General features: G+C 46.9%; 53 protein-coding genes and 1 riboswitch (2 of these 54 only partly in view). Of the genes, 40 read left to right on the plus strand and 13 right to left on the minus strand.

Annotation, left to right across the window (positions count from 1 at the left end):
• The 7 genes in view from V9W66_RS12345 to V9W66_RS12375 are tightly spaced (at most 21 nt apart) and all read right to left on the minus strand, a layout consistent with a single transcriptional unit that may run on beyond the window.
• Nucleotides 1-805 carry the 5' portion of a type IV pilus twitching motility protein PilT gene (locus tag V9W66_RS12345; RefSeq protein WP_186290032.1) on the minus strand. Its footprint begins 257 nt before the window's first position, so 805 of the gene's 1,062 nt are visible here — the first part of the coding sequence; the start codon lies at nt 803-805; the stop codon falls past the left edge of the window.
• A gap of 4 nt (nt 806-809) precedes the next feature.
• The gene (locus tag V9W66_RS12350) at nt 810-1,295 is read right to left on the minus strand and encodes a hypothetical protein (RefSeq protein ID WP_144093706.1); all 486 of its coding nucleotides are present in this window, start codon (nt 1,293-1,295) and stop codon (nt 810-812) included.
• A complete protein-coding gene (locus tag V9W66_RS12355; protein ID WP_144093707.1) occupies nt 1,292-1,744 on the minus strand; it encodes a hypothetical protein in 453 nt (150 codons plus the stop codon). Before V9W66_RS12355 ends, V9W66_RS12350 begins: the two co-directional genes overlap by 4 nt.
• Entirely contained in the window at nt 1,741-2,235 is a 495-nt protein-coding gene (locus V9W66_RS12360) for a DUF4860 domain-containing protein (protein ID WP_144093708.1), read from the minus strand. Before V9W66_RS12360 ends, V9W66_RS12355 begins: the two co-directional genes overlap by 4 nt.
• Nucleotides 2,232-2,588 carry a hypothetical protein gene (locus V9W66_RS12365; RefSeq protein ID WP_144093709.1) on the minus strand — a complete coding sequence of 119 codons (357 nt, stop codon included), beginning with the start codon at nt 2,586-2,588 and terminating at the stop codon, nt 2,232-2,234. Before V9W66_RS12365 ends, V9W66_RS12360 begins: the two co-directional genes overlap by 4 nt.
• A gap of 12 nt (nt 2,589-2,600) precedes the next feature.
• A complete protein-coding gene (locus V9W66_RS12370; RefSeq protein WP_144093710.1) occupies nt 2,601-3,644 on the minus strand; it encodes a type II secretion system F family protein in 1,044 nt (347 codons plus the stop codon).
• 21 nt (nt 3,645-3,665) lie between these two features.
• The gene (locus tag V9W66_RS12375; protein WP_186290033.1) at nt 3,666-4,583 is read right to left on the minus strand and encodes a transglutaminase-like domain-containing protein; all 918 of its coding nucleotides are present in this window, start codon (nt 4,581-4,583) and stop codon (nt 3,666-3,668) included.
• A gap of 129 nt (nt 4,584-4,712) precedes the next feature.
• Nucleotides 4,713-4,800: riboswitch (cyclic di-GMP riboswitch) on the plus strand.
• Nucleotides 4,801-4,960: 160 nt separating this feature from the next.
• Between V9W66_RS12375 and V9W66_RS12380 the strand changes: the two genes are divergently transcribed.
• From V9W66_RS12380 to V9W66_RS12465, 18 genes are all read left to right on the plus strand, one after another.
• Complete coding sequence (locus V9W66_RS12380) at nt 4,961-5,956, plus strand: anthrax toxin lethal factor-related metalloendopeptidase (RefSeq protein ID WP_243121646.1); 996 nt, start codon at nt 4,961-4,963, stop codon at nt 5,954-5,956.
• 250 nt (nt 5,957-6,206) lie between these two features.
• A complete protein-coding gene (rho, locus tag V9W66_RS12385; RefSeq protein ID WP_144093711.1) occupies nt 6,207-7,727 on the plus strand; it encodes a transcription termination factor Rho in 1,521 nt (506 codons plus the stop codon).
• A 105-nt stretch (nt 7,728-7,832) separates the two neighbouring features.
• Entirely contained in the window at nt 7,833-8,036 is a 204-nt protein-coding gene (gene rpmE / locus V9W66_RS12390; protein WP_015526151.1) for a 50S ribosomal protein L31, read from the plus strand.
• Nucleotides 8,037-8,128: 92 nt separating this feature from the next.
• The gene (locus V9W66_RS12395; protein WP_144093712.1) at nt 8,129-9,127 is read left to right on the plus strand and encodes a DUF1385 domain-containing protein; all 999 of its coding nucleotides are present in this window, start codon (nt 8,129-8,131) and stop codon (nt 9,125-9,127) included.
• Complete coding sequence (prmC, locus tag V9W66_RS12400; RefSeq protein ID WP_144093713.1) at nt 9,114-10,001, plus strand: peptide chain release factor N(5)-glutamine methyltransferase; 888 nt, start codon at nt 9,114-9,116, stop codon at nt 9,999-10,001. The genes V9W66_RS12395 and prmC overlap by 14 nt, the downstream gene beginning before the upstream one ends.
• The gene (prfA, locus tag V9W66_RS12405; RefSeq protein ID WP_015526148.1) at nt 9,994-11,070 is read left to right on the plus strand and encodes a peptide chain release factor 1; all 1,077 of its coding nucleotides are present in this window, start codon (nt 9,994-9,996) and stop codon (nt 11,068-11,070) included. The genes prmC and prfA overlap by 8 nt, the downstream gene beginning before the upstream one ends.
• Nucleotides 11,071-11,126: 56 nt before the next feature.
• Nucleotides 11,127-12,044, plus strand: coding sequence for a nucleotidyltransferase family protein (locus V9W66_RS12410; protein ID WP_015526147.1), 918 nt, complete (start codon nt 11,127-11,129; stop codon nt 12,042-12,044).
• 14 nt (nt 12,045-12,058) lie between these two features.
• Nucleotides 12,059-13,405 carry a phosphoglucosamine mutase gene (gene glmM / locus V9W66_RS12415; RefSeq protein WP_110102954.1) on the plus strand — a complete coding sequence of 449 codons (1,347 nt, stop codon included), beginning with the start codon at nt 12,059-12,061 and terminating at the stop codon, nt 13,403-13,405.
• Nucleotides 13,406-13,413: 8 nt separating this feature from the next.
• Nucleotides 13,414-14,472, plus strand: coding sequence for a tetratricopeptide repeat protein (locus V9W66_RS12420; RefSeq protein WP_110102953.1), 1,059 nt, complete (start codon nt 13,414-13,416; stop codon nt 14,470-14,472).
• 1 nt (nt 14,473) lies between these two features.
• A complete protein-coding gene (gene hflX / locus V9W66_RS12425) occupies nt 14,474-15,709 on the plus strand; it encodes a GTPase HflX (RefSeq protein WP_118608153.1) in 1,236 nt (411 codons plus the stop codon).
• A gap of 214 nt (nt 15,710-15,923) precedes the next feature.
• Complete coding sequence (locus tag V9W66_RS12430) at nt 15,924-18,296, plus strand: ribonucleoside triphosphate reductase (protein ID WP_144093714.1); 2,373 nt, start codon at nt 15,924-15,926, stop codon at nt 18,294-18,296.
• A 334-nt stretch (nt 18,297-18,630) separates the two neighbouring features.
• Nucleotides 18,631-19,071, plus strand: a complete 441-nt coding sequence (locus tag V9W66_RS12435) for an ACT domain-containing protein (protein WP_015526141.1) — start codon at nt 18,631-18,633, stop codon at nt 19,069-19,071.
• A gap of 27 nt (nt 19,072-19,098) precedes the next feature.
• Nucleotides 19,099-19,770 carry a response regulator transcription factor gene (locus V9W66_RS12440; protein ID WP_144093715.1) on the plus strand — a complete coding sequence of 224 codons (672 nt, stop codon included), beginning with the start codon at nt 19,099-19,101 and terminating at the stop codon, nt 19,768-19,770.
• A gap of 7 nt (nt 19,771-19,777) precedes the next feature.
• The gene (locus tag V9W66_RS12445) at nt 19,778-20,836 is read left to right on the plus strand and encodes a sensor histidine kinase (RefSeq protein ID WP_144093716.1); all 1,059 of its coding nucleotides are present in this window, start codon (nt 19,778-19,780) and stop codon (nt 20,834-20,836) included.
• A gap of 186 nt (nt 20,837-21,022) precedes the next feature.
• A complete protein-coding gene (locus tag V9W66_RS12450) occupies nt 21,023-21,790 on the plus strand; it encodes an ABC transporter ATP-binding protein (RefSeq protein ID WP_144093717.1) in 768 nt (255 codons plus the stop codon).
• On the plus strand, nt 21,783-23,804 hold the full coding sequence (locus V9W66_RS12455) for an ABC transporter permease (protein WP_144093718.1): 2,022 nt from the start codon (nt 21,783-21,785) through the stop codon (nt 23,802-23,804). Before V9W66_RS12450 ends, V9W66_RS12455 begins: the two co-directional genes overlap by 8 nt.
• Before the next feature lie 264 nt (nt 23,805-24,068).
• The gene (locus V9W66_RS12460; protein WP_144093719.1) at nt 24,069-24,788 is read left to right on the plus strand and encodes an AzlC family ABC transporter permease; all 720 of its coding nucleotides are present in this window, start codon (nt 24,069-24,071) and stop codon (nt 24,786-24,788) included.
• The gene (locus V9W66_RS12465; protein WP_015526135.1) at nt 24,778-25,092 is read left to right on the plus strand and encodes an AzlD domain-containing protein; all 315 of its coding nucleotides are present in this window, start codon (nt 24,778-24,780) and stop codon (nt 25,090-25,092) included. Before V9W66_RS12460 ends, V9W66_RS12465 begins: the two co-directional genes overlap by 11 nt.
• Before the next feature lie 63 nt (nt 25,093-25,155).
• Here V9W66_RS12465 and dapF read toward each other — a convergent pair whose 3' ends face one another.
• Nucleotides 25,156-26,010: a diaminopimelate epimerase gene (gene dapF, locus V9W66_RS12470; RefSeq protein ID WP_144093720.1), complete on the minus strand. Its 855-nt coding sequence runs from the start codon at nt 26,008-26,010 to the stop codon at nt 25,156-25,158.
• Between the two features lie 344 nt (nt 26,011-26,354).
• Here dapF and V9W66_RS12475 point away from each other — a divergent pair, with 344 nt between their 5' ends.
• The 3 genes from V9W66_RS12475 to V9W66_RS12485 all read left to right on the plus strand — a co-directional run bounded on the left by V9W66_RS12475 (nt 26,355) and on the right by V9W66_RS12485 (nt 28,698).
• Nucleotides 26,355-27,131 (plus strand): transporter substrate-binding domain-containing protein, encoded by a 777-nt coding sequence (locus V9W66_RS12475; protein ID WP_144093721.1) that lies wholly within the window; start codon nt 26,355-26,357, stop codon nt 27,129-27,131.
• A 147-nt stretch (nt 27,132-27,278) separates the two neighbouring features.
• A complete protein-coding gene (locus V9W66_RS12480; RefSeq protein WP_243121647.1) occupies nt 27,279-27,968 on the plus strand; it encodes an amino acid ABC transporter permease in 690 nt (229 codons plus the stop codon).
• Entirely contained in the window at nt 27,955-28,698 is a 744-nt protein-coding gene (locus V9W66_RS12485; protein WP_144093723.1) for an amino acid ABC transporter ATP-binding protein, read from the plus strand. Before V9W66_RS12480 ends, V9W66_RS12485 begins: the two co-directional genes overlap by 14 nt.
• Nucleotides 28,699-28,804: 106 nt before the next feature.
• On the opposite strand, the gene V9W66_RS12490 is transcribed toward V9W66_RS12485, so the two are convergent.
• Together V9W66_RS12490 and V9W66_RS12495 are read right to left on the minus strand one after the other, a co-directional pair.
• Nucleotides 28,805-29,863 carry a Gfo/Idh/MocA family protein gene (locus V9W66_RS12490; protein ID WP_144093724.1) on the minus strand — a complete coding sequence of 353 codons (1,059 nt, stop codon included), beginning with the start codon at nt 29,861-29,863 and terminating at the stop codon, nt 28,805-28,807.
• Nucleotides 29,864-29,878: 15 nt separating this feature from the next.
• Nucleotides 29,879-31,084, minus strand: coding sequence for an ROK family transcriptional regulator (locus V9W66_RS12495; RefSeq protein ID WP_144093725.1), 1,206 nt, complete (start codon nt 31,082-31,084; stop codon nt 29,879-29,881).
• 493 nt (nt 31,085-31,577) lie between these two features.
• Between V9W66_RS12495 and V9W66_RS12500 the strand changes: the two genes are divergently transcribed.
• From V9W66_RS12500 to nagB, 6 genes are all read left to right on the plus strand, one after another.
• Nucleotides 31,578-32,615: a Gfo/Idh/MocA family protein gene (locus V9W66_RS12500; RefSeq protein WP_144093726.1), complete on the plus strand. Its 1,038-nt coding sequence runs from the start codon at nt 31,578-31,580 to the stop codon at nt 32,613-32,615.
• 63 nt (nt 32,616-32,678) lie between these two features.
• Nucleotides 32,679-33,923, plus strand: a complete 1,245-nt coding sequence (locus V9W66_RS12505) for an ABC transporter substrate-binding protein (protein ID WP_243121648.1) — start codon at nt 32,679-32,681, stop codon at nt 33,921-33,923.
• A 145-nt stretch (nt 33,924-34,068) separates the two neighbouring features.
• The gene (locus V9W66_RS12510; RefSeq protein WP_186292819.1) at nt 34,069-34,950 is read left to right on the plus strand and encodes a carbohydrate ABC transporter permease; all 882 of its coding nucleotides are present in this window, start codon (nt 34,069-34,071) and stop codon (nt 34,948-34,950) included.
• Nucleotides 34,950-35,789 carry a carbohydrate ABC transporter permease gene (locus V9W66_RS12515; RefSeq protein WP_144093729.1) on the plus strand — a complete coding sequence of 280 codons (840 nt, stop codon included), beginning with the start codon at nt 34,950-34,952 and terminating at the stop codon, nt 35,787-35,789. Before V9W66_RS12510 ends, V9W66_RS12515 begins: the two co-directional genes overlap by 1 nt.
• Nucleotides 35,790-35,844: 55 nt before the next feature.
• Complete coding sequence (locus V9W66_RS12520) at nt 35,845-36,684, plus strand: sugar phosphate isomerase/epimerase family protein (protein ID WP_144100597.1); 840 nt, start codon at nt 35,845-35,847, stop codon at nt 36,682-36,684.
• Between the two features lie 17 nt (nt 36,685-36,701).
• On the plus strand, nt 36,702-37,442 hold the full coding sequence (nagB, locus tag V9W66_RS12525; protein ID WP_144093731.1) for a glucosamine-6-phosphate deaminase: 741 nt from the start codon (nt 36,702-36,704) through the stop codon (nt 37,440-37,442).
• A 90-nt stretch (nt 37,443-37,532) separates the two neighbouring features.
• On the opposite strand, the gene V9W66_RS12530 is transcribed toward nagB, so the two are convergent.
• Nucleotides 37,533-37,967 carry a CBS domain-containing protein gene (locus V9W66_RS12530; RefSeq protein WP_021651604.1) on the minus strand — a complete coding sequence of 145 codons (435 nt, stop codon included), beginning with the start codon at nt 37,965-37,967 and terminating at the stop codon, nt 37,533-37,535.
• Between the two features lie 49 nt (nt 37,968-38,016).
• Nucleotides 38,017-39,027: an aspartate--ammonia ligase gene (gene asnA / locus V9W66_RS12535; protein ID WP_144093732.1), complete on the minus strand. Its 1,011-nt coding sequence runs from the start codon at nt 39,025-39,027 to the stop codon at nt 38,017-38,019.
• A gap of 218 nt (nt 39,028-39,245) precedes the next feature.
• On the opposite strand from asnA, the gene V9W66_RS12540 reads away from it, so the two are divergent.
• Both V9W66_RS12540 and nrdD read left to right on the plus strand, forming a co-directional pair.
• Nucleotides 39,246-39,869, plus strand: a complete 624-nt coding sequence (locus V9W66_RS12540; RefSeq protein ID WP_144093733.1) for a hypothetical protein — start codon at nt 39,246-39,248, stop codon at nt 39,867-39,869.
• Nucleotides 39,870-40,069: 200 nt separating this feature from the next.
• The gene (gene nrdD / locus V9W66_RS12545; protein ID WP_015526126.1) at nt 40,070-42,205 is read left to right on the plus strand and encodes an anaerobic ribonucleoside-triphosphate reductase; all 2,136 of its coding nucleotides are present in this window, start codon (nt 40,070-40,072) and stop codon (nt 42,203-42,205) included.
• 158 nt (nt 42,206-42,363) lie between these two features.
• On the opposite strand, the gene arcC is transcribed toward nrdD, so the two are convergent.
• Nucleotides 42,364-43,296 carry a carbamate kinase gene (gene arcC / locus V9W66_RS12550; RefSeq protein ID WP_144093734.1) on the minus strand — a complete coding sequence of 311 codons (933 nt, stop codon included), beginning with the start codon at nt 43,294-43,296 and terminating at the stop codon, nt 42,364-42,366.
• 564 nt (nt 43,297-43,860) lie between these two features.
• Between arcC and V9W66_RS12555 the strand changes: the two genes are divergently transcribed.
• From V9W66_RS12555 to rsgA, 11 genes are all read left to right on the plus strand, one after another.
• Nucleotides 43,861-45,843, plus strand: coding sequence for a DUF7507 domain-containing protein (locus V9W66_RS12555; RefSeq protein ID WP_144093735.1), 1,983 nt, complete (start codon nt 43,861-43,863; stop codon nt 45,841-45,843).
• 187 nt (nt 45,844-46,030) lie between these two features.
• Complete coding sequence (locus V9W66_RS12560; protein ID WP_144093736.1) at nt 46,031-47,497, plus strand: UDP-N-acetylmuramoyl-L-alanyl-D-glutamate--2,6-diaminopimelate ligase; 1,467 nt, start codon at nt 46,031-46,033, stop codon at nt 47,495-47,497.
• Nucleotides 47,498-47,501: 4 nt separating this feature from the next.
• A complete protein-coding gene (gene priA / locus V9W66_RS12565; protein WP_144093737.1) occupies nt 47,502-49,721 on the plus strand; it encodes a replication restart helicase PriA in 2,220 nt (739 codons plus the stop codon).
• A gap of 12 nt (nt 49,722-49,733) precedes the next feature.
• Nucleotides 49,734-50,207 carry a peptide deformylase gene (gene def, locus V9W66_RS12570; RefSeq protein ID WP_022426881.1) on the plus strand — a complete coding sequence of 158 codons (474 nt, stop codon included), beginning with the start codon at nt 49,734-49,736 and terminating at the stop codon, nt 50,205-50,207.
• Nucleotides 50,208-50,219: 12 nt separating this feature from the next.
• On the plus strand, nt 50,220-51,164 hold the full coding sequence (fmt, locus tag V9W66_RS12575; protein ID WP_118623414.1) for a methionyl-tRNA formyltransferase: 945 nt from the start codon (nt 50,220-50,222) through the stop codon (nt 51,162-51,164).
• Between the two features lie 6 nt (nt 51,165-51,170).
• Nucleotides 51,171-51,878 carry a zinc metallopeptidase gene (locus V9W66_RS12580; RefSeq protein WP_015526118.1) on the plus strand — a complete coding sequence of 236 codons (708 nt, stop codon included), beginning with the start codon at nt 51,171-51,173 and terminating at the stop codon, nt 51,876-51,878.
• Nucleotides 51,874-53,226, plus strand: coding sequence for a 16S rRNA (cytosine(967)-C(5))-methyltransferase RsmB (gene rsmB, locus V9W66_RS12585; RefSeq protein ID WP_144093762.1), 1,353 nt, complete (start codon nt 51,874-51,876; stop codon nt 53,224-53,226). The genes V9W66_RS12580 and rsmB overlap by 5 nt, the downstream gene beginning before the upstream one ends.
• 6 nt (nt 53,227-53,232) lie before the next feature.
• Nucleotides 53,233-54,273 carry a 23S rRNA (adenine(2503)-C(2))-methyltransferase RlmN gene (rlmN, locus tag V9W66_RS12590; RefSeq protein WP_118368809.1) on the plus strand — a complete coding sequence of 347 codons (1,041 nt, stop codon included), beginning with the start codon at nt 53,233-53,235 and terminating at the stop codon, nt 54,271-54,273.
• A 1-nt stretch (nt 54,274) separates the two neighbouring features.
• Nucleotides 54,275-55,021, plus strand: coding sequence for a Stp1/IreP family PP2C-type Ser/Thr phosphatase (locus V9W66_RS12595; protein WP_021651617.1), 747 nt, complete (start codon nt 54,275-54,277; stop codon nt 55,019-55,021).
• On the plus strand, nt 55,015-57,258 hold the full coding sequence (gene pknB / locus V9W66_RS12600; RefSeq protein WP_144093738.1) for a Stk1 family PASTA domain-containing Ser/Thr kinase: 2,244 nt from the start codon (nt 55,015-55,017) through the stop codon (nt 57,256-57,258). Before V9W66_RS12595 ends, pknB begins: the two co-directional genes overlap by 7 nt.
• Before the next feature lie 2 nt (nt 57,259-57,260).
• On the plus strand, nt 57,261-57,671 hold the 5' portion of the coding sequence (gene rsgA, locus V9W66_RS12605) for a ribosome small subunit-dependent GTPase A (RefSeq protein ID WP_144093739.1). It continues 468 nt past the right edge of the window; 411 of the gene's 879 nt are visible here — the first part of the coding sequence; it begins with the start codon at nt 57,261-57,263; its stop codon lies off the right edge, out of view.

Raw genomic sequence — 57,671 nt, forward strand, 5'->3', positions numbered from 1 at the left:
AGATCACAGCCTGAAGGACCATGGAAAGCTGGAGGGCAATCTGATGCTGCTGGGATGGCTCAAACACGTCCATGATGCGTTCGATGGTGTTGGCTGCTCCCAGAGTATGCAGGCTGGAAAGGACAAGATGACCGGTTTCCGCAGCGGTCATGGCAGTCTGGATGGTTTCATGATCACGCATCTCTCCAAGAAGGATCACATCCGGGCTCTGGCGTAGTGTGGCACGAAGAGAAGTCAGATAGCTTTCGGTGTCGGTACAGATCTCGCGCTGGCTGACGATACAGCGATCATGGCGGTGGAGATATTCCAGAGGATCCTCCAGAGTGATGATGTGGCCCTCCCGGGTATGGTTGATCCTGTCGATCAGACAGGCCATGGTGGTGGATTTACCGCTTCCGGCAGAACCGGTAACAAGGACCATGCCACGGGTATATTCGGAGATGTTCATCACATCCTCGGGAATGGAAAGCTCTGCAGGATCCGGCAGCCGGAAGGCGATCACACGGATCACGGCAGCCAGGGAACCACGCTGCTTGTAGGCATTGACACGAAATCTGGAAACACCGGGAATGGAAAAAGAAAAGTCATCATCACCGGTTTTCATAAGACGGGATATATCGCGGTTTTCCGCAAGGCCGTAAATGGCGCGGAGTAAATTTTCTGTCTGATCAGGCATCAGCCTGTCACCACGGTCCAAAAGATGACCGTCGATTTTTTCTGCCAGAGGGCGGCCTGCGATGATAAAGATATCAGAGACACGCCGGTTGGCAGCTTCTGCCAAAAATTCAGGAATAGAGATATCCATAGATTTATTCTCCTTTAAATACATTCTGGTGGTTGTCAGGTTTCCAGGATCCGGTAAGCTCTGTGTTCCATTGCAGGATCTGATAAGCGGAAGAGCTTTTTTTCTGCGGGTAAAAAAGCTCAAGCACTACAGAAAGCTGTTGTGTCTCGGAAATTCCAACGGAGAAGGAAAGGGTGTGGCTGTGGGAATCCCAGCTGAGATCGTTCCTTGTGTCCGCAAGCTTTTGTATCATGGAAAAATATCTGGTCTCATCGGAAGCTTTTTCCCTGTATTGCTCCAGATCATCACGGATTTCTGAAACGGTTTCCGTGGCGCTTGCGCAGCCGGTGTAATAATTTTCGGTCTGTTCCATAGAATGTCTGGCTGTGTTAAGACTGGATCTGGAGCTTCCAAGAGTAAGCAGAGCAAGTACACAGAGACACAGCACAGAGAAGATAAGAAACAGGGAAGGAATGCCGACAGTTACAAAAAACGTATGCTTCTGTTTCAATGTACAGCCTCCCTTCTGTAGTCATCAACAGGAAAACGCAGGGTGATCCGGTAAAGCTCACTGCAGTTGGAAAGCCGCCGGAAAGAAAGCTCGCCGGATTTTTCTGAAGAAGAAATATCTGTTTCCAGGATCATTTCACAGGCGGCTTTTCCGGAAGAGCAGCTCTGCCAGTTACGGTCATAATACCAGATCAGATTGGTGTTCTTTTTGATGCCCCCCGGAAGCAGAGAGAGGAACTGTTCATCGGTTCCGTCAGTGCCTTCCAGTATCTCGCCCACGGAGGTTGTGAGAGACTGGATCTGGTTCCACTGTTCTGCCTGGAGCCGGTTTTTCCGTGCTGCCGCGAAGATCTGGATGCAGGCAGCTGAGGAAAGTGACAGAAACAAAAGGGCAAGGATCATTTCCATCAGAAAAAGGCTGGTACCGGAATTATGTCTTGATTCTTTCATGATGCCTCCTTTTTGCCAGTGCGATGAAGCAGGAATTCCGAGCGGACTCCCGTGGTACTTTCCAGGGAAAAGTGGTAAAAACCATTTTTCATTTCCGAAAACCGGAAATCGGAAAGCTGTGAGATGACGGTTCCTGCATCGGAACTGGCCTGAGAGCCTTTTGCAGTGAAAAGCTCCATCAGACTGTCATTCTTCAGGTAAATATACGTGATATATTCTTTTCCTTTGATATCGTCCCGGAAACAAAGGGCAGGAATATCATCCAGGGAACCGGAAAAGATCTCATCGCCGCGGTCGTGCTGCCGGAATTTGGTAGTCAGATAAGTTGCTGCGGTCCCAAGCTCGGAATCGGAGTCAGTCTGTTTCACAGTCTGCTGGTAAATCCGGGCGGAAAATAGCAGCATCAGTATAAGGAACAGAACAAAAACACCGAAAAGAAGAAGCGAAAAAAGAGAAGAAACGGAATGTCCGGTGTTCTTCCGATGATTCATGAGGCATTCCCTCCTTTCGCACTGCCGGACAGAGCGATCACGCTGATAGACGGCAGGAGATTGGAACCGTTAGGAACATACTCTACTACGAATTTGGTTTTGTCATAAATGATATGATAATCCAAGAGAAGCTGGGACAGACTTTCGGGATATGTGCCTGTGAGGGCATAGGTGCGGATGGCACCGTTTTTCAGTGCCTGTTCCAGAGCATCCTGTTCTTTGTGTACGGCCTGGCCGGAGGTGCTGCTGACACCTGCCACAAACAAGGTGCAGGATAAAACCAGAAGCAGCGCCGGAAAGAGAAGAAAAAATGCTCTGAGAAATTTTGTTCTGCGGCTTTCAAAAAGTTCCATATGGTCACCACCTTACATTGCAAAATCTGAGAGGATCCCCAGAAGCGGCATCATGACGGATAAAAGGACCAGCCCCACAAGAAGAGACAGCAGGATCACGATGGTAGGCTCCACAATGGAGACTGCCTGTGAGATCAGATCTATGGATCTTTCGGTGTACTGCCGGGAAAGCCTGCGGAAGGTTTCGTCACTGGAACCGGAATAGAAGGATATCGTGATGAGACGGCCTTCCATGCCGCCGAACAGCCCGGATTCTGTAAGAGCCCTGGAAAAAGTTTCTCCGCTATCCAGGATAGAGGAAGCCTTCCGGAGTCTTTCGAGTATCACCGGCTGTGAGATCAGATCCTTTGTAAGCTCCAGGCTGGTTTCCGGGGAAAGTCCGCTCCGAAGCCCCAGGGAAAGACCCTGGGTCAGACGACTGTAATCCATGGCAACCGGGATCTCACGGAAAAACGGGAGATGGATGGCCATTTTTCGCAGCTGGCTGTGACCTTTTTCCGTAAGACTGAAAAACAGGATGCAGCCAATGAGGGCTGTGGCGAGGATCAGAAAAACAGAGGAATACCGGCTGATCACGTTGCCTGCATTCAGAAGTCCCCGGGAAACCCCGTTCATTTCCATCCCCATCTGGTTAAATACCTGTTGAAATACCGGCAGGACTTTTATCAGAAGGACCAGGATCACAACAGCCATCATGCCAAGCATGAGCAGCGGGTAAGTGACTGCAGACCGTATCTGTCCTGAGATTTCTTCCTCCTGTTCATAGTGGGAACTGAGACTTTCCATGATCTCATCCAGGCAGCCGGTTTCCTCACCGGTCCGGACATAGGCGGTCATGGATGTGGGAAAGATCCCTGATTCGTCAAGAGCACGGGAAAGAGAACCGTTTTCTTCCACGGAACGGATCAGGGGGGTGAGGATCTGCCGGTCTGCATCGGTCTTGCTTTCGTCACAGAGGATGTGAAGTCCTTCCGCTGTGGATATGCCGGAATGCAGAAGCATTCCCATCTGCCCGCAGAAACTGGATAATTCCCGGGCTGTCAGTTTGTTTTTCATAATAAGGTCTCCTTTAGTGGGTCAGCGCGTGAACTGTACCGTATAATTGCTTTCATCCCCGATATATTTCTGGATCGCTTCATCACCATCACTGTTGGCGTCAAAGGTGGGATCCATCAGCTTCCAGGTGTCTCCGTCAAAAGATACTGCCTTTGTCACCCAGCCTCTGCCACGGATATAAACATCGATCCATGCATGCTTTACATCACCGGAATAGCCGATCTGAAGCTTGCAGGGAATGTCCTGGCTGCGGAGCATTGCAGTAGTCAGTGCAGCGTAATCAAAACAGATCCCCGTGCCGGTGCTTAAAGTATCATCTACATCAGGAAGATAACCGGCTTCGACAGAATCAGCTTTGTCATAATCGTAGGAAATATGACTGGTAACATATGTATAGAAGGTTTTCAGGATGTCGATATCGGTCATGTCTTCTTTGACAAGAGAGGCTGCCAGTTTGCAGGCTTCACTTTTGGAAGAAAAGTCCACGTACTGGTTTGGATACAGAAACGGAAGAAATTCATTCTGAAGCTTTATTGTGAGCGTTTCCGTGTAAAGGGCGGCATACTGGTTTCCATCAACCTGCTGATAGCAGGTGATGAGATACTCACCGGAGCCTTCGGAAAAAGGAAGTACCGTCTGTTCATCAGGTTCCAGAAAATAGGAATAGACCACACCGGAGGGAGCAGTAAGCTGAATGTTCATGCGGGAATCATCGGAATCGGATTCTGCAGTCAGATATCCCTGATCCTGATTGGAAATATCCAGGATCAGAGGGGAACTGCCCAGTGTTTTTTTGCCGGGGGCCTCCGGGGTGAGGACTCTGGCCGGAGAATATACCGGAGGTTCTTCATCGGAGGAAGGAGAATTTCCACAGCCTGCCAGCAGGATTCCGAAAAGCAGCCATACAAAAAAGAGACGGACTGGTAAAAATTTTGACATAGTTTCCGTTCTCCTGTTATATCATGCTTTCTTTTTGAACAGTATAGCAGATTCCGTGAAAAAAAGACAGGAGCAGGGCTCAAAATGCAGTGGAAAATGTTGACATTTCAGGGAAAAAAACATATACTATACATATAAAGGCAAACCTGTTGAAAGACAGGGACGCAAAGCCATGGGTCTAAGGTCCGAAGGATGACTATGACAGCCGGTTGCCGCATTAAATTCCGATTTAATGACGTATTTAGATAATATCTATGAACAAGAAACTGTGTGTGAATGCGGTCGTTTATTTCGTTAGAATAAGCGGCTTTTTTGATGTCTAAAATCCGGTTTAGGGTGGAAACTGAAACGTCGGCTTTCAGAAAGGTGTGAATGATATGAAAAGGACAGATATCCGTAAAATTTTTACAGGCAGGAAAAAAGCTTTAGCAGGATGCCTTGCAGCTGTTATTGTACTGGCAGGTGGTTTTAATGTCTGGCAGTCGTCACAGGTTCCGGAATTTCCGGATTTTACAGATCCGGTAATGGAGACTACCATCACAGAGGACGACACTCCACTTGCTTCAAAACCGAAGGTGACTACCAAAACGACTTCAAATACCAAGACAACCAGAAAAATAGTTGAGCTGAAAAAAGCGGCGACCAAGACTTATACCAAGAAGCTTCCGACTACCAATAAGAAGAGTACGACCACAAAGAAAACAAACAGAAATACAACCGTAAAAACATTAAAGACAGTTAAGACTGCAACAACACAGAAATACACAAAGAAATCAAAAACAGCCGTTCAGACACGGAAAGTAACTACAACCATTCAGACGATCACAACAGTCATGGCGGCTTCAGCTACTGCCGGCAAAGCGAATGCAGCTTCCACAAAAAAAGTAGAAAACATCAGCATGGACAGCAAATATTCAGTAAGCAATATTGCTTCCATTGCACCGAAGATGGACAGCAGGGTGCTCAAAGCCTACAAGAAGCTTGGATTTACTGTAACGATCGATCCGTCTGTTAACTACGGAGGCTGCTTTAACGCACATTCAAGAAGCATCATCCTTCGTTTTGCGGATGAGACAATCTACCATGAGCTGGGACATTTCCTTGCTTTTGTTGCGGGAAACGTAGACAGAACAAGTGATTTTGCCGCAGTTTATAACAGCGAAAAATCCAAATTTACAGGTATCAACAGAAGCTATGCAACGCAGAACAGTTCAGAATATTTTGCAGAATCAGTGCTTGAGTATGTAACAAGTCCGTCAACACTTAAGAGACAGAGACCAAAAACGTATGCAGCGATCGTGGCGGCTCTGAATAAAATTACTGATGAACGTATCCAGAGGGTCATGGATATATACGGACCGTTCTGGAGATAAAAAAGAAGCATACAGGAACATTGGATCTGTCCGGGAGAGATCTCCCGGGCAGATTTTTTTCTTTTTTGTGAGAAAAGTATAAAAAAAATGTCGATAAATATTTCTTGCAATAGACTCTATAAGGTGTGTATAATGAAACATAAGCTGAAAACACGCTTTCATTCAAAAAAAGTGCAGCCATGTCAGGTTGTATCTGATTCCATAAACAACAAATATATAATTTATCAGATTTAAGAATAGAGGATTTAATATGAGAGAAAAGTATGAATCATTATCTCTGGCGGTGCTGAAGGATCTGGCAAAGGCGAGAGGGATGAAGGGAATTTCTACTCTGAGAAAACCGGCACTGATCGAGCGGATGCTGGAGGAGGACGTCAAAGAGTCCGACAGAGGAAATCCCGAAGAAGTACACAAAAGTACACCGGCAGAAAATACTGTAAAAGAAAAAAGCTATGATTCGGAAAAAACAGAATATCGTACCCGTCCGGCAGGGGAAGGACTTCAGGAGCAGCGGAAGGAATATCGTAGTGATAAGAATGAGCAGGAACACAGAAGCACAAATATCCGCAGAGAGTACAACCGTGAATATAACCGGGAAGCTACAAGGGAGAACGGGAATGTCCCGTCGGAATCCACCCAGCTGGACAGTGGTGAAAAGGCTAACGGGATCCTGGAGGTCCTTCCGGATGGATATGGCTTTATCCGATGTGAGAATTATATGCCGGGTGAGAACGACATTTATGTTTCTCCTTCCCAGATCCGCCGCTTTAATTTAAAGACAGGTGATATCATACAGGGAAATATCCGTATCAAGACCCAGGGAGAGAAGTTCAGTGCCCTTCTCTACGTATCTTCCATTAACGGTTTTCATCCGAGTGAGGGACAGAGACGGTATAATTTTGAAGATATGACACCGATCTTTCCGAATGAGAGACTTGTCATGGAGCGTGCAGGCGGTACAACGGCTATGCGTATCGTGGATCTGATCAGTCCTATCGGAAAGGGCCAGCGAGGAATGATCGTATCTCCGCCAAAGGCAGGTAAGACAACCCTTCTGAAAGATGTTGCCAAGTCTATCCTCAGGAATAACAGAGATATGCATCTGATCATTCTTCTGATCGATGAGCGTCCTGAGGAGGTTACCGATATCAGAGAGGCGATCCAGGGACCGAATGTGGAAGTGATCTATTCTACATTTGATGAACTTCCGGAACATCATAAGAGAGTTTCCGAGATGGTTGTGGAGCGTGCGCGCCGTCTTGTAGAGCATAAACAGGATGTGATCATTCTTCTGGATTCGATCACACGACTTGCCAGAGCCTATAATCTGATTATCCCGCCAAGCGGAAGAACCTTATCCGGTGGTCTTGACCCGGCGGCTCTCCATATGCCCAAGAGATTTTTTGGAGCAGCCCGTAATATGCGCGAGGGCGGAAGCCTGACGATTCTGGCAACCGCACTTGTGGATACCGGAAGCAAGATGGACGATGTTATTTATGAGGAGTTCAAGGGAACCGGTAATATGGAGCTTGTCCTGGATCGTAAATTACAGGAGAAACGGGTATTCCCGGCCATTGATATCCAGAAATCCGGAACCAGAAGAGAGGATCTGCTTCTCAGCAAGGATGAACAGGAAGCGGTTTATATTATGCGAAAAGCTCTCAACGGAATGAAAGCGGATGAGGCAGTAGAACAGATCCTGAATACCTTTGCCAGAACCAGGAACAATGCAGAACTGGTACAGACTGTAAAGAAACAGAAATTTTTATAAAGTCCTTGCATTTTAGGGAAAGCTATGTTATACTTAGCAAGCTGTTTAAAATGGAATTCGTCAATTGAATACGAATAATATTAAATATATAGAGAGGTGAAAATCATGAGAGAAGGAATCCATCCGAACTACTATCAGGCAACTGTAACCTGCAACTGCGGAAACACTTTCGTAACAGGTTCTACTAAAGAGGACATCCATGTTGAGATCTGTTCCAAATGCCATCCGTTCTACACAGGACAGCAGAAGGCTACACAGGCTCGTGGACGTATCGATAAGTTCAACAAGAAATACGGCCTGAATAAGTAATTATTGCGAATACAGGAAATGAGAAGGTTGAGGTTGGGAAATCTCAACCTTTCTTTAACTGAAAAATTTTTAATTTGCACAGGAGAGAATGAATGAGATCATCGAATATCGGCGGACAGGCGGTCATGGAAGGCATCATGATGCGCCACAAGGACAAGTATTCTATCGCAGTGCGCCGCCCGGACCAGGAGATCGAGCTGAAGGTAGAGGATTATAAATGTATCTTCGGAAATCACGCATTTCTGAAGAAACCGATCATCCGTGGTATGGTAAGCTTTGTGGATTCTCTTGTGGTAGGCACGAAATGCCTGATGTATTCTGCGGAGATCGCAGGAGACGAGGAAGATGAGAAAACAGCCAGGAAGAATGAGCAGCTTACAGAAGAAGAGCGTTCTGCAAAGAAAGCCAAAGAGGATAAGCAGTTTAAGTGGCTTCTTTACATTACGGTAGCTACCTCCATGGTGGTTTCTGTGGCTGCTTTTATGTTTCTTCCGTATGTACTGGCCAGTCTGATCCGAGGGGTAGGTGCTTCGGAATTTCTGGTCACCATAGTGGAAGCCTTTGTGAAGCTGGCACTGTTTATGGGATATATGTTCCTGATCTCCAGAATGAAGGATATCCAGAGGACATTTATGTATCACGGTGCGGAGCACAAATGTATCAACTGTGTGGAGCATGGTCTGCCTCTGACGGTAGAGAATGTGTTAAAGAGCTCCAGGTTTCATAAGCGCTGTGGAACAAGCTTTCTGTTTCTGGTCATGCTGGTAAGTATTGTGCTGCATTTTGTGTTTGTGGCGGTGCCGTTTTACTGGGTGAGACTGCTGGGAAGACTTCTCATGGTGCCGGTAGTTGCGGGGATTTCCTTTGAGATCATCCAGTGGGCAGGAAGAACAGACAGTAAATTTGCGGACATTATGAGTAAACCAGGTCTTGCCATGCAGAAATTCACCACAAAGGAGCCTGCTGCAGATATGGCAGAGGTAGCCATTAAAGCAGTTGAGGCTGTTTTTGATTGGAGAGCTTATCTGAAAGAGGAATTTGACCTGGACATCCCATATGAGACAGAGGAGACAGAAAATGCAGACTCTTGAGTCCCTTCTGAAAAAAGGTACAACAATACTGAAAGATAACGGATTGGAAGAAGCCGGGCTGGATGCCTGGCTCCTTCTGGAATTTAAGACCGGAAAGAATCGGGCATATTATTTTGCGCATGGAGATGAACCGGTGTCTGATGAGACCGCAGCAGAGTATCTTACGCTGATCGACAGGCGGACAGGACATATTCCTGTACAGCAACTGACTCATCAGGCTTTTTTTATGGGCTATGAGTTTTATGTAAACGAAAACGTGCTGATCCCGAGACAGGATACGGAGACTCTGGTGGAAGAGGCATTGAAACACCTTGGGGATGTGGAAAAACCGGAGATCCTGGATATGTGTACCGGCTCCGGCTGCATCCTGCTCAGCCTTCTTCTGGAACGGCAGGATGCCTGTGGGACCGGTGTGGATGTTTCACCGGAAGCACTGGAAGTGGCAAAAAAGAATGCAGGTATTCTAAAGGTGGAGAACCGGGCGGATTTTGTGGAAAGCGATCTGTTCTCAGCACCGTATTTTTGTGAAAAAGGTGGAAAAGATAGTGGGAAATATGATATCCTTATTTCAAACCCGCCTTATATCGCAACAGAAGAAATTGAAACACTGATGGAAGAAGTCCGCCTTCATGATCCGAGGAAGGCACTTGACGGAATGGAAGACGGGCTTTATTTTTACAGAAAGATCACCGAAGAGGCCGGGAAATATCTGAAGCCGGGAGGTTGGCTTCTGTATGAGATCGGCTGCACCCAGGGTGAGGCAGTCAGTACAATGATGAAAGCAGCCGGTTTTACCGGGGTTCAGATCGTAAAGGATCTGCCGGGCCTTGACCGTGTGGTGCTTGGACAGAAACAGGAGGAAATACATGTTTGATAAACTGGATGATCTGCTGGTACGTTTTGAAGAGCTTCTCAATGAGCTGGGAGAACCGGGAGTAACCGACGATCCGGCACATTTTCAGAAGCTGATGAAGGAGCAGAGCGACCTGCAGCCAATCGTTGACGCATATAAAGAATATAAGAAAAATAAGGAAACCATCGAGGACAGTCTTTCCATGCTGGAGAGCGAGAAGGACGAAGAGATGCGTGAAATGCTGAAGGAAGAGCTTTCCGATGCAAAAAAGAGAGTGGAGGAGCTGGAGCATGAGCTGAAGATCCTTCTTCTTCCGAAGGACCCTAACGACAGCAAGAACGTTATCGTTGAGATCCGTGGAGGTGCAGGCGGTGATGAGGCAGCACTTTTTGCAGCAGAGATTTATCGTATGTATGTGAAATACGCGGAGTCCCGCCGCTGGAAAACCGAGATGCTCAGCCTCAATGAGAACGGCATCGGCGGCTTTAAGGAGGTTACCTTCATGATCAAAGGTGAGGGTGCATATTCCAGACTGAAATACGAAAGCGGTGTTCACCGTGTACAGCGAGTACCGGAGACAGAGTCCGGCGGAAGGATCCATACCTCTACCTGTACGGTAGCGATCATGCCGGAGGCGGAAGAAATTGATTTCCATCTGGATCTCAATGAGTGTAAATTCGATGTGTTCCGTGCATCCGGAAACGGTGGTCAGTGTGTCAACACCACAGACTCCGCAGTACGTCTTACTCATATCCCCACAGGAATCGTGATTTCCTGCCAGGATGAGAAGTCTCAGCTTAAGAACAAGGATAAAGCACTTCGTGTGCTCCGTTCCCGTCTGTATGAGATGGAGCTTGCCAAGCAGCATGACGCTGAGGCAGAGGCAAGGAGAAGCCAGATCGGTACAGGTGACCGCTCCGAGAAGATCCGTACCTACAACTTCCCTCAGGGACGTGTAACAGACCACAGGATCAAGCTTACCCTTCATCGTCTTGAGAATATCCTTAACGGAGATCTGGATGAGATCATTGACAGTCTGATCGCAGCAGACCAGGCAGTAAAGCTGACAAAGCTGAATGAACAGGAGTAAGCGCTGATTACAGCTACAGCGTTCAAAAAATTATAATAAATCAGGAGGAAACGAAAATGAAAAAGACAGCACTGGTGATCATGGCAGCTGGTATCGGCAGCCGTTTTGGAAAAGGAATCAAGCAGCTTGCACCGGTAGGCCCGAAGGGCGAGATCATTATGGACTATTCCATCCATGATGCACTGGAGGCAGGATTCAACAAGGTCGTATTTATCATCCGCAAAGACCTTGAAGATGAATTCAAAAAAGTGATCGGAGACCGTATCTCCAACATTACAGAAGTTGCTTATGCATTCCAGGAGATCGACGATCTTCCGGGCAATTTTACAAAACCGGCGGACCGTACCAAGCCATGGGGAACCGGACACGCTGTACTGGCAGCAAAGAAAGTCCTTTCCGAGCCATTCGCTGTGATCAATGCAGATGACTACTACGGAAAAGAAGCCTACGTAAAGGTGCATGACTACCTGGTACAGGATCATCCGCAGGATGGCCCGATGCACATCTGCATGGCAGGTTTCCGCCTTGGGAATACATTAAGTGACAACGGAAGCGTCACAAGAGGAGTGTGCCATATTGAGGACGGCAAGCTTGTGGGCGTTACAGAGACACATAACATCTTCAAGACAGCAGACGGCGCAGAGACAAGAAATGATGATGGTACAGCAGAAACACTGGATACAAAGAGCCTTGTTTCCATGAATATGTGGGGACTGACACCGGAATTTATGGAGATCCTTGAGAAAGGCTTTGTTGAGTTCCTTGGCGGGATCAAAGAGGGAGACATCAAAAAAGAGTATCTTCTTCCTGAGCTTATCGACCAGCTGATCCATTCCGGAAAAGCAGCGGTAGATGTTCTTGAGACAAAGGACGAGTGGTTCGGTGTTACCTATCAGGAGGATAAGGCATCTGTACAGGCTGCATTCAAAAAACTTACAGATGACGGCGTTTATCCGGAAGGACTGTATCAGTAATAAAGGAGAACATTATGGGTAAATATTTCGGAACAGATGGTTTTCGTGGTGAAGCAAATGTAAAGCTTACAGCAGATCATGCATTTCGCGTGGGACGTTATCTCGGCTGGTATTACGGCAGAGATCACAAGGCGAAGATTGTGATCGGCAAGGATACAAGAAGAAGCAGTTACATGTTTGAGTATGCCCTTGCGGCAGGACTTACCGCATCCGGAGCAGATGCCTATCTGCTTCATGTGACCACAACTCCAAGTGTATCCTATGTGGTACGTACAGAAGATTTTGACTGCGGTATCATGATTTCCGCAAGCCATAATCCGTTTAATGATAATGGGATCAAGGTCCTTAATGAGAACGGACAGAAGATTTCCGCAGATATTGAAGCACGTATCGAGGCATATCTGGACGGCGAGATCGAGGAGCTTCCGCTGGCAACCGGAGAAGATATCGGCTGTACTGTGGATTTTGCATCCGGAAGAAACCGTTATATCGGACATCTGATCTCTATCCCGTGCCATGATTTCAAAAATATCAAGGTTGGGCTGGATTGCTCCAACGGAAGCTCATCCGCCATTGCCAAGAGCGTTTTTGACGCACTTCGTGCAAAAACCTATGTGATCAACAATGAGCCAAACGGGACCAACATTAACCGTGGCTGCGGTTCCACACACATTGAAGTTCTGAGACAGTTCGTGGTAGATAAAGGCCTGGATATCGGTTTTGCATATGATGGTGACGCAGACCGCTGTATCGCCGTAGACCACCACGGAAACATCATTGACGGTGATAAGATCATGTATGTGTGCGGCAAATATTTAAGAGAGAAAGGCCAGCTCAACGGAAATACAGTTGTAACAACCGTTATGTCCAATCTTGGTCTTTACAAGTCTCTGGAGCGTGAAGGCATCGACTATGAGCAGACTGCAGTTGGTGACAAATACGTTGCCGAGAACATGATGGAAAACAATTACAGTATCGGTGGTGAACAGTCCGGACATATCATCTTCAGCCGCTATTCCGCTACCGGTGACGGGATCCTGACTTCTCTTATGATCATGGAGGCATGTGTGGATCAGAAGGCCACACTCTGCGACCTTGCAAAGGAGATGAAGGTTTATCCGCAGCTTCTCCGGAATGTGCGTGTTTCCGACAAGAAAACAGCACTGGAGAACGAAAAGGTAAAAGCAGCCATTGAGGCAGCCGCAGAGGCACTTGGCGATGACGGACGTATCCTGGTACGTGAGAGTGGTACAGAGCCGCTGATCCGTGTTATGGTAGAAGCGGGAACGGATGATCTCTGCCATAAATATGTAGATAGTGTTGTTGATGTGATGGAAGCCGAAGGGCTTGTTGCAGAATAAGGAATTCCATGAAAAAAACAAAGACCGTATTGATTCTTGCAGCCGTTACAGGAGCCTTGCTTCTGGGCGGCTGCGGCAGTGAAAAAACAAAAATATATGAACAGGCCGGAAAGGATCTTTCCCAGGGAAGCTACAAGTATGCCCTGGAGGAGTACCAGAGCTCTATCCAGAACGGAGTGAAGCTGGTACAGTCCTATCGCGGGGCAGGTATCGCAAGCCTGCGCCTTGGCAAATATGAGGATGCGGTGAATAGCTTCACGGAAGCTCTGAACTGCGATAAAGTAAGCAAAAGCCTTCGTAAGGATATCCTGTCCTACCGGGCTACTGCAGAGCTGAAGTCTGGAAAATACGAGGATGCCATGGCAGACTGCCAGACACTTGGAGAAGATTTTTCCATGGATGCAGGCAGTTATTTTCTCACTGGAAAGGTTGCCCTTGCCATGGATTCCTACGAAGAAGCCGCATCTAACTTCAAACAGGCCTATGGAGAAGATTCCACCTATGATATGGCGATCGAGATCTATGCGGCATATCTGGACAAGGATATGGAAGCGGACGGAACCAGATATCTGGAAGCTGCTCTTTCTTCTGAGGCCAAGGATGCCCAGGACCACTGTGACAGAGGCCGTGTCTACTATTATATGGAAGACTACAGCAACGCAAAAAAAGAGCTTCTGGAAGCAACCAAGAAGGATAATACGGAAGCATTGCTTCTTCTGGGAATGGTATATCTGGCCCAGGATGATGTGGAAAATGCCCAGGCAATGTACAAGCAGTATATTTCTGCAGTGGGTGATTCCGCCAAGGGCTATAATGGTCTGGCACTGTGCGATATCCGAAGCGGAGATTATGATTCCGCTCTTGATAACATCACAAAAGGCCTTCCGACAGCTACCACAGACGAGATGCAGAGTCTTCTGTTCAATGAGATCGTAGCCTATGAAAAAAAGCTGGATTTTGCTACTGCACTGACCAAGGTCCAGGAATATATTGAGATGTTCCCTGAAGATTCCGCTGCAAAAAAAGAGCGGGCTTTCCTGAAAACCAGAACGTCTTCGGAGGGCTGATATGGAATATTTTGAGGAAATACAGGACAGGGTTATCCTGATCGGTGTCCAGGCAGATCGGGGGGATGACATGGAGGAATCCCTGGATGAGCTTGGAGAACTTGCGGCTACGGCAGGTGCGGCGGTTGCAGGCAGGATCATTCAGAATCGTGAGGCCGTACATCCGGGCACCTATATCGGAAAAGGCAAGATCGAAGAGGTAAAAGGTCTTCTCTATGCCCTGGATGCCAATGGTGTGATCTGTGACGATGAGCTTTCTCCTGCCCAGATGAATAATCTGGAGCGGGAGCTGGAGTGCAAGGTTATGGATCGTACCCTGCTGATCCTTGACATTTTTGCGAAGCGTGCCGTCACAAGTGAAGGCAAGATCCAGGTAGAGCTTGCACAGCTTCGTTACCGGTCTGCACGTCTTGTGGGACTACGTTCTTCTCTTTCGCGACTTGGAGGAGGAATCGGAACCAGAGGCCCTGGTGAGAAAAAGCTGGAGACAGACCGTCGTCTGATCCGGAACAGGATATCCGCACTGAAGCAGGAGCTTTCCCAGGTAGAAAAGCACAGAGAGCTGATCCGTTCCAGAAGAGCTGTGGGAAATCTGAAGACAGCAGCCATTGTCGGTTATACCAATGCAGGAAAGTCAACGCTTCTGAATACACTGACAGGCGCTTCGGTGCTTTCGGAGGATAAGCTGTTTGCCACACTGGATCCGACTACCCGTCTTCTGACACTGGATGACGGACAGCAGCTTCTTCTTACGGATACCGTAGGCTTTATCCGCAAGCTTCCCCACAATCTGGTGGAAGCCTTCAAGAGTACCCTGGAGGAAGCCAAATATGCGGATTATATCATTCATGTGGTAGATGCATCCAATCCTCAGGCGGAGATACAGATGCATATCGTATATGAAACCCTGAAAGAGCTTGGTGCTCTGGGAAAAAAGACGATCACACTTTTTAACAAGCAGGACCGTGTTTCCGGGGAGAGCTTTCGGGATCTCCGGGCAGACCATACGCTGAAGATTTCCGCACGGACAGGAGAGGGGCTTGAGGAATTTAAGCAGCTTCTTTCTGAGATACTGGCAGAAGGACAGATTTATATGGAACGGCTTTTTCCTTATTCGGAGGCCGGTCAGATCCAGCTGATCCGTGAGTATGGACAGCTTCTTTCGGAAGAGTATACCGAAGGAGGGATTGCTGTAAAAGCAAGAGTTCCGCGGGAAATCTATCCGAAAGTCACATAATGTTAAAATATCCACTCAGTACCATATATAGTACCGTGAACAAAACGGGCACTATATATGGTACTTTTTATGTTGACGCAAAGAGGCGTGTCTGATACAATAAGCCTACAGCGCTTTGAACACAGATCGGGAAACGGAGTGTGTTCGTAAGCAGGCAAGTGAGGCGGAATGGAATATCCGCTTATAAATAAATGCATGAGGGAGGCATTTTCTTATGTTTCAGGTAGTAAAAAGAGACGGTGAATTAGACGAATTTAAAATGGGGAAGATCACCGCGGCAATTGATAAGGCATTTGATGCCAAAGGTAAGAATTACAGTTCGGATATGATCGATCTTCTGGGACTTCGTGTTACAGCGGATTTTCAGAATAAGATTGAGAACAACCGGATTTCTGTTGAGGATATCCAGGACAGTGTGGAGAACGTACTGATCCAGGCCGGATATTCTGATGTTGCCAAGGCGTATATCCTTTATCGTAAGCAGCGTGAGAAGATCCGCAATATGAAATCCACCATCCTTGACTATAAAGAAATCGTAAACAGCTATGTAAAGGTTGAGGACTGGCGTGTAAAGGAGAACTCAACGGTTACTTATTCTGTAGGAGGTCTGATCTTAAGCAACTCCGGAGCAGTTACCGCAAACTACTGGCTGTCTGAGATCTACGACAACGAGATCGCAGATGCACACAGAAATGCAGATATCCATATCCATGATCTGTCCATGCTGACCGGTTACTGTGCAGGCTGGTCCCTGAAGCAGCTGATCCGAGAGGGACTTGGCGGTATTGAGGGTAAGATCACTTCTGCACCTGCAAAGCATTTAAGTGTACTCTGCAACCAGATGGTGAATTTTCTGGGTATCATGCAGAACGAGTGGGCGGGCGCACAGGCATTTTCATCCTTTGATACTTATCTGGCACCTTTTGTAAAGGCAGACAACCTTTCCTATCCGGAGGTTAAGAAATGCATTGAGTCCTTTGTATATGGCGTAAATACTCCAAGCCGCTGGGGCACTCAGGCACCATTTTCCAACATTACACTGGACTGGACCGTTCCGGACGACCTTGCAGAGCTTCCGGCTATCGTAGGCGGCAAGGACATGGATTTCAAATATAAGGACTGTAAGAAAGAAATGGATATGGTCAACAAGGCATTTATCGAGACCATGATCGAGGGAGATGCCAACGGACGTGGATTCCAGTATCCGATCCCGACCTATTCCATCACAAAGGAATTCGACTGGTCTGATACCGAGAACAACCGTCTTCTCTTTGAGATGACTTCCAAGTATGGTACTCCGTATTTTTCCAATTATATCAACAGTGATATGAAGCCAAGCGACATCCGCAGCATGTGCTGCCGCCTCCGTCTGGATCTCCGTGAGCTCCGCAAAAAGAGTGGTGGATTCTTTGGCTCCGGTGAGAGCACAGGCTCTGTAGGCGTTGTTACCATCAATATGCCGCGTATCGCATACCTTTCCAGAACGCCGAAGGAATTTTATCAGCGCCTGGACCACATGATGGATATCTCCGCAAGATCTCTTCATATCAAGAGAGATGTGATCAGCAGGCTTCTGGATGAGGGACTGTATCCGTACACGAAGAGATATCTTGGAAGCTTTGACAATCATTTTTCCACCATCGGTCTTGTGGGAATGAACGAAGCGGGCTTAAATGCCTGCTGGCTGAAAAAAGACATGACAGATCCGGAAACCCAGAAGTTTACAAAAGAGGTTCTGGAGCATATGAGAAGCCGTCTTTCAGACTATCAGGAGCAGTATCCGGGAGAGCTTTTCAATCTGGAGGCAACACCGGCAGAGTCCACTGCATACCGTCTTGCAAAACACGACAGAAGCCGTTATCCGGATATCAAAACAGCAGGAAAAGAGGGCGACACTCCGTATTACACAAACAGCTCTCATCTGCCGGTTGATTACACTGCGGATATTTTTGACGCACTGGATATTCAGGACGATCTGCAGACTCTGTATACTTCAGGAACTGTATTCCATGCATTCCTTGGGGAGAAGCTTCCGGACTGGAAGGCAGCGGCAGCGCTGGTACGTAAGATCGCAGAGAATTATCGCCTGCCCTATTACACCATCTCACCGACCTATTCCGTATGTCAGGAGCATGGCTACATCAGCGGCGAGCATTTCACCTGCCCGAAATGTGGAAAGAAGGCTGAGGTTTACAGCCGTATCACAGGATATTACCGTCCTGTACAGAACTGGAACGATGGTAAGACCCAGGAGTACAAGAACCGTACCCTCTATGATATTACCCATTCCCAGCTGAAAAAGGTCCATACCAGTGTGATGACCATGAAGGGTGACGAGGTGGAGATCCAGCCTGTGGAATCTCATAAATATCTTTTTACGACCAGCACTTGTCCGAACTGCCGTATGGCAAAGAAAATGCTGGAAGGCGAAGAACTGGAGATCATCGATGCTGAGCAGAATCCCGAGCTTGTCAGGCAGTATGGGATCCGTCAGGCGCCTACACTTGTCATTACTGACGGGGCGAAGGTTAGGAAGTATGTGAATGCTTCTAATATACAGAAGTATGTAGACGAAGAGTTGGATTGAGTTTTTTGCCAAAATAACTGTAAGTAAAAAATGGATGGCTGGACGCATGTCTGTTGGATGTGTGTCTGGCCTTTTTTATATTGGGAATTTTATGTTATGATATTTTATGTTTGAGATTTGGGGCCTGGAAAAGATGGTTGACATTTCATGTCGAGATGGGTATACTTATACCTGAATTTAATGATTAAAAGCGTTACGCTTTAACGTATGAATGTATACGCGAAACGCTCCATCCCGGAAGGGCCCCGCTGGGGAAGGGATTCACTTCCACCAAATTTCATGCTAAAATAAAAAAAGAAAATAAAAAAGAATAACAGAAAAGAGGAAAATTATTATGGTAAAACAGAACATCGTCTTCGTAGAAAACACTCCAGGCAGTCTTCAGAAAGTTACAAAGATTCTTGCAGAGAATCAGATCGATATCTACGGTTTCGGCTGCTTTGACGCACCGGAGTTTGCAAACTTCCGTATGGTATGCGACAATCCGGAAAGAGCAGATGAGATCATGGCTGAGCATGGATACATGACTCGTATCACACAGGCTATCCTGGTAGACCTTCAGGATGAGATCGGTGGGTTAGACAAGCTTCTTAGTGTCATGGGCGACAGCAACGTAAACCTTCATTACATCTACACCTTCTTCCACAGAGGCCTGAAAGTTCCGGTAGCGATCATGCACTGTGAGGATCTTCTGGTTGCAGAGAGTGTTCTCCGTAACAATGGATTCCAGGTTCTGAACCGCCTGGTAGATCCGGATGGAGAAGCAGAGGCGTAATCAATCGCATAAAAGGGACAAACAGGAATGAAGTATCGTATTTTTATTGTAGAAGATGACGAAACAATCGCGAATCTTCTGAAAAAGTATCTCAGTTCCTGGGGATATGACGTTTTTCTGGCTGAGGATTTTTCCAATATACTGCAGGAATTTGCGGGGAAAGCTCCTCAGCTTGTTCTTCTGGATCTGAAACTTCCATTTTATAATGGCTTTCACTGGTGTGAGGAAATCCGAAAGGTTTCCCAGGTGCCGGTGATCTTCATCTCCTCCGCAGCGGATAACATGAACATGGTCATGGCCATGAGCCGTGGAGCCGATGACTTTATTGCCAAGCCTTTTGATATGGACGTACTGGTGGCCAAGATCCAGGCAATCCTCCGCAGAACCTATTCCTTCGGAAACCCGGGAAATGTCCTGGAACATAAAGGCGCGGTTCTCAATCTTTCCAGAGCGACACTGACCTGGAACGGGGAGGAGACGGAACTGACCAGAAATGAACTGCGTATCCTGGAACTGCTTTTTTCCCAGGCAGGGAAACCGGTATCCAGAGATGCCATTATGACAAAACTGTGGGAAAGTGACAGCTTTGTGGATGACAACACCCTGACCGTAAACATTACACGCCTTCGCAAAAAACTGGAGGCGGCAGGCCTTGTGGATTTTATCATCACGCGAAAAGGTCTTGGATATATGGTGTGAGGTTTTTATGGAATCATTTCGAGCATATTTAAAACAGACAAAAATTTTTTTCATCGCCTGTGTTTTTATGGCGGCTGTGTCGACAGCAGTGATCTGCCTGTACCAGCTTCCCCTGGAGGCGGCGGTCTATCTGGCAGTTCTGTGGCTGGGAGCAGGAGCTGCCGTTTTTTTATACGGTTATGCCTGTTACAGACAGAAGGTGCAGAACTTAATCCTGGTGGAAAAAGCTCCGGAGATTAATCTGGACCGGCTGGGCGAGACCACCGATGAGGTGGCGCTTCTTTACAGGGATATCATCCGGAAACTGGACGGCATGCGGATGGGTGCGGAGACAGAACGGCAGCGTTCTCTGGAAGAAATGACCGATTACTACACTATGTGGGCACATCAGATCAAGACGCCGATCTTTGCTCTACGCCTGCTGCTTCGGGAGGAGCCGGAGGAGAACCGGGAGTCCCTGGCACAGCTTTTTCGCATTGAACAGTATGTGGAGATGGTGCTGGGCTACCTTCGCACGGAGGACATGTCCGCCGATCTGAAGCTGACCCGATGCTCGCTGGATCGGATCATCCGGGAGCAGATCCATAAATACGCAGGGATCTTTGTGTCAAAAAAGCTTTCGTTATCATATGAGGGGACAGATGCGATCGTTCTTACCGATGAAAAATGGCTTGGTTTTGTCATTGGACAGATTCTTTCCAATGCGTTGAAATATACAAGAACGGGCGGCATTGAAATCTGGCTGGAGGATGAGCGTGGAAACAGGGTATCTGAGAATCCAAATTTGAAGCAGAATACGGCCCCGGGGATTTGTAATACGGCCCCGGCAACTCTGGTCATCGCAGACTCCGGAATCGGAATCCAGCCGGAGGATCTTCCGCGCATCTTCGAAAAAGGCTACACAGGCGTCAATGGACGGGAGGACAACCGTGCTACCGGGATCGGTCTGTATTTAAGCCGGAAGATCCTGAGAAAACTGGGTCACGAGATCACTGTGGATTCCCAGGTGGATAAAGGCACGGAAGTTCGGATGAGCCTGTGGAAAAAAGATCTGGAGATGTATTAACCTTACACAAATGTAAGCTTCCTCCGTAAAATGTAAGCCACTTCGATGGCAGCCGCCGGAGAATTTTCTTATACTGAAACCATAACATAGCGTTTCGGGTAATTCTTACATCAGGTTCGATCGCTTTAGAACATGATGCACGACTCCCTGGATCGCTGTAAATACAGATAAGAAAGGAATTAGCGTATGGCATTACTGGAAGTAACAAATGTAAAAAAGATATACAGCACCCGCTTCGGCGGAAATAAAGTGCAGGCACTTTTCAATGTGACATTTTCGGTGGAAGAAGGAGAATATGTGGCGATCATGGGAGAGTCCGGTTCCGGAAAAACAACACTTCTGAATATTCTGGCAGCCCTGGACCGCCCCACATCCGGCGAAGTGCTTCTGGAAGGAAAAAGCATTACTCACCTGACAGAAAAAGAAATTTCCGCATTCCGTCGGAAGAACTTAGGCTTCGTGTTCCAGGATTTCAATCTTCTGGACACCTTCAGCCTCCGGGACAATATTTATCTTCCTCTCGTGCTGGCAGGGGAAGATTATCAGGAGATGGAGCAGAAGATCCGTCCCATTGCAAAAGCCCTTCACATCAACCAGCTTCTGGAAAAATTCCCCTACGAGGTTTCCGGCGGACAGAAGCAGAGAGCAGCAGTTGCAAGGGCACTGATCACAGATCCGAAGCTGATCCTTGCGGACGAACCGACCGGAGCCCTGGATTCCCGTGCAGCCTCCGATCTTCTTTCCATGTTCAATGAGGTAAATCGGGAAGGCCAGACCATTCTCATGGTAACTCACAGCGCGCAGGCCGCCAGCCACGCATCCAGAGTACTTTTTATCAAGGATGGCGAAGTGTTCCAACAGATCTACCGTGGCACAAAAACAAGACAGGAAATGTACCAGATGATTGCAGATACTCTGACGATCCTTACGACAGGCGGTGAGACCTATGCGTAAAGGAATGTTTGGAAAACTGGCAGTGCAGAACATCCGGAATAACCGGAGCACCTATGTTCCCTATATGCTTACCTGCATTTTCTGCATTGCCATGATGTATATGATGGAATTTCTGCGGGACTGTCCCACATTGGAGAAAGCAGTGCCCCAGGCAGCAGAAGTGAGGATGATCGTAGGAACCGGTGAAGTGGTTGTTGGAATTTTCTGCGTTATCTTTCTGATCTACAGCAACAGTTTTCTCATGAAACACAGACAGAAAGAAATCGGGCTTTACAACATTCTGGGACTGGAAAAAGGCCATATCGGAAAAGTGATGTTTCTGGAAACAATCATGACTTCGCTGCTTTCTCTGACGGCAGGGATCGGGATTGGCATCCTTGGAAGCAAGCTCTCCCTGCTTTTGCTTTTCCGTTTTCTTCATGTTCCGGCAGTGCTGGGATTTTATGTTTCCATTACAGGAATCCTGTTTTGCATCGCAGGATTTGGAGGGATTTTTCTTGTTATTCTGGCACTGAATCTTACCAGAGTAAGGATGAATAACCCCATAGAACTTCTGAGAGGCGGAAACACAGGAGAGAAGGAGCCCCGGGCAAAATGGCTCATGGCACTTCTGGGGATGATTTCTCTTGGAGTGGGATATTATCTGGCAGTAACCACGGAATCCCCAATCCAGGCAATTTTCATTTTTCTTCTGGCAGTGATTTTGGTTCTGGCAGGAACGTATCTTCTTTTTACCGCAGGAAGCATTGTAATCCTGAAACTTTTGCGAAAGAACAAAAAGTTCTACTATAAAACTGGCAACTTTATCAGTGTCTCCGGCATGATCTATCGTATGAAACAAAATGCGGCAGGCCTGGCCAGCATCTGTATTTTAAGTACAGGAGTGCTCCTGCTTCTTTCTATGACTGTGTCGCTGTATTTTGGAATGGGTGACATCATGGTGAACCGGTATCCTTTTGATACGGATGCCATGATTTCGGGCATCAGCCAGGAACAGAGTGAACAGATTCAGAAAGTTTTTGCACAGGCAATCAAAAATGATCAGGTGCCGGCAGAAAAAACAGTGGACGAAACTTATCTCGAGATCGGCTGCAGGCAGGAAAAAAACGGTATTATGATCGGACAGGCTTACAGTTACTCAGAAGATGGAAAATCCGTAGATCTGTATACGATCCGTCAGTCTGAGTATGAGAAACTTACCGGTGAAAAAACAGATCTTCACGACGGCGAGATCTTTGCCTGGTATCCGTCTGAAAAGGAAAAAGACATATTAAAAATTGATGACCGGGATTTTGCAGTAAAAAAATGGCTGGAAAAAGCACCTTTAAGTGCCATGAACAATCTGGTATCCAATATGGCGGCAATTGTTGTGACGGATTCCGATTTCGAGTATATTGACGGGCTTCGGACAAAGATGTATGAAGGTCTTGATGCCTACGAGGCTGGAAAAGATCTCACAGTTCATTTGGGCGTAGATATCCGTGGCAGCGGGGAGGAAAAGATCCGGTATGGCCAGGCTGTTTATCAGGCACTGAAAGATTACTGCAGAAGCGGTGGCTTTTCAGAGAATACCATCGTGATCGGTGGTGTCCGCCAGAGTGAGTACGAAACGTATTATGTAGATAATGGAACGACCCTGTTTATTGGAATCTTTTTGGGAGCACTGTTCCTTATGGGAACGGCGATGATCATTTACTACAAACAGATCTCAGAGGGCTACGAAGATCAGGGAAGGTTCCAGATCATGCAGAAAGTAGGTATGAGCCGCAGAGAGGTGAAAGGAGCTATCCGCAGACAGATCCTTCTGGTATTTTTTATCCCGCTTGTGATGGCAATGGTGCATATTTCCATGGCATTTCCGCTGATCCGCCGGCTCCTGCTGCTGTTCGGAATGGCCAATACAAAATTGTACGTGGGCTGCACTGCGGGAACGGTTCTGGCCTTTGCGCTGGTCTATGGACTGATCTACTCCATGACAGCCAGATCTTACTATAAAATAGTGGAAAAAGCATAAAATCGGTGAAAAAGCACAGCTGTGTTTGCTGTGAAGTATTGAAGTTTTGATATGGCAATGCTACAATAAAGGGGCGTGTCAGGAAGCAGAAAAGTTTCCGGGCACGCTCTTATTTACATGTACAACGAACTATAGCGATGCACTAATTTATTGGATCGCTGTAAGACGAGACGCTGGTGATCGCTGCACAGATCGGAGAAGCCTGCAAAGGTGCTTTTCATAGTTGCGTTTTATAACAGAATGTACATACAATGGAGGAAATCGATGAAAAGAGAAAGTTTCAGAAAAGGTATGAAGGATGGAGTTCCCATCGCTCTTGGATATTTTGCGGTATCCTTTACCTTTGGCATGATGGCTGTTGCCGGCGGCTTGCGTATCTGGCAGGCAGTCCTGATCTCCCTGACCAACCTGACATCGGCCGGTCAGTTTGCGGGACTGGACATTATTTTTGCGGGAGGCTCCATGTGGGAGATGGCAATGACCCAGCTGATCATCAACCTGAGATACTGCCTGATGTCATTTTCCTTGTCCCAGAAATTCCGGCGTGAGGAGTCCGGTATCCTGAAATACATCGCTGCTTTTGGTATCACCGATGAAATTTTCGGGATCAGTGCGGCTCAGGAGGGAAAGGTCAGTGTATTTTATAATTACGGAGCCATGTGCGTGGCAATTCCCGGATGGACTCTTGGAACTCTGGCAGGAGGAATCTCCGGAAGCCTTTTGCCGGATTTTATGCTTAGTGCGTTGAGCGTTGCCATTTACGGAATGTTCCTGGCCATCATCATCCCGCCGTCCAAAAAGAGCAGACCGGTTCTTGGGGTTGTTGCGGCATCCATGGCAGTCAGTACTGTTTTTGCGGTGACACCGGTGTTAAAACAGGTATCATCCGGATTTATGATCATTATCACAACACTTCTGGTAGCAGGCCTGGCGGCTTATTTCTGCCCGCTGGAAGAGAAAGGGGAAGCCGTTCATGAGTCATAATGTATATCTCTATATCCTGGTGATGGCAATTGTCACCTATCTCATCCGTATGCTGCCCCTTGCTCTTGCAAAAAACGAGATCAGAAGCCCGTTTATCAAGTCCTTTCTGTATTATGTGCCATATGCCTGTCTGGCAGCCATGACCTTCCCGGCCATCCTGAAGGCCACAGACAGCATCATCTCCGGTGCAGCAGGTTTCCTGGTAGCACTTATTGCTGCATATAAGGAAAAAAGCCTGATCACAGTAGCCCTGCTGGCATGTGCGGCGGTGTTTATCGTGGAGAGGGTTCTGGTATTTATTTGAAGAGGGGATATGCGGAAATATAATACGCAGGAGGGAGCTTCGAAAAGCTCCCTCCGTTTTCATCTATTCACCTAAAAATCCAAGATCGATCTCTCCGTCAAACACCGTAGTTGCAGGTCCTGTCATATATACAAGGTTTTCATCTCTTTCCCAGGAGATGTTTAAGTCTCCGCCAAGAAGCTGTACAGTAACCGGATTACTGCCATCAACCTTGTCATTGAGGATGGAAGCTACCGTAACTGCGCAGGCGCCTGTGCCGCAGGCAAGGGTTTCTCCGGAGCCACGCTCCCATACACGCATCTTTACGGTGTGGCGGTCGATCACCTGAACAAACTCAGTGTTGACTCTGTCCGGGAAGCATACGTGATTTTCAAAGGACGGGCCGATCTTTTCCAGGTCAAGGCTGTCCACATCGTCTACGTAGATGATGGCATGAGGATTACCCATGGAAACTGCGGTCATGTGATATTCTTTTCCAGCGACAGTGATGGGGGCGTCGATCACCTGCTCGGTTTCGGCAACCACCGGGATCTCTTTTGCAGTGAGAATCGGGGAGCCCATGTTGACTTTTACCATGGAGGCCTTGCCGTCGCGGATGGCAAGATCCACATATTTGATACCGCTTCTTGTGGCGATGCTTAAAGAAGTTTTGTCCACAATGCCGTGGTCATAGACATATTTGGCAACGCAGCGGATACCGTTTCCGCACATGGCACCCTGAGAGCCGTCCAGATTGTACATATCCATCTCGCAGTCTGCGATCTCAGACGGGCGGATCAGGATCAGCCCATCGGAACCAATGCCAAAATGACGGTCGCTGACAAATTTTGCCACTGCGGCCGGATCCTTAACAGTCTCCTCAAAACAGTTTACATATACATAATCGTTTCCAATGCCGTGCATTTTCGTGAATTTCATAATAGTAACCTCCTCTTGTTTCTGAATATTATACTTGTTTTTTCTGTTGGAACACAAGACCCCATGGAAAAAACACGCAGGTTTTTTCCATTTGTTGCCTTTAATAGTATAGTATACTGGACAATTGTTATCGAAAAGTGAATTTTCCCTGTGAAATTCCGGTAAATTAGAAGTGGATTTTCGTATTTATGGATTTTATGTGCTTGCATTTTGTCAGAAACATGGTATCATAAAACAAAGTAATATGCATGGAGATGTATAATTATGCTGTACATTACGGATTGTGCTGTTACAAGCAGAGAGACAGTTAACGTAAAGTACATAGAATTCAGGAGGAAGAAAAAATGAAGAGAAAATTTATGGCACTTGCACTTGCAGCAGCTATGACAGTTTCTATGACATCCGCTGTTTTTGCAGCAGATGAGATCAAGAGCGCAGATGATCTGGAGGGTAAGAAGATCGGTGTTCAGCTTGGAACAACCGGTGATGCAGACGCTACAGAGGTTAAAGACGCAACAGTAGAGAGATACAACAAAGGTAACGATGCTGTTATGGCTCTGAAACAGGGCAAGGTTGACTGTGTAGTGATCGACAGCGAGCCTGCTAAGAAATTTGTTGAGAAAAATGATGATCTTGAGATCGTTGAGGGCGTTTTTGACAAAGAGGAGTATGCGATCTGTCTTTCCAAAGATAATGCAGACCTTACCAAAGAGTTTAACGAGGCTCTGAAGGAGCTGAAGGATGACGGAACTCTGGATTCCATCAGAGATAACTATATCGGTGATGATGCAGGTAAGACACCATATGAGACTCCTAAGGATGCAGATCACTCCAAAGGAACTCTTACCATGGCAACAAACGCAACCTTCCAGCCATACGAATACTATGACGGAGATAAGATCGTAGGTATCGATGCTGATATTGCTCAGGCTGTCTGCGACAAGCTTGGATATGAGCTGAAGATTGAGGATATGGAGTTTGATGCGATCGTAAATGCTGTTAAATCCGGAAAAGCTGATTTCGGTGCTGCAGGAATGACAGTAACAGAGGATCGTAAAAAGAGCGTTGATTTCACTGATCCGTACACAACTGCAGAGCAGGTTGTTATCGTAAAGAAATAATTTTGTACAGAGAAATCAGAGGATTCTGAACGGATAAGCTGAGAAACCGATATCCGTTGCAGGGTTCAGTAGCGAATGATCAGGTTCCGGATATCCGGGTATGTTTTCCGGATTTCGGAACCTGTAGTTTTGGAAAGGGTGGAAATTTTGAGTCTTATTGAACAGTTTCAGTTTAACTTTCTGGACGACAATCGCTGGCAGTTCATTTTATCCGGTCTGAAAAATACCATTATCATTACATTTTTTGCCGTACTTCTTGGTATTTTTCTGGGATTTGTCATTGCTATTGTCCGTTCCACACATGATAAGACAGGTAAGCTTAAGATCCTTAATGTGATCTGTCGTGTTTATCTGACCGTGATCCGCGGTACACCAACGATGGTACAGCTGCTGATCGTATATTATGTTATTTTTGCAACCGTAGATCCAGGTAAGATGGTCGTTGCCATTATTGCCTTTGGTATGAACTCTGCTGCATACGTGGCTGAGATCGTCCGCTCCGGTATCATGTCTATTGACCAGGGACAGTTTGAGGCAGGACGGAGCTTGGGCCTTAACTATACACAGACTATGACCAAGATCATTCTTCCACAGGCGGTCAAGAACATCCTGCCTGCTCTGGGAAACGAGCTGATCGTACTTTTGAAGGAGACTTCCATCAGTGGTTATATCGGACTTATGGATCTGACCCGTGGCGGCGATATTATCCGAAGCCAGACCTACAGTGCATTGTTCCCGCTGCTGGCAGTAGCTGCGATCTATCTTGTGATCGTTTGTTTCCTTACCTATCTGGTAGGAAGACTTGAAAGGAGGCTGAGAACCAATGAGCGTAAGTAATGAAGTGCTTCTGGATGTACAGGGACTTGAAAAGGCCTATGGCGGCAATCAGGTTCTCAACGGGATCACCACACAGATCCGCAGAGGTGAAGTAGTAGCCATCATCGGACCATCCGGATGTGGTAAATCCACATTTCTCCGTTCTCTGAATCTCCTTGAGGAGCCAACCGGGGGAAAAATCCTCTTTGAGGGAACCGACATCACAGATCCAAAGGTGGATATCAACCGTCATCGCCAGAAGATCGGAATGGTATTCCAGCAGTTCAATCTGTTTCCTCATAAGACAGTAAAAGAGAACATCATGCTCGCACCGGTGACACTGAAGCTTATGAGTAAGGAAGAGGCTGAAAAAACGGCACTGGAGCTTCTGGAGCGAGTAGGTCTTCCGGATAAGGCAGATTCCTATCCGGACATGCTTTCCGGCGGTCAGAAGCAGCGTATCGCCATTGCAAGATCTCTTGCCATGAACCCGGACGTGATGCTGTTTGATGAGCCTACATCTGCTCTTGATCCGGAGATGGTAGGAGAGGTCCTGGAACTGATGCAGGAGCTTGCAAGATCCGGCATGACCATGGTTGTGGTAACTCATGAGATGGGCTTTGCCCGCGAGGTGGCAACCAGAGTCCTCTTCATTGATGAAGGAAAGATCCAGGAGGAAAATTCTCCTAAGGAATTCTTTGCAAATCCAAAGAATAAGAGACTTCGTGAGTTTCTTTCAAAGACATTATAAAGACATTATAAATATAAGAATATTAAAAACGGATGCTTTATCCCCCTGTGGAAATGCTGCAGGAGATAAAGCATCCGTTTTTTATAGTTACAGAATAGTGACGTAGTTATTTCACCGGCTGGTTCAGATCACTGTAGGTTACATCCTCAAAGGGGAGAGAGATGCGTTCTCTTCTGGCAGAGGAAAGGTAGATTCCTTTTACCATTTCCAGGGTTTTTCTGCCTTCCAGTCCATCGATGGCAACGGGAAGATCCTCACGGACGGAACGATAGAAGTCACGGATCTGCAGGTGATGGCTGCTTCCCCAGTAATCAGGGCCCACATTTGTGGTCTCATAAGTGTTTCGGATCTCGGCATAGGTGCCGTCCAGCTCGTAATAGCCCATGTCCTGCTTAAGACCCAGGCGTCCTTTTTCTCCGATCAGTTCAATATTGATCGGGGAATCGGCTCCGTAAATGTTGCATGCATATAGATTATAAAGACAGCCGTTTTTGAACATGATAGCAGCGTCTGCGGCATCCTCTACCTTTACAAAATGGTGGACATAATTATGGACACTTCCGTCGATCCATTCCACATCGGAATCCAGCATATATCGAACACGATCAATGCTGTGGATCGCCTGGTCGATGAGAACACCGCCGCCCTCTTTGTCCCATGTTCCCTTCCAGTCACTTCCACTGTAATAGTCGAGCGGACGGTTCCAGGTCAGATAGGAACGGGCGGTAAGGATTTTTCCGAAATCACCCCGCTGGATCATTTCGCGGAGCTTTTCCACACTTTTTGTGTAACGTGTCTGGAAGATAACGCCCAGCTTTACATGAGTTTCTTCGGCGGTACGGATCATTCGGTCTGCATCCTGAAGACAGGTGGCAATGGGCTTTTCGGTAAGGACGTTAATGCCGGCTTTCATGGCTTTGATGGCCATGACCGGGTGCAGGAAATGCGGCAGACAGAGATGTACCACATCAATATCCTTATCCAGGATCTCATCAAAGTCCGTAGTCCAGGAACAGTTAAATTCCTCTGCAAAGGCTTTGGCAAAAGCTGGATCTTTGTCAACGGCATATACTAATTCTACTTCATCGCTGAGACGATGGAATGCATCCGCATAAGAGACGGAAATACGGCCGCAGCCTACAATAGCAGCTTTCAGTTTTTTCATGGCTTCCTCCTTATATCATCCGATAAAAAAATTCGTCGGATCCTGATTTGTAAAAGAATAGTGGATATCAAAAAAGTATTTCATGGCTCCGTTCAGGAACGAATCACTCTGGAGCTGGGAGTAACGGACAGTCACGTTATCTACCATCCTGCGGAACCCGGTTTTTTTCAGGTCTTCCCGTACTTCATTGAGAAAATATTCGCCAAGATCCGGAATCTTTCCGCCAAGAACGATCAGAGATGGATTTACGGTACTGATCAGATTACTCAGGGCGATGGACAGCTCCCATGCCATCTCCTTTACCATAGCAAGAGCGGTTGGATCGCGGAAGGTGGCAGCCTTTCCCAGATCTGAGAAGGTGATTTCTGAAAGTGCGCTTAAGGATGGAATCTGTCCGAATTCCGGGATCCTGTTTTTCAGAGCCTGCTCCGAGATCATAACTTCCAGACATCCGTGATTTCCGCAGATACATTCCGGACCGTGAGGATCAATGGAATAATGGCCGAACTGGGTAAAGGAACCGCTGGCAGTTCCGAGCATACTCCCTTCTGTGAAAAGGGTGGCACCGATGCCGCGGCCGAAATTGAGAAAGGCAAAATTTTTCTCTTTTATATTGCCATAGACCTTTTCTGCATAGGAATAGCAGGCAGTATCATTGAGAAGATCTACCGGGTATCCCGGGAATGCAGTTTTCAGAGATTTAATGATCTGAGTGCTTTCCATGGAAGGCAGATTCAGGGTCGTGGAATATACTTCATTGCTGGAGGCATCGATCATGGCAGACATTACTACACAGATGCCAAGGATACGATCAGGAGCACAGTGTTCCAGAATGGATTCCCGGAAACAGGAGCAGGAGCATGCAACGTGATTTTCATCTTCGGAAAGCTTTCGTGCTTCGTGAAAGACGGAAGTGCCGGCAATGTCTACCAGATAAGCCTCTACAGTATTCTCATGCCAGTTCATGACAACGATGTAGTAGCTGTTCATCCGTACCTGAAGACAGTTCGGCTTACGTCCGATGCTGTCGGATTCTCCGATACCGCTGTCCACGATGAATTCCCTTTCGATCAGTTCGTCTACAAGAGTAGATACGGTTGTCTTGCTGAGCTTCGTCTGTTTGGCAAGGTGTGCTCTGGATATTCCGGGACTGGAATAGATGGAAGTATAGAGCCGTTTCATATTCGTGTTCTTAATAACCTGCTGATTGACAAGTTTCATAGTTTCTTTTCATCTCCAATCCTTTAAAAATAAACGGTACCGAAAAAATGGTAAAGTCTCCGTACTAAATATATCCTATCATAGATGCAGAAAATAATCAACATGTGGCTGTACAAAGAAAATAGTGATTATCATGAAAGGAAAGACAAAAGAAACTGACAATTACAAAGAAAATACAATATAACACAGATATTTTCATCGAGGATTTGCAGAAGAACTGGAATAAATAGTACGGCGAAAGGAGTAATTGACTTTATATGTGAAAAATGCATAAATAAACCAAGAAATATTGTTAATTATACAAGAAATGCACATTAAATGGCGAAAAAGCAGGAAAGAATGTTGACAGATACGGCAAAGGGTGCTATTCTAAATCCAAGCTAAGAGCAGCAAAAAAGAGAGCTTATGGCAAGAAACACAGATGTTTCTGCAGAAAGCTTTTATTTTTTGGAATATTAGTTAGGCCACTGGACAAATAAAGAGAGGTAGAGAGATGAGAATAGGCGTGATTGGATGCGGCGGAATGGGAACGACTCATTACTTATCCCTGAAAGTCTTATCAGAAAAAGAGGATGATGTTGAGGTAGTTGCCCTGTCTGACTGCAGAAAAGAATTTCTGGACAAGGCGGCATCATATTTTCCGGAAGCTGCCACGTATGAATATGGAATGGAACTGCTTGAAAAGGAACAGCTGGATATTGTACATATCTGTCTTCCAAGCTATCTGCATGCAGAACATGCAGTGAAGGCGCTGGAAAAGGGAATGAATGTATTGGTTGAAAAACCGGTATGTCTGACTGAAGAGGATTGCCAGATGCTTCTTGAAGCAGAAAAAAGATCCGGAAAGAAGGTTATGGTAGGCCAGGTAGTACGTTCCTTTGAGGAATATAAATATCTGAAGGAAGCTTACGACACAGAAAAATTTGGAAAGTTGAAATCCATTACTATGGAACGTATCAGCGGAGATGTGAAATGGGGATTTGAGGACTGGTTCCATAAGGAAGAAAAGAGTGGTTCCGTTGTGCTGGACCTTCACGTGCATGATCTTGATTTCCTGCGTTATATGCTGGGGGAGCCGGACAGCTTCCAGGTAAAAGCCAGCAGATTTGAAAGTGGCATGATCAATCATATCATCACGGAGTATGAATTCGGAGATGTTTTTGCTACAGCAGAGGGTATTTGGGATGAGTCGCCGGCAATGAAGTTCCATGCAGCGTTCCGTGCACATTTTGAGGATGCTACGATAGAATTTAACGGTGCCCAGTCACCGAGCCTGACAGTATATAAGAAAGACGGAACTGTGGAGACGCCGGAACTTAAAGCTGAATATGAAGGCGAAAGTGATGTGGCAGGGATCAATGTTTCCAATCTGGGACCATATTATACAGAGATCAAATATTTCCAGGAATGCGTCAGAGAAGATAAACCTGTAGAGGTTGCACCTCTGATCGAAGGAGCAAGATCCGTACAGCTTGGGATTAAAGAGTGGAATGCGGCAAAAGAGTATGTAAACGCACACGAAAACAAATAATGAAATTTTCACTGAAAGACAGTGAGAAAAAATAAAAAAGCTATTCAAAAGGAGGATATGCAAATGAAAAAAAGAGTGATTTCTATTCTGTTATCAGCAGCAATGATCTCATCAATGGTAGTTGCAGGAGGGGTAACTGCACATGCTGAGGAAAATGTAACACTGAATGTATTTGATGCACATGCTTATGGTCTGGATGAATATGACGAGATGGTAAAAGCCTTCGAGGAATCACATCCGGGTGTGACTGTTGATGTACAGCATGCGGCCAACGATTACGACACACTGCTTCAGTCAAGAGTAAACTCCGGTGATACACCGGACGTATTTGATGCTGAGGCCGGAACAAAAGCGAAAATGTACTATGATTACGCTTACGACTGGAGCAATGATACAGAGGTTCTGGACAAATTCAATGAGGACGCTGTAGACCTTGGAAAAGATGATGAGGGAAATGTAAAATCTCTTCCATGGACCTATGAGAACATGGGCCTGATCTACAACAAGGACTGCTTTGAGAAAGCTGGTATCGATAAGCTTCCGACAAACATGGATGAGCTGGAAGAGGCATGCAAGAAGCTGAAGGATGCAGGCATCACTCCGTTTGCACTTGCTGCAAAGGAAACATGGGTATTAGGACAGGTTGCAACACATTTCATGATCGACAAAGACAAAACAGCTGCCGAGACAGTAGATGCGATCAAATCCGGTGAGACAGCATTTGCAGATATGCCTAACTGGGAGAATCTTTACAAGTTTCTTGATCTTGCTGTAGAGTATGGTCCGGACAAGCCACTTGAGGTTGACTGGGAGACATCAGAGAATATGCTTGCAAACGGCGAAGCTGCTATGATTCATATGGGTGACTGGTGCCAGTCTACACTGGATTCCTTTAATCCGGATGCAAATCTTGCATTTCTTCCATTCCCGGTAGGCGCCGGTGAAGATGATGCAACTGTATTATCCTCCTGTAACTGGACTTATATTGTAAATAAAGATTCCAAGAATCTGGATCTTGCAAAAGAGTATTGTGAGTTTATCCTTACATCCGAAGAAGGCCAGAAATGGATGGCAGAAGGTGTAGGAGCTGTTCCTGGTGCAAAGTCTGATATGGAAGTGACCGGCGCTCTTGCAAATGATGCCAAGACCTATATCGATGCTGGAAAGACAAACGGCTGGATCCATACAATTGCTCCTGGCAGCTACACAGATGAGTGTGGTCCGTATCTCCAGTCCTACATGCTTGGGGACATGAGCGCAGATGAAGTAACACAGCTCTTCCAGGATTTCTGGACATCTGCAGAGTAACAAGGAACTCCAGGAGCCGAAGAGAAACAGATTTGTTGATTTTGGGCTGACGGAATGTAACTGACAAAAGAGGGAGACAGGCAGCAGCTTTGCCTGTTTCCCCGATATAAACCAAAGAAAAAATGAATTTCTGGAGGGGATAGGATTGAAAAACAAAAAAACGAAGGATCTGGCAATTTTTGCATTGTTTGTCTTTCCCACCGTCGCTTTTGTACTGTTTGCCACAGATATTCCATTTGTGATGAATCTGTATTACTCGGTATTTAACTGGAATGGAATCGGCAAGAACATGGAATTTGTAGGACTTGCCAACTATGTAAAGATCTTTACTGCTGACCCGCTTTTCTGGAAAGGTGTCAGATTTACTCTTAAATTTGCAGTATTTTATGTTGTTATCGTAAACATCGTTTCGCTTACAGTTGCTATCGTAATGGCACGTGAGAACAAAGTGAACAGTCTTGGCCGTGCCTTTTATTATATTCCTTATATCATCAGTCTGACAGCGATCAGTCTGATCTGGAAATTTATCCTGGGACCTGGTTTTGAGGCTCTTTACAGTGTTACAGGATGGGAATTTTTTAACTGGAGCTGGCTTGGAACACCGAAGCTTGCTTTTTATGTAGTTGTTGTCATGGCAGTATGGCAGAATCTTGGCTTTTACATGGTCAATTATATCGCAGGAATCATTGCAGTTCCGGTAGAGCTTCTGGAAGCGGCAAGGATCGACGGAGCAACCTCTTTCCAGGTATTCCGCAAGATCACAATTCCGATGATCATGCCTGCGATCTCGATCTGTATGCTGACATCAATGACATTTGCATTTAAATTATTCGATATTATCATGGTATTTACAAAGGGCGGACCTGCGAATTCAACTGTTTCCGTTGCGTATAATATTTATAAGGAAGCTTTTGTTAATAGCAAATATGGTCTTGCTACTGCCAAATCTCTTGTATTTGTAGTATTTGTTCTGATCATCACTGCAATTCAGATGAAGATTACCAAGAGTAAGGAGGTTGAGGCATAATGAAGAAGAAACCAAAGAACCTGCGGCAGGTGAATGCACTGACGATCATTATTTTTGTATGTGCGATCTTCTGGCTGATGCCGCTGGTATTGATCTTTATAAACTCATTTAAACCCTACAATGATATGCTGCAGGACTTCCTGGCTCTGCCTAAGTCCTGGAGCCTGAAGATGTATGTTGAGACCTGGACGAAATTCGGTTTCCCGTCTCTGATCTTTAATACATTGCTTTATACATTCTGCACTGTCATCCTGGTAGTGCTTATGGCGCCGATGGCAGCCTATAAGCTCGCAAGAACAAAAAGCAGACTTAGCAAAATATGCTTTGTTCTGATCATCATGCCGATGATGGTTCCGTTCCAGTCTTACATGATCACCTTGACAAGACTGGTTTCCAACGTGAAACTGACTGGAACAAGAACCGGATATATTCTGGTAAGTGTGGGCTTATGTATGCCTCTGGCAGTATACATGATCCATGGATTTGTAAAAAATGTTCCTATCGATCTGGAAGAGTGTGCATGTATTGACGGCGCAGGTAAGATCCGCACCTATTTCAGCATAGTACTTCCGCTTCTGAAACCGATCCTCACGACGGTCGTTGTTTTGGATGCACTGGCAACATGGAATGATATCATCACCAACCAGCTGATCGTTGGCGGAAACACAGTGGCAATGAATATCCAGAATGCACTGTACATGCAGTTTTCCGCACAGACAGCAGACTGGGAGCATGCACTTCCCGGAATCGTAATGTCCATGATACCGAGTCTTATCTTCTTTGTTGTGATGCAGAAGCATATTGTAGGTGGTATTACTGCCGGCGCGGTAAAAGGCTGATCTTGGTGGTATAAGTAGTATAATATGAGATAATACTGGAAGGAGAACAGAACCTATGAAAGTTGGAGTTTTGATCGAATTTACAAGCAATACAGATATTGATGCAAAATTTGCTGAGCTGAAGGAAATGGGTGTGGACAGCTGCCAGCTGGTATGCTGGGATCGTCCGACACTTCAGGATGATGCTATGGCAGAGGCCATTAATAAAGGTCTGGAGAAATACGGGATCCACGCAACCGCATTCTGGTGCGGATGGGAAGGTCGCAGAGTATGGGATTTCTATGAAGGACAGCTGACACTTGGCCTGATCCCGTCTGATTACAGAGTTGAGAGACTGAAGATGCTTATGGAAGGTTCTGACTTTGCGAAAAAGATCCATGTGACAGACCTGGCAACACACGTTGGCTATATGCCGGAAAATCCATACGACCCGAAATACGAGGAAGTATTGGTTGCATGTAAGGCTATTGTGGAAAAATGCAAGGAAAACGGTCAGAACTTCCTGTTCGAAACAGGACAAGAGACTCCTGTAACATTAAAGCGTGCGATCCAGGATATTGAGAAAGCTGTCGGAAAAGGAAATGTGGGAATCAACCTCGATCCTGCAAATCTGATCATGTACGGAAAGGCAAATCCGGTAGATGCTCTGGAGGTTTTCGGCGAGTATGTCATGGGAATTCACGGAAAAGACGGAAAATATCCCACAGACGGACATCATCTGGGTGACGAGGTTCCCCTTGGCCAGGGTAAAGTAAATTATCCTGCATTTATTGCAAAGCTGAAAGAGATCGGTTATCAGGGAGATATTACCATTGAGCGTGAGATCTCCGGTGAGGAACAGAAAAAAGATATCCGCATGGCCAAGGATCTTCTGGATAAACTGATCGCAGAATAAGAGCTGAGGAAAAAACTATGATTATTTATACAGGGAAGGATTATCAGGATGTAAGCAGAAAAGCAGCTAATATCATGTCTGCACAAATTATCATGAAACCGGATGCAGTTCTCGGGCTTGCCACCGGCTCCACACCGGTGGGCATGTATACACAGCTGTTAGAATGGTACAAAAAAGGAGATCTGGATTTTTCCAGGGTGACAAGCGTGAATTTGGATGAGTACAAGGGACTTTCCGGCGACAATGACCAGAGCTATCGCTATTTTATGGATCAGAATCTCTTTAACCATGTAAATATTGACAAAGCACGTACCTTTGTGCCTGACGGACTGGAAGAGGACAGCGATAAGGCATGTGCACAGTATAACGAAATCATCCGGCAAACCGGAGGTGTGGATATGCAGCTGCTTGGTATCGGCGGGAACGGACACATCGGCTTCAATGAACCAGGAGATGCCTTTGAAAAAGAAACCCATTGTGTGGATCTGACAGAAAGTACCATCAGAGCCAATTCAAGGTTTTTTGAAAGCATGGATGAGGTCCCGAAACAGGCCTACACTATGGGAATCGGGAATATCATGGCTGCAAAAAAGATCCTTCTTGTGGCAACGGGAACATCCAAGGCAGAAGCCCTGTATAATTCCCTGTACGGACCGATCACACCGAAGGTTCCGGCATCTATCCTGCAGCTTCACCCGGATCTCACGGTTGTGGCAGATGAAGATGCACTGAGTATGATCCGCGAAAAAATAAAATAAAAATCCGGAATACAACTGCCGGATCAAAAAAGGATGGCTTCCGATTCCTACCTGTGCAGGAACGGAAGCCATCCTTTTTCTTTCCGCTGCTCAGTGGATTTCTTCACCGGCAGTTTTCTGTGCGGCTTTTATTTCGTTGTAACAGTATTTGATGATAGATTTTCTGGTTATGATCCCGATGAAGGAGCCCTGGTCATCTACCACCGGCACGAAGTTCTGATTAATGGCGCGATCCAGGAGATCTTCCATATTGGAATCTGCATGGACCGGTTTGTAGGTGGCGCGGCGTGGGATCGCCATGATCGGGATTCCCTCTGTTTCCTTGATGTCGTGAATATCTGCACGGCGCATGCCCCAGAGGAGATCGCCCTCTGAGATGGTGCCGAGATATTTGCCGTCCATGGTGAGGATAGGAATGCAGGAGTACTTGCGGTGCTCCATTTTTTCGAGGGTCTGGCGAAGCGTTTCATCCTCAAAGATGTAGGCTACTTCGCTTTTGGGAATCAGAAAAAACAGAATGTTCACGTTATTACCTCATTTCCGCAAAAATTATAAATAAATCTGTAAGCTGTTTTTAGAGAAGCTGAAGTCCGTGTGTCTCTGCAGCATCTGTGATCTCCTTCGGCCAGAGAGAGACATGTACTTCTCCGATGTGTGCTTTACGAAGGAAGAACATACAGATCCTGGACTGTCCGATACCACCGCCGATGGTGTACGGAAGCTCTTTGTTCAGGATTGCTTTCTGGAATGGAAGCTCTCTTCGGTCATCACAGCCTGCTTCGGTAAGCTGGCGGTCAAGTGCGTCCTCGTCAACACGGATTCCCATTGAGGAAAGCTCAAGGGCAATGTCAAGTACCGGATAGTATACGAGGATATCACCGTTCAGTTCCCAGTCATCATAGTCCGGGGCACGTCCGTCGTGGCGCTCGCCGTTGGTGAGGGTTTTGCCGACTTTCATAAGGAAGACAGCGCCCTTTTCGCGGGTGATCCGATATTCACGTTCCTTCGGTGTGCAGTCCGGATACATGTCAAGAAGCTCCTGAGTTGTGATAAAGAAGATATCCTTTGGAAGGATCTCCTCGATGTAGTCATACTGTACAGCCATGTATTTCTCAGTTTTACGAAGGACACTGTAAATGGTGCGTACGGTTTCCTTGAGAGTCTCCATGGAACGTTCTTCTTTGGAGATGATCTTTTCCCAGTCCCACTGGTCTACGTAAACAGAGTGGATATTGTCCAGATCTTCATCCCGGCGGATGGCTACCATATCTGTGTAAAGACCTTCTCCGTGAGAAAATCCGTATTTTTTCAGTGCGAAGCGTTTCCATTTGGCAAGGGAGTGTACGATCTCGGCGTTGCTTCCTTCGATAGCCTTGATATCAAAGCTTACCGGGCGCTCTACACCATTAAGGTTGTCGTTAAGGCCGGATTCCGGTGCTACAAATGTTGGAGCGGATACTCGAAGAAGGTTCAGCTTCTGGGAGAGTGTCTGCTGGAAGAAATCTTTTACTGTTTTGATCGCAATCTGTGTGTCATGGAGGTTCAGGTCTGCATGATAGGTTGCGGGGATTGTGATTGTATTCATTATCGGCTCCTCCTGATGATTTTTAGGCTTATTGCTCTGTGGGGTATTATAGCAGAAAATGGGTGGAGTGGCAATATAATGAGAGGGGAAGTCTTTTGGGGGTATCGTAGAAAAATACTGGGTATTAAATGCCTGGTGTGATATACTGAAAAAGAGAATGCTTATGTTTACGACGGAAATATAAATATCCGTTTTGACGGATAGAATGGAGGGAGTTTATGGCAGGTCAAAGGTGTCAGGTTTGTGGGGGTAAGGTTGTAAATGGCAGGTGTTCATTATGTGGGATGCCTTACAGAAATGATGAGGTGTTATATCATCTGAATGAGCCCCGGGAGATACATTATAAACATGCTTCCGCCAAAGTGCGGGATATGATGCGGCAGTATGGACAGGATGCTGATCAAACAACACAACGTAACGGAAACGTAAACCGGAATACGAACGTAAACCGGAATACGAACGTAAACCGGAATACGAACGCAAACCGGAATACGAACGCAAACCGGAATACGAACGCAAACCGGAATACGAACGCAAACCGGAATACAAACATAAACCGGAATACAAATGCAAGCCGCAATACCGATTTGAATCGGAATCTAACCGGAAGCCGGAATACAGGTGCAGCAGCCGGACGTAAGACTGCAGCGGCGGTTAATACCAGGAATAAAACAACGGTGGGCAGAAATCGTGCAGAAGTTTTAGATCAGGGAAAAAAACAGCAAAAAAAAGATCAGAAAAGCAGTGGGGCAGGCTGGATCATATGGTTTATAGTGACACTGGCCATTCTGCTTCCGAAATTATGGGATTTTCTTGCAGACTGGATCGGAACGAATTTGTGAGAATATTTCTGCAGTGAGATCAGGCAGTGCTAAGAGTCTGTATTTTCGTGTATACAGAAATATCCCTTTTCTTTTCTCTTCAGCTGTGTTATACTCATGCCTAGCACAACATATAGATGAAAAACAATATATAGAGGATATAGGTACTATATATAGTATTTTGCGTAGCGACTTATATATAGCACAGGGAGGGATGAGCAATGTTATATGTGATCAAGAAAGACGGGACAAGAGAGGAGTTTAATCCGCAGAAGATCGTGGCTGCCGTGAACAAATCCGCAGAGCGTATTCTTTATACTTTTTCAGACGAGGAGAAGGATTTTATCTGCCGTTTTGCCCAGGAGCATGCGGATTCCCTTGGAAAGAATGAGATCGAGATCCAGGAGATGCACAACATCGTGGAGGGGGCTCTGGAGCGTGTGAATCCGGCAGTTGCCAAGAGCTACCGTGATTATCGGAATTACAAGCTGGATTTTATCCATATGATGGATGATGTCTATACCAAGAGTCAGGCGATCCGTTATATCGGTGATAAAAGTAATGCCAATACAGACAGCGCCCTTGTTGCCACGAAACGAAGCCTGATCTTTAATGAGCTGAACAAGGAACTCTATCGGAAGTTTTTTATGAACCGTAATGAGCTTCAGGCATGTAAGGACGGCTACATTTATATTCATGACCAGTCTGCACGCCTGGATACCATGAATTGCTGTCTGTTCGATGTGGCAGCTGTTTTAAGTGGCGGTTTTGAGATGGGCAATGTCTGGTATAACGAGCCGAAGACTCTGGATACAGCCTTTGATGTTATGGGGGATATCATTCTCAGTACAGCAGCACAGCAGTATGGTGGCTTTACAGTGCCGGAGGTTGATAAGATCCTGGCACCGTATGCAAAGAAGAGCTATGATAAATATATTTCCGAATTTATGAAATACTCGGATGAGAGCTGGAGTGGCCGTGAAGAGAGAGCTATTGAGTATGCTCTTGATAAGGTCCGCAGGGATTATGACCAGGGCTGGCAGGGAATTGAGTACAAGCTGAATACCGTCGGTTCTTCCAGAGGTGATTATCCGTTTGTTACGGTGACACTTGGTCTCGGAACCGAGCAGTTTGAGAAGATGTGTACGATTTCCCTTCTTGAGGTCCATCAGGGAGGACAGGGTAAGGCCGGACACAAGAAACCGGTACTTTTCCCGAAGATCGTATTCCTTTATGACAAAGAGATCCATGGTCCCGGAAAGTGCTGTGAGGATATTTTTGAGGCTGGTGTGGAGTGTTCCTCCAAAACCATGTATCCGGACTGGCTGTCTATGTCCGGCGCAGGCTATATTTCCAGTATGTACAGGAAATACAAGAAGGTCATCAGCCCGATGGGATGCCGTGCTTTCTTAAGTCCGTGGTATGAGCGTGGCGGTATGGAGCCGGCGGATGAGAATGATACGCCTGTTTTTGTGGGACGTTTTAACATTGGTGCGGTAAGCCTTCATCTTCCGATGATCCTTGCAAAGGCCAGAGCGGAGAGCAGAGATTTTTATGAGGTTCTGGATTTCTATCTGGAAATGATCCGTAACCTGCATATCCGCACTTACGAATATCTGGGACAGATGCGTGCATCCACCAACCCGCTTGCATACTGTGAAGGCGGTTTCTACGGCGGACATCTGAAACCGAATGAAAAGATTGGCAAGATCCTGAAGCCTATGACAGCTTCCTTCGGTATCACAGCGTTAAATGAGCTTCAGGAACTTTACAATGGCAAATCCATTGCCGAGGATGGGGCGTTTGCTCTGGAGGTCCTGAAATATATCAATGACAAGGTAAATCAGTACAAGAAGGAAGATGGCTATCTTTATGCGATCTACGGAACACCGGCAGAGAGTCTTTGTGGCCTGCAGGTAGAGCAGTTCCGTAAGATGTATGGAATCATTGAGGGCGTTTCTGACAGACCATATGTGAGCAACAGCTTCCACTGCCATGTAACAGAGGATGTGACTCCGATCGAGAAACAGGATCTGGAGGGACGTTTCTGGGAGCTCTGCAATGGCGGTAAGATTCAGTATGTACGTTATCCGATCGGCTACAATAAGGAAGCTATCCGTACACTGATCCGCAGAGCCATGGATCTGGGATATTATGAAGGAGTGAACCTTTCTCTTGCATACTGTGACGATTGTGGTCATGAGGAACTGGAGATGGATGTATGCCCTGTCTGCGGTTCCAGAAACCTGACCAAGATCGACCGTATGAACGGATATCTTTCCTACAGCCGTGTCCATGGAGATACCCGCCTGAATGAGGCGAAGATGGCTGAGATCGCTGAGCGAAAATCTATGTAAATGCTGGTTGTCCGATCAACTGTGGAACAGTGATCGGACAGCCAGACAGTATAAAAATATCCCGCAGAGCTGCCGGTAAGACCAGCAGCCGTCTGCGGGATATTTTTATGTAAAGTGAAGCTTTATAGTTCACTTTGTATTCCGAGTCCGTAAAATGATTATTTAATGATAGTTCCGGTCTTCTCACGGTAGCCGTCTTTTGCATGGGCCATGTCTGTGATGATGGCACGGCGTCCGGTTCCCTTCTCCACGAAGGAAACACCTGCTTCGATCTTAGGAAGCATGGAGCCTGCCGCAAACTGTTTGCCGGCAATATATTTCTTGGCATCTTCTGTGGAAATAGTATCCAGATAAGATTCGTGATCCGTATTATGGTCAAGGCTTACTTTCTCGACGCTTGTAAGGATCATCAGAGTGTCAGCGTTCAGTTCTTCTGCAAGAAGTCCTGCTGCCAGGTCTTTCTCGATGATGGCGCTGGCACCATTCAGCTGAGTTCCCTGCTCAAGAACCGGGATTCCGCCGCCGCCTGCGGCAATGACGATCTGCTCTGCTGCAGAGAGGACCTTTACGGTTTCAATCTCTACGATCTTCTGTGGCTTCGGTGCTGCAAGGATACGTCTGTACTGGCCCTCGCCCACCTTTGTGACAAAGTTTCCTTTTTCTTCTTCAGCCTCGGCCTCTTCTGCGTTAAGAACACGTCCAATGATCTTCTCCGGCTCTGCAAATGCTTCATCGTATGGATCGATGACAACCTGTGTCAGAACTGTGCTGACCGGTTTGTAGATCCCTCTGGAGATAAGCTCAGCACGGATGGCGTTCTGAAGGTCATAGCCGATATAACCCTGGCTCATGGCGGAACATACGGACATTGGTGCAAATGTATAATCAGGATGTGCCTTACCGAATTCATTCATTGCGGTGTGGATCATCCCTACCTGCGGACCGTTGCTGTGGGAGATCACTACGCGGGTTCCCTCCTCTACCAGATCTGCGATTACCTTCGCTGCGAGTTTTGTGGCTGTTTTCTGCTCTGGAAGTGTGGTGCCAAGTGCCCGGTGGCCTAATGCAACTACTACGGTTTTTTCGCTCATAGGAAATACCTCGTTTCTCTTAAAAATTGGAATGAAATCAGTTACTGTATTCAGTAACGAGTACATCGAAAACGATGCACGAGTATTATATTTTATTATAAAAGACCTATGTGGGAAATGCAATAGAAAATCGAGTGTTTTCCGAGACAGGAAAAACCGCCTGATCCAGTCAGACGGTTTGATTCCTACTATTTTTTGAGGGGGGAGATAGAGAGTGGTTTTTCATCTATCCAACACCTATTATATAGAGAAAATATGTTTAAAATATGTCGTTAATCTAAAAGAAATGGAAAATTTATAAAGAAAGTTTAAACAAACTTTATAATTTTTATATCCGGTTGCGCATGGTCTGAAAATGTGATACATTGAAAAAGTCTTGATCCTGCATTCTGCGGGATCTGTTCACGCATCGTTTCGATGCAGAAATCCATTTTATTTTATCGAAAAAAATATTGATCATGCACCATTTGCCGGGGAGGGATGCCTTTGTCTGTGAAAAAGTAAGCTTCTGTAAAAAAACATGTGTATAAGAAATGCCAGATCAGGCAGAAATGAGGAAGAGACATGAAAAACAGAATATGGAAACAGATGAAGAAAGCCGGAATTGTGACAGTGCTGGCAGGAGCCATACTGGGAGGAACAATAGAACCGGAGCTGACTCTGGGAGCAGATTTTTTGCCGGGACAGGCACCGTTTATCGATCAGAGTGTGTTCTGGAAAGACATAGAATCCGGACAGGCGGAGCTTGGGATCCGGATTCGCGGCCTGAATGAATGGCTGTCCGGGAGAAGGTTTTCGGAGGATAAGGAGAAAAATGAGAAGTGGGACGATGAACTTCAGAAGATTGAAGATCCATCGGTGGAACAGGAAGAAGAGATAGAACAGGAGCTACCGGAGGATGACTTGCAGCAGGAAGAAGAGCCAGAGCAGGAGCTGTCAGAGGATGATTTGCAGCAGGAAAAGGAGTCAGAACAGGAGTTGCCGGAGGATGACTTGCAGCAGGAAGAAAAGACAGAACAGGAATTGCCGGTGGATAAGGTTGTGGAAGGAATCGGAATAGAAATGGAGGAAGCATATGAGCACGTGGAGCAGCTGGCATCCGGGGAAACAGTACAGCCGGAGGATGAAGAGCAGGAGAAAACGGGTCCGCTCACACCGGAAGGAACGTCGCCCGGAGGGGAAAATGTAGGGAATGAAGAGGAAGGTGAGTCTGAGGAGACGCAAAAGCTGACGCTGGTCACGTATATTTCGGAGTATTTTGTTCCGGAAACGGATTCTGTCCCGAAAAATATGGCTGCACAGCAGATTTCTGTAAGGAGCCAGAGCGGTGAAGCTACAGAGATCACAAAGCTGGAAAGCGTGCTGAACGTGGAGCAGAACGGGCAGGATGAGATCTTTTTCCGTATCCCGCTGATTCTGCGGCAGGAATACCGTTTTCCGGCAGAGAAAAGCAGTTATCCTGTGACTCAGGAGGAACCGCTTCAGAAGGACTGTACCGGTGCGGGAACCTTTCTCATGACAGAAGAAAACGGGGAAGAGCTGGTGATCGCAGAGGGAATCTCGCCTATGCTGGACGTGGAGGCTGCTGAGGCTGATATGGAATTGTCGGTAATTGCACAGAATGAAAAAATGAAAGCAGGGCAGACCATCCGTTATCAGGTGGAGATAGCTAATACCGGAAAGCTGGATCTTGCAGATATCCGTCTGACCAGCAGCCTTTCCTGCCCTAAGATCCGGCAGCTGTGGGAAGATGCAGAAGGCCTTCTAACAGAAGGGGCTGTGGCGGAATTTGCAGAATTAAAAGCCGGAGAGCGAAGGAGCTTTTATGTACAGGCGCCGCTTCTGGATGAACAGGAAAAAGATCTGGAGCACCAGGTGGAAGCAGAGGCCAGGGTGAAGGACAGAGTGGAGGAGGTGATCCGGAAGAACGCTTCCACTATAAACGGTCTGGAGGCACTGAAGGCGGATCTTTCTGTAAAGAAAACTGCAGACAAAGAAACCGCTGCACCGGGTGAGACTGTGACCTATCAGATATGTATCGTGAATACCGGTGAAAAAACGCTTCATTCGGTTGTGGGAACGGAGCGCTTTCAGGCGGCTGGGATCCATGCACAGTTTCTGGAGCAGGAAGGTGTAACGCTCAACAGCAGCCGTACAAAGGCAATGATCCAACAGATTCCGCCGGGAGAGGCAGTTTCTCTTCAGGCCGTGGTGAAGATCCCGGAAAAAACAGCGGATCAGAAGCTTTTTAACCAGGTGACGGTCACAAGCCAGGAAACCGGAGAGCGATTGATGGAGGCCTCCGCTTCTGTCATGGTAAAAGGAGAGGTGGGTATTACGCCGGAAGAAGGGCTGCCTTTGCAGGGAGATGACCAGGGTCCGGCTTCCGGTCAGATACAGATGGCAAGAACTGCGTCCACACATCCGAAGACCGGGGATGATACAAGGGCGGATCTGTGGACGCTTCTGGCAGTGACAGCTTTGGTGACTGTGCTGGGCGGCATCTGGCTCCGGAAAAAATATGCGGATATTTATGGAAAAAGCTGATGTTACTGAGAACGGAGTGAACAGTAACAAGCTGATATTTTACAAGGCGGCCGTACCTCAAAGAAACGTTGAAAACAGGGGGGAGGTGTGCTATTCTATATGGTATGTACAGAAAACAAGAACAGTATATTTCCCGCCTCCGGTGTGCTGCCCGTCAGACCGGAAAAAGGGAAGATGGAGGAGAAAAATGAATCTTTTATCCTTATTGGAACATCTTGAATACAAATGCCTTCAGGGAAGTACAGAGCAGGAGGTTTCTTCTGTTGTATATGATTCCCGCAAAGTAGAAGAAGGGAGCCTTTTTATCTGCATCAGAGGTGCGGTCGTGGATGGACATAAATTTATACCTGATGTTGTGGCAAAGGGTGCGAAGACACTCATCGTGGAAGAAGCGGTGGAGGCACCGGAGGATGTGACAGTGATCCAGGTAGAGGATACCCGTTACGCCATGGCCTTTATTTCAGCAGCATGGTTCGGACATCCGGCAGAAAAGCTCAAAACCATCGGTATCACCGGAACCAAAGGAAAAACAACTACAACCTATATGGTGAAATCAATCCTTGAGAATGCCGGATATAAGGTTGGTCTGATCGGAACCATCGAGGCTGTTATCGGGGAGAAGCATATCCCGGCAGCCAACACGACACCGGAATCCTATATGGTACAGAAATATTTTCACGATATGGTAGAAGCAGGCTGCGATGCGGTCGTTATGGAGGTTTCCTCACAGGGACTGATGCTTCACAGGACCCAGGGATTTGTGTTTGATTTTGGAATTTTCACAAATATTGAACCAGATCATATCGGACCGAATGAGCACAAGGACTTTGATGATTATCTGCATTGCAAATCCATGCTTCTCAGACAGTGTAAGGTTGGTATCGTAAATCGTGACGATGAACACTTTGACCGCATTATCGAAGGCCACACCTGTAAACTTGAAACCTATGGATTTTCCGAAAAAGCAGATCTCCGTGCAGAGGACGCCAGACTCGTTGGAAGAAAGGGCTATCTGGGAATTTCCTATCATGTTAAGGGACTTATGGATTTTCCTGTGGAGATCGATATTCCAGGTAAGTTCAGCATTTACAATTCTCTGACTGCCATTGCCATCTGCCGCCATTTTAAGGTATCCGAGGAGAATATCATCAAAGCTCTGAAGGTGGCCAGGGTCAAAGGCCGTATTGAGATGATCAAGGTATCTGACGAATTCACACTGATGATCGATTACGCACATAATGCCATGGCGCTGGAGAGCCTTCTCGGAACACTGAAGGAATATGATCCGCACAGACTGGTATGCCTGTTTGGCTGTGGCGGAAACCGTTCCAAGCTGCGCCGTTATGAGATGGGTGAGGTTTCAGGAAAGATGGCAGATCTGACCATCATTACTTCAGATAATCCGCGAGATGAGGATCCACAGACCATCATCAATGATATCAAGATCGGAATGGCAAAAACAGATGGAAAATATGTAGAGATCCCGGATCGTAAAGAGGCGATCGCCTACGCGATCCATCACGGTGAGCCGGGAGATATCATCGTCCTTGCCGGAAAGGGTCATGAGGATTATCAGGAGATCAAGGGTAAGAAATATCCCATGGATGAGCGTGTACTGATCCGGGAGATCCTGGAAGAAGATCAGAAAGCGTAAATGGATGATCTATGCAGATGTGATCATTGATATTTCTCATGAAAAGCTGGACCGGGATTTTCAGTATCGTGTACCTGAGGAGCTGGTGCAGGCAATAAAACCCGGAGTTGTGGTCACAGTGCCCTTCGGAAAGGGAAATACCCTTCGGAAAGGCTATGTGACCGGGATCTCCGGAACGGCAAAATATGATGCGTCAAAGCTCAAGGAGATCCGGGGAGTGTCCACAGACAGTGAGACAACAGAATCCCGGCTGATCGCACTTGCGGCCTGGATGAAGGAGACCTATGGCTCCACCATGATCCAGGCACTGAAAACAGTTCTGCCTGTAAAAGACAAGGTCCGTGCAAAAGAGAAAAGACTGATCCTTTTTACAGGGAAAAAGGAAGAGGGGCAGGCACTTCTTGGCAAGCTGGAAGGCAGCCGCTTTAAAGCACGTGAGCGGTTCCTTCGGGCAATCCTGGAGGCCGGGAGCCTGGATTATACCTATGCCTCCAAAGAGCTTGGGGCCGGCATTTCCGTTCTTGATTTTTTTGAAAAAAAAGGTCTGATAACTATTGAAAGTCAGGAAATGTATCGCATTCCCGAGGGGCTCGGCCTGGTGAAGGAGAACATGGAGCTGAGTCTGAACCAGGAACAGCTTTTGGCGGCAGAGCAGATCTTTCGGGAATGGCAGGAGCCGGACCCAAGACCTGCACTTCTTTTCGGAGTGACCGGAAGCGGAAAGACCCAGGTTTATATGCGTCTGATCCAGAAGGTACTGGAGGAGGGAAAGCAGGCGATCGTGCTGATCCCTGAGATCGCGCTTACTTATCAGACAGTCAGGCGCTTTTATGCCATGTTCGGAGATAAGGTTTCGGTTCTGAACTCCAGACTTTCCCAGGGAGAACGCTATGATCAGTTCAAAAGAGCAAAACGTGGTGAGATCCAGGTAATGGTAGGACCCCGATCCGCACTGTTCACACCGTTTTCAGATCTGGGACTGATCGTTATCGACGAAGAGCATGAACCCACCTACAAAAGTGAGAATACGCCAAGGTACCATGCACGTGAGACTGCCATTGAGAGGGCACGGATGGAACATGCCCGTGTGGTCATGGGATCAGCCACTCCGTCATTGGAAGCCTACAGTCATGCCTGTGACGGAGAATATCTTCTGGTAAAGTTAAACGCACGTTATGAGGAAAGGCCGCTTCCACAGGTATCAATCGTGGATCTTCGGGAAGAATTAAAGAAGGGGAACCGCTCGGTACTGAGTCTGGAGCTGAAGAGGGATCTGGAGCAGGTCCTTGAAAGAAGAGAACAGGCCATGCTGTTTCTGAACCGGAGAGGATATGCGGGCTTTGTTTCCTGCAGAGCCTGCGGTCACGTTATGAAATGTCCCCACTGTGATGTATCTCTAAGTGAACACAATGGCAATCGTCTGATCTGTCATTATTGCGGCTATGAGACTGTGAAACCGGAAATCTGTCCGTCCTGTGGTTCACCGCACATTGGTGGATTTAAGGCCGGAACCCAGCAGATCGAGAAGGTCATTGAAAAAGAATTCCCGAAAGCCAGGGTACTTCGAATGGATTTTGATACCACAAGGACCAAGGACAGCTATGAGAAGATCCTGGCTTCTTTTGCAAAGCATGAGGCAGATATTCTGGTGGGGACCCAGATGATCGTCAAGGGACATGATTTTCCGAATGTGACTCTGGTAGGAGTGATTGCAGCAGATCTTTCGCTGAATATGGATGATTATCACTGCGGGGAGCGTACATTCCAGCTTCTGACTCAGGCAGTTGGACGTTCCGGCAGAGGGAATCGGCCGGGGCAGGCGGTGATCCAGACATATCAGCCGGAGCATTACAGCATCCAGGCTGCGGCTATTCAGGATTATAAGAAATTTTATAAAGAAGAAATGGGGTATCGGATGCTTCTGGACTATCCGCCGGCAGCCCATATGATGACTGTTTTTGGCGCCTGCCAGGATGAAGAACTTCTGAAAAATGCCATGTATTATATAGAAGTTTTCATCCGCAGGGTAGGTCCGAAGGAAGAGCTTCACATGATCGGACCTGCAGCTGCATCGGTAGGTAAGGTAAAGGATGTTTATCGTCAGGTGATCCGTCTGAAGCACAGGGATATCTGCTTTCTCACAGCAGTCAGAGAGAAGCTGGAGAAATATATAGAGATAAATTCCGGATTCCGGAAAATATACATTCAATTTGATATGAATTAAAGGAGAAGAAAAATGGCACTTAGAACAATCCGTGTACAGGGGGATTCTGTACTGACAAAAAAATCCCGGACAGTAGACAAAATGACACCGAGGATCGGGGAACTGATCACAGATATGCTGGATACCATGTATGATGCAATGGGTGTTGGCCTCGCTGCACCACAGGTAGGAATCCTGAAACGCATCGTTGTCATCGATGTAGGTGAGGGCCCGATCGTGCTGATCAATCCGGAGATCCTTGAGACAAGCGGCGAGCAGACCGGTGACGAGGGATGCCTGAGCGTTCCGGGAATGGCAGGACAGGTAACACGTCCGAACTATGTGAAGGTAAAAGCACTTGATGTAAATATGGACGAACAGATCTACGAGGGAGAGGGTCTTCTGGCAAGAGCGTTCTGTCATGAGATTGACCATCTGGATGGAAAAATGTATACAGAACTTGTGGAGGGAGAACTTCACAAGGTAACTTATGATGAAGAAGACTAAAGGCGGGATACTATGAAGATTATTTATATGGGAACTCCGGACTTTGCGGTGGCGCCTCTTGCAGCACTGGCAGAGAACGGATATGAAGTGGAGGCTGTGATCACACAGCCGGACAAACCGAAGGGCAGAGGCAAAACTATGATGCCTACTCCTGTAAAAGAAGAAGCACTGAAACACGGGATCCCGGTACTGCAGCCGGTGAAGGTAAGAGATCCTGAATTTGTGGAAGAACTGAAAAATCTTGCACCGGACATCATCATTGTTGCGGCATTCGGGCAGATCATTCCAAAGAGTATCCTGGATATGCCGAGATTCGGATGTATCAATATCCATGCGTCTCTGCTTCCTAAATATCGTGGAGCTGCACCGATCCAGCAGGCGGTGATCGATGGTGAAAAAGAATCCGGCGTTACCATTATGCAGATGGGAACCGGTCTGGATACCGGTGATATGATTTCCAGGATCGTGGTTCCGCTTGCCAAAGATGAGACAGGTGGAAGCTTGTTTGATAAGCTCGCACAGGCAGGTGCAGAGCTTCTGGTACAGACTTTACCGTCCATTTTTGACGGAACTGCAACCCGCGAGAAACAGCCGGAGGAGAGTCCAACACCATATGCTGCCATGATCTCCAAAAAAATGGGGCTTCTGGATTTCAGCAAAAATGCGGAAGAACTGGAGCGTCTGGTAAGAGGCCTTGATCCATGGCCAAGCGCTTTTACCTTTATCAATGGAAAAACATTGAAGGTCTGGAAGAGCTCTGTTCTGGAAAAACAGGCACAGGAAGCACCGGGAACTGTGATAGCCGCTGACAAAGGAGGAATCCAGGTAGCATGCGGCCAGAAGGTACTCGTGCTCCATGAAGTGCAGCTGGAAGGCAAAAAACGCATGGAAGCGGATGCGTTCCTTCGGGGATATCAGTTGAAACCAGGAGACATGTTCAGAGATTCCAGGGAGTGATGAGTTATGTACGGATATGGTTATTACGGATGGGGAATGGACCCTACGATTCTTTTGCTCGTGATCGGAATGCTTCTTTCTCTTGCGGCATCCGCGAAGCTGCGCAGTACCTTTGCAGTCTATAAAAAGGTCCGGAGTCATTCAGGTATCACCGGTGCGGAAGCTGCACAGAGGATCCTGAGAGCGGCTGGGATCACAGACGTACAGGTGGTTCCGATCCGCGGAAGTCTTACGGATCACTATGATCCGAGAACGAAAACGGTTTCCCTTTCAGAAGATATTTATGGAAGAAATTCTCTGGCGGCTGTGGGGGTGGCAGCACATGAATGTGGCCATGCGATCCAGGATGCGATCAATTATGCACCACTGAATATCCGTTCAGCCATTGTACCTGCCGCAAATATTGGTTCCCAGCTTTCATGGCCGCTGTTTATCGCAGGACTGATCTTTTCCATTGATCCGCTGGTAACTCTGGGAATTGTTTTGTTCTCACTGGCAGTACTGTTTCAGCTGGTGACACTTCCGGTTGAGATCAATGCGTCTTCCAGAGCGCTTAAAATGCTGGAAAGTACAGGTATCTTAGGTGCAGATGAAAAAAAGGGTGCAAGAAAAGTACTTACAGCGGCAGCGCTTACCTATGTAGCAGCTCTGGCGGCATCTATTCTGCAGCTTCTGAGACTGATTATCCTTGCAGGAGGTAGAGATCGTGATTAGCAGCGGAGTAAATACCAGAGAACTGATCCTTGAGATCCTGTTACAGATCGAGGAGGAGGGTGAGCACAGCCATATTGCGATCCGGAATGCGCTTTCCAAATATCAGTTTCTTCCGAAACAGGAACGTAGCTTTATTACAAGAGTATGTGAGGGAACCCTGGAATACAGGATCTATATTGATTATGTCATCGATTCTTTTTCCAAGGTTTCTGTAAACAAGATGAAACCGCAGATCCGTGAGATCCTGAGAAGTGCGGTATATCAGCTGAAATTTATGGACAGTGTTCCGGACAGTGCAGTATGCAATGAAGCGGTAAAGCTGGCACAGCGAAAAGGCTTTTATAATCTAAAGCCCTTTGTCAACGGGGTGCTCCGTACGATTGCAAGAGAGATCGGTGATCTGGAGCTTCCTTCCAGGGAAGAAAACGAAGTCCGTTATCTTTCTGTGAAATATTCCATGCCGGAATATCTGGTAGAAAAATGGAAAGCAGCCTACGGAGTGAAGACTACGGAGAAGATCCTGGAGGATTTTCTGACAGAAAGACCGATCACAGTACGGTGCCGTACTCATAAGGCGTCTCTGAGAGAGATCGTCACCAGTTTGAAGTCTCAGGGAGTGACAGTAGAACAGGCTCCTTATCTTCCCTATGCACTGAAGATTTCCGATTACAATCATATTTTGATACTTGAGACCTTCCTTCAGGGAAAGATCATGGTGCAGGATGTAAGCTCTATGCTTGTAGCGGAAGCTGCAAGTCCGAAAAAAGGTGACCATATCATCGACATGTGCGCTGCACCAGGTGGAAAAAGCATCCATGCGGCAGACAAAATGGGGGATTACGGAAATGTGGATGCCAGAGATGTAAGTCAGTATAAGGCAGATCTTATCAAAGAAAACATCCACAGGACCGGAGTGATCAATGTGGAAGCCAGAGTTCAGGATGCAACGGTATATGATCCGGATTCCGAACAGGCTGCGGATATTGTGATCGCAGATGTACCGTGCTCCGGTTATGGAGTTATCGGCAAGAAACCGGAAATCAAATACCGGGCAACTCCGCAGAAACAGGAAGAGATCGTAATGCTCCAGAGAATGATCCTGGATAAGGCTGCAAAGTATGTGAAACCGGATGGAACGCTGATCTTCAGCACATGTACCATTGCCCGGGAAGAAAACGAAGAAAATGTATTATGGTTTTTAAAGAATTATCCGTACCGGCTGGAAAGCCTGGATCCGTATATTCCGGAGGAACTGCACTGTAAATCCACGAAGCTTGGCTATCTGCAGCTTCTGCCGGGAATACATAAGACAGATGGATTCTTTATTGCCAGATTCAGAAGGAAATAACAGAAAATGACAGATGTAAAATCCATGACCATGGAGGAATTGAAGGAATTCATGACAAAGATCGGTGAAAAGCCTTTCCGGGCGAAACAGATCTATGCATGGCTTCACCAGCAGCTGGTTACCTCCTGGGATGAAATGACAAATCTTTCCAAAAGCCTCAGGGAAAAGCTTTCGGCTTATCCGATCACAGCACTGACCCAGGCAGATGTAAGGATCTCAAAAATTGACGGAACCAGAAAATATCTGTTCCGGCTGGAAGATGGAAATGTGATCGAGAGTGTTCTCATGCGGTATCACCACGGAAATTCTGTGTGCATTTCTTCTCAGGTAGGCTGCCGTATGGGATGCAGATTCTGTGCATCTACCATCGGAGGACTGACCAGATGCCTGAAGCCGTCCGAGATGCTGGATCAGATTTACCGTATCCAGGCAGATACCGGTGAACGTGTGGCCAATGTAGTTGTGATGGGAACCGGTGAGCCGATGGATAATTATGACAATCTTGTCCGTTTTGTCCGGATCCTTACCGACGAAAACGGTCTTGGGATCAGTCAGAGAAATGTGACGGTTTCTACCTGCGGGATCGTGCCGAAGATGTATGATCTGGCTGAAGAAAAGCTTCAGATCACTCTGGCACTTTCCCTTCATGCTCCAAATGATGAAAAACGACAGGAACTGATGCCGATCGCGAATAAGTATTCCATGGATGAGGTTCTGGATGCCTGCAGAAATTATTTTGACAAAACAGGCCGAAGGATCACCTTTGAGTACAGTCTTGTAGCCGGCGTCAACGACAGTGAAGAAGATGCGAGACAGCTGGCAGGCCGTATAAAAGGCATCAATTGCCATGTAAATCTGATTCCGGTCAATCCCATCAAGGAACGCTCCTATGTGAGGTCTACTCGACAGGCTGTGGAGAATTTCAAAATAAAACTTGAAAAATACGGAATTAATGTTACTATTAGAAGGGAAATGGGCAGCGATATCGACGGTGCCTGTGGACAGCTAAGAAAAAGTTACATGGAAAAAACAGAAAGCGAGAAGTGACATGAGGATATACTCAGCTACTGATGTAGGGCAGAAGCGGAAGATGAATCAGGATTACGTGTTTGCATCTGAAGGTCCGGTTGGAAATCTGCCTAATCTTTTCACAGTCGCGGACGGAATGGGCGGCCATAACGCCGGTGACTATGCATCCTCACATGCAGTACGGATCCTTGTGGATGAAATCCGTGAAGATGCGGATTACAATCCTGTGAAGGTTATTCGTCATGCGATCGAAGCTGCGAACACGGAGATCAGAAACCGTGCGCAGGAAGACGAAAACCTCCGGGGCATGGGAACCACTATGGTGGTGGCGACTATTGTAGATCAGTATGCCTATGTAGCCAATGTGGGTGACAGCCGTTTATATGTGATCCAGGACGGGATCCGCCAGGTCACCAGAGATCATTCCCTGGTACAGGAAATGGTGAGAATGGGCGAGATCAGCGAAGCGGAAGCACGGAATCATCCAGATAAGAACATCATTACAAGGGCACTTGGCGCAGAGAAAACGGTGGATGTGGATTTCTTTGATCTGAAACTTGAAAAAGGATGTACGATCCTGATGTGTTCAGACGGTCTCAGCAATATGGTTGAAGATGAGAAGATCCAGGAGATCATATCCGATCCGGAAGCAGATATTGATCAGAAGGGCAGTGCGCTCCTTCGGGAAGCAAATCAGAATGGTGGTAAGGATAATATTGCAGTCGTACTGGTAGAGCCATTCACGAATGAGGTGGAAGCATGTTGAAGACGGGAATGATCATAGCCGAGCGCTATGAGATCGTAGGAAAAATCGGAACTGGCGGAATGGCAGATGTCTATAAGGCTATGGACCATAAGCTGAACCGTTTTGTTGCCGTGAAGGTCCTGAAACCGGAGTTTCGGGAAGACACCACGTTTATAAAGAAATTCAGAAGTGAGGCCCAGGCGGCAGCTGGTCTTACACATCCGAATATCGTCAATGTATTTGACGTAGGAGATGACGGCGGTGTTTATTACATTGTTATGGAACTGATCGAGGGTATCACTCTGAAGGAATACATCTCCAAGAAGGGAAAGCTTTCCATTAAAGAGGCTACAAGTATCGCAATCCAGGTTTCTATGGGTCTGGAGGCGGCACACAACCATGGTATCGTTCACAGAGATGTGAAACCTCAGAATATCATTATCTCCACAGATGGTAAAGTAAAGGTGACAGACTTTGGAATTGCCAGAGCTGCATCTTCCAATACGATCAGCTCCAATGTAATGGGATCTGTACATTACAGCTCACCTGAGCAGGTGAGAGGCGGATACAGCGATGAGAAGAGCGATATCTATTCTCTTGGAATCACACTGTATGAGATGGTCACAGGAAGAGTTCCTTTTGACGGAGATACCACTGTGGCGATCGCTATCAAGCATCTGCAGGAAGAGATGGTTCCGCCAAGTGTTTATACACCGGACCTTCCGTACAGTCTGGAGCAGATCATTCTGAAATGTACACAGAAAAGTGTAGATCGTCGTTACAGCCGTATGGAGGATGTGATCGCAGACCTGAAGCATTCTCTGATCGATCCCCAGGGCGATTTTGTAAAGCTTACTACAGTTGACAACGATGCCAAGACGGTTGTGATCTCAGAAGAAGAGCTTGGTGAGATCAAACATACACCGAAGCAGATCGCAAAACCGGAGATCACCGCACTTGAGGAAGAAAAATACGATGATAACGATTACGATGATGCAGAGGAAGAATACAGACCGAGATCTGAGCATAGATCCGGAAAGAAAAAGAAGCATCATGGTTCCGGAAGAGGCCTGACTATTGCGGCACTGATCGGCGGGGCAGCCCTTCTGATCGTTCTTGTGGTAGTGCTTGGACGTGCCGCAGGACTGTTTGGAACCGGCAGCAGCGGAGCGGCAGACAGCAGCAAGGCAGAGGCGAAGCAGAAATCAGCAGCTGACGGTCTGGTAACCGTTCCTGATCTTGTAGGCAAGACAGAGGAAGAGGCTAAAACACTTGCAAACGATGCACATCTGGGTGTCCAGATGGCCGGTGAGGAGGCATCCGATCAGGAAAAAGGCAGGATTTCCCGTCAGCAGACAGCTGCGGGAACACAGGTTGAAGCCAACACAACTGTGAAATACTGGGTAAGCACCGGAACAGCACAGGTTACGATCCCGGATCTGGATGGACGTACAGGAATCGATGCACAGCAGACTCTGGAAGATCTTGGACTTCAGGTAAATGTCCAGAAAGAATACAGCGACACAGATGACAACGGATATGCACTGGTAGATCCGGGATATGTTTACAATGTCGAGCCGGCAGCAGGTACTTCTGTGCAGGCAGGCTCTTCTGTGACACTGACAGTCAGCCGGGGGGTTGATTATGGTGATAATGCTGAGGTCCCGAGTGTTGTGGGAATGACCAAGGATGATGCACTTACTACTTTAGGTAAATTTATTGATATCCAGATAACAGAACAGCAGAGTACAGAAGCTGCAGGTACAGTTATCGCACAGGATCCGGAAGCCTATGCGGCAGCGGACCCGGATCAGCCGATCAGCATTACCATCAGCTCCGGTGACAAGGCTCCATCCACAGACAGCGCAGCATCTGCAGATAGTACAGCATCTACAGACAGTACAGCATCTACAGACAGTACAGCATCCACAGACAGTACAGCATCTGCGGACAGCACAGTATCTACAACTACATCTACAGCAGATGTCAATGCAAACACAGGCTGGAAATGTACACAGACACTGGATACCCCGTCCGGCTACAATGGAGGCGCGATCCGTCTGGAACTGATCCAGGACGTAAACGGTGAGCCTAAGGCATCCACCATCATTGACGGACAGAATATCAGTTTCCCGTATCAGCTTGATATCTCAGGTGCTGAGGGCGTTACATCAGGAACTATCTATCTCTATGAAGAGATGAACGGAGATTATCAGCAGCTTGGAACCTACACGGTTACATTCAAGAAAGCTGAGTGATCATGCAGGGAAAGATAATCAAAGGTATTGCCGGATTCTATTACGTATATGCAGAAGACGGTAATACATATGAATGCAGAGCCAAGGGAATTTTCCGTAAGGATAAATTCAAGCCTCTGGTAGGTGACAATGTGGACATTACAGTTCTGGATGAAAAGGAACTGGAGGGAAGTGTGACGGAGATCCACAAGCGGAAGAATTCTCTGATCCGTCCGGCTGTGGCCAATGTAGATCAGGCACTGGTGATATTTGCCATGGATAATCCGAAGCCGAACTTCATGCTTCTGGATCGTTTCCTCATTATGATGGAGAGGAAAGGTGTTCCGGCAGTCATCTGTTTTAACAAAAAAGATCTGGCAACAACAGAAGAGCTGGAATTTCTCTATGAAACATACCAGAGCTGCGGCTATCAG

It is taken from the genome of Blautia massiliensis (ex Durand et al. 2017), assembly GCF_051861785.1.
Classification (GTDB): domain Bacteria; phylum Bacillota; class Clostridia; order Lachnospirales; family Lachnospiraceae; genus Blautia_A; species Blautia_A luti_A.

Excerpts from the sequence above, each read along its gene's own strand:
- V9W66_RS12355 (WP_144093707.1), bottom strand. The coding sequence starts at position 1,744 with ATGAAAGAATCAAGACATAATTCCGGTACCAGCCTTTTTCTGATGGAA.
- V9W66_RS12360 (WP_144093708.1), bottom strand. The coding sequence starts at position 2,235 with ATGAATCATCGGAAGAACACCGGACATTCCGTTTCTTCTCTTTTTTCG.
- V9W66_RS12365 (WP_144093709.1), bottom strand. The coding sequence starts at position 2,588 with ATGGAACTTTTTGAAAGCCGCAGAACAAAATTTCTCAGAGCATTTTTT.
- V9W66_RS12370 (WP_144093710.1), bottom strand. The coding sequence starts at position 3,644 with ATGAAAAACAAACTGACAGCCCGGGAATTATCCAGTTTCTGCGGGCAG.
- V9W66_RS12375 (WP_186290033.1), bottom strand. The coding sequence starts at position 4,583 with ATGTCAAAATTTTTACCAGTCCGTCTCTTTTTTGTATGGCTGCTTTTC.
- V9W66_RS12380 (WP_243121646.1), top strand. The coding sequence starts at position 4,961 with ATGAAAAGGACAGATATCCGTAAAATTTTTACAGGCAGGAAAAAAGCT.
- rho (WP_144093711.1), top strand. The coding sequence starts at position 6,207 with ATGAGAGAAAAGTATGAATCATTATCTCTGGCGGTGCTGAAGGATCTG.
- rpmE (WP_015526151.1), top strand. The coding sequence starts at position 7,833 with ATGAGAGAAGGAATCCATCCGAACTACTATCAGGCAACTGTAACCTGC.
- V9W66_RS12395 (WP_144093712.1), top strand. The coding sequence starts at position 8,129 with ATGAGATCATCGAATATCGGCGGACAGGCGGTCATGGAAGGCATCATG.
- prmC (WP_144093713.1), top strand. The coding sequence starts at position 9,114 with ATGCAGACTCTTGAGTCCCTTCTGAAAAAAGGTACAACAATACTGAAA.
- prfA (WP_015526148.1), top strand. The coding sequence starts at position 9,994 with ATGTTTGATAAACTGGATGATCTGCTGGTACGTTTTGAAGAGCTTCTC.
- V9W66_RS12410 (WP_015526147.1), top strand. The coding sequence starts at position 11,127 with ATGAAAAAGACAGCACTGGTGATCATGGCAGCTGGTATCGGCAGCCGT.
- glmM (WP_110102954.1), top strand. The coding sequence starts at position 12,059 with ATGGGTAAATATTTCGGAACAGATGGTTTTCGTGGTGAAGCAAATGTA.
- V9W66_RS12420 (WP_110102953.1), top strand. The coding sequence starts at position 13,414 with ATGAAAAAAACAAAGACCGTATTGATTCTTGCAGCCGTTACAGGAGCC.
- hflX (WP_118608153.1), top strand. The coding sequence starts at position 14,474 with ATGGAATATTTTGAGGAAATACAGGACAGGGTTATCCTGATCGGTGTC.
- V9W66_RS12430 (WP_144093714.1), top strand. The coding sequence starts at position 15,924 with ATGTTTCAGGTAGTAAAAAGAGACGGTGAATTAGACGAATTTAAAATG.
- V9W66_RS12435 (WP_015526141.1), top strand. The coding sequence starts at position 18,631 with ATGGTAAAACAGAACATCGTCTTCGTAGAAAACACTCCAGGCAGTCTT.
- V9W66_RS12440 (WP_144093715.1), top strand. The coding sequence starts at position 19,099 with ATGAAGTATCGTATTTTTATTGTAGAAGATGACGAAACAATCGCGAAT.
- V9W66_RS12445 (WP_144093716.1), top strand. The coding sequence starts at position 19,778 with ATGGAATCATTTCGAGCATATTTAAAACAGACAAAAATTTTTTTCATC.
- V9W66_RS12450 (WP_144093717.1), top strand. The coding sequence starts at position 21,023 with ATGGCATTACTGGAAGTAACAAATGTAAAAAAGATATACAGCACCCGC.
- V9W66_RS12455 (WP_144093718.1), top strand. The coding sequence starts at position 21,783 with ATGCGTAAAGGAATGTTTGGAAAACTGGCAGTGCAGAACATCCGGAAT.
- V9W66_RS12460 (WP_144093719.1), top strand. The coding sequence starts at position 24,069 with ATGAAAAGAGAAAGTTTCAGAAAAGGTATGAAGGATGGAGTTCCCATC.
- V9W66_RS12465 (WP_015526135.1), top strand. The coding sequence starts at position 24,778 with ATGAGTCATAATGTATATCTCTATATCCTGGTGATGGCAATTGTCACC.
- dapF (WP_144093720.1), bottom strand. The coding sequence starts at position 26,010 with ATGAAATTCACGAAAATGCACGGCATTGGAAACGATTATGTATATGTA.
- V9W66_RS12475 (WP_144093721.1), top strand. The coding sequence starts at position 26,355 with ATGAAGAGAAAATTTATGGCACTTGCACTTGCAGCAGCTATGACAGTT.
- V9W66_RS12485 (WP_144093723.1), top strand. The coding sequence starts at position 27,955 with ATGAGCGTAAGTAATGAAGTGCTTCTGGATGTACAGGGACTTGAAAAG.
- V9W66_RS12490 (WP_144093724.1), bottom strand. The coding sequence starts at position 29,863 with ATGAAAAAACTGAAAGCTGCTATTGTAGGCTGCGGCCGTATTTCCGTC.
- V9W66_RS12495 (WP_144093725.1), bottom strand. The coding sequence starts at position 31,084 with ATGAAACTTGTCAATCAGCAGGTTATTAAGAACACGAATATGAAACGG.
- V9W66_RS12500 (WP_144093726.1), top strand. The coding sequence starts at position 31,578 with ATGAGAATAGGCGTGATTGGATGCGGCGGAATGGGAACGACTCATTAC.
- V9W66_RS12505 (WP_243121648.1), top strand. The coding sequence starts at position 32,679 with ATGAAAAAAAGAGTGATTTCTATTCTGTTATCAGCAGCAATGATCTCA.
- V9W66_RS12515 (WP_144093729.1), top strand. The coding sequence starts at position 34,950 with ATGAAGAAGAAACCAAAGAACCTGCGGCAGGTGAATGCACTGACGATC.
- V9W66_RS12520 (WP_144100597.1), top strand. The coding sequence starts at position 35,845 with ATGAAAGTTGGAGTTTTGATCGAATTTACAAGCAATACAGATATTGAT.
- nagB (WP_144093731.1), top strand. The coding sequence starts at position 36,702 with ATGATTATTTATACAGGGAAGGATTATCAGGATGTAAGCAGAAAAGCA.
- asnA (WP_144093732.1), bottom strand. The coding sequence starts at position 39,027 with ATGAATACAATCACAATCCCCGCAACCTATCATGCAGACCTGAACCTC.
- V9W66_RS12540 (WP_144093733.1), top strand. The coding sequence starts at position 39,246 with ATGGCAGGTCAAAGGTGTCAGGTTTGTGGGGGTAAGGTTGTAAATGGC.
- nrdD (WP_015526126.1), top strand. The coding sequence starts at position 40,070 with ATGTTATATGTGATCAAGAAAGACGGGACAAGAGAGGAGTTTAATCCG.
- arcC (WP_144093734.1), bottom strand. The coding sequence starts at position 43,296 with ATGAGCGAAAAAACCGTAGTAGTTGCATTAGGCCACCGGGCACTTGGC.
- V9W66_RS12555 (WP_144093735.1), top strand. The coding sequence starts at position 43,861 with ATGAAAAACAGAATATGGAAACAGATGAAGAAAGCCGGAATTGTGACA.
- V9W66_RS12560 (WP_144093736.1), top strand. The coding sequence starts at position 46,031 with ATGAATCTTTTATCCTTATTGGAACATCTTGAATACAAATGCCTTCAG.
- priA (WP_144093737.1), top strand. The coding sequence starts at position 47,502 with ATGATCTATGCAGATGTGATCATTGATATTTCTCATGAAAAGCTGGAC.
- def (WP_022426881.1), top strand. The coding sequence starts at position 49,734 with ATGGCACTTAGAACAATCCGTGTACAGGGGGATTCTGTACTGACAAAA.
- fmt (WP_118623414.1), top strand. The coding sequence starts at position 50,220 with ATGAAGATTATTTATATGGGAACTCCGGACTTTGCGGTGGCGCCTCTT.
- V9W66_RS12580 (WP_015526118.1), top strand. The coding sequence starts at position 51,171 with ATGTACGGATATGGTTATTACGGATGGGGAATGGACCCTACGATTCTT.
- rlmN (WP_118368809.1), top strand. The coding sequence starts at position 53,233 with ATGACAGATGTAAAATCCATGACCATGGAGGAATTGAAGGAATTCATG.
- V9W66_RS12595 (WP_021651617.1), top strand. The coding sequence starts at position 54,275 with ATGAGGATATACTCAGCTACTGATGTAGGGCAGAAGCGGAAGATGAAT.
- pknB (WP_144093738.1), top strand. The coding sequence starts at position 55,015 with ATGTTGAAGACGGGAATGATCATAGCCGAGCGCTATGAGATCGTAGGA.